Origin of the sequence: Desulfovibrio gilichinskyi (assembly GCF_900177375.1) — a bacterium.
Taxonomy (GTDB): Bacteria; Desulfobacterota; Desulfovibrionia; order Desulfovibrionales; family Desulfovibrionaceae; genus Maridesulfovibrio; species Maridesulfovibrio gilichinskyi.
On sequence record NZ_FWZU01000006.1, the window covers coordinates 1 to 57,671 of the forward strand.

The following is a 57,671-nucleotide window of genomic DNA, read 5'->3' on the forward strand; positions in this document are numbered from 1 at the left end:
TTTTCTTTGCTACAAATCAGGTCGGCACAATTTTCATGGTTGCGGATGAAAGGGGTAATGAGGTAAAGCGAATTATAAATGATTCGTTTGGAAATATATTGCTCGATAGCTGTGTCAGTCTGGATATATGTCTGGGGTTTGCCGCAGGTCTGACAGATAAAGACACCGGACTTGTACACCTTGGATATCGTGAATACGATCCCGCAATCGGCAGATTCATAACTCCCGACCCGCTAGGATTTGCGGGTGGTGACGTAGATGTTTACGGGTACTGTCTCGATGATCCTATTAATTTTCATGACCGGACAGGGCTTGCGGGGAAGAGTGAGGAGAAAGAGGAAGGAAAAAATCTTGATTATCCCAGAAATTACGATAGTCGAGATGACAATACTCATAAATCTTATGTAAGTGGCAAAGTTGGAAAAAAAGAAGTTAATAAGAAAACAAGCTTTGCGAAAAAAAATAATAAAGATGGCAAGATAGATAGCAATAACAAAGTAAAATCTAGAAATGGGAAAGCATATAGCATTGGAATTGGAATGGATGCAGCTGGATTTGGCTTTGAAGCCGGTGCGGGTGGCGAAATTGTTTACCGTGATCCAAAGCATGCAGCATTTTTGGTAAATGGAAAAATTGGAGCTTCAAATGGTTATAGTGCTGAAATAAATCTTTCAGCAGCCGAACACGATGCGGAGTCAATTAAAGCGTTAGAAGGAAGCAGTAATTATGTTTCAGGCGGAATAATTGTTCCAGGAAGCCTCTTTTCTGTGGGGCACACAAAAAGTTCTAGCCAAACAAGCCACTCCTCTTCAATTAATTTGGGAGTTGGGAAAAAAATTAATGAATATGTAGTACCTCAGACAAGTACAGGTAAATCTTATTCAAAAACTATTTTTGAATAAGATCCTCCTATCGATGATTACGCAGATTATATTGATAAAAAGGTAGATGAACATTTAAAAGAAAAAAAGAAAAAGCTTAAAACTTATCCTCGACATAAAGTTGAGTGGTAATTTCTAGGGATAAATTGAGCCTAAAGTACACACTAATTTCATTCAACAATAATGAGAAGATATGTTTCAGATAAAATTATTCCAAAATTTGACAGTTTTTTTAGGGATGATCTGGACACTTTGTTCAATCATAGGATTAGTAACTAAAGTATATTTACCAATATTGTTCTTTCCCTTTTATGTATTGTTTTTTTACTTTGGATTTAAAACTAACAATCTCTTAACATCTATTAACAACGATGGAATAGTAATCTCTTTTTCTTTTTTTAATAAAAAAATATTATATCAAAATATTGTCAAGTATAATGAGTCATACCTTACAGACTCTTTTTGTCCTAATGGCATAAAATCTTTTTCTATATATTTAACGGGTAAAAAGAAATACATAGTTAACTATAAATACTCATCTAATGCTTACGAAGTTATAACTAGAAATATTAGACGAGCAAACGAAGAGACCAAAGAATAATTTATTAATAGCCCCGACCCCGGCCGGGGCTATTAATTATCTATCACTCCTGTTCTGAGATATTTCGCAGGCGGCAATGTGGATGTTTACGGATATTGTCTCGATGACCCCAGAATATGGGGCACAGCAGCCGACAGTTATTGCGAGTTCAACTTTGGCTGCTCCGATCGGCGGCGAAGAAATTGGTGCGGCAGGTTCCGTTGTAGCTGGAAGAGCTGCTCCGTATTTAGAGAAAGCAGTGCGAAATAGTCGAAATGTGATTAACCGTGCAAATGATGTTGTTAAAAATATTGGACGTAAAGTTGATATAAAAATTAAAAATAGTCCTACAGGTATTAAATATGGCTTAGATGCAAACGAAGTCGTTGATGGGGCCACAGGGTTAGTAGATGGCTTACCTCCTTCTGTTGGAACTGGAGGAAAAGTGGCCGCTGTAAAATGGTTGGCAGAAACATTAATTGAAAATATTGACAAAAAAAATTAAACGTAAAAAATGACACAAAATAAAAAAATTAAAAGCAAAAATAAATTTGCTTCATTAATTGAAAGGCTGTTTATTATTTTATTCGGTGCTGGAATTATGATGGCAGCAAATCCGCTTGATCCAAACTGGCATACAAGCTTTAAAGGATTTTCTTTAAATATTTTTGCTCGATGGGGTGTTGCTTTTATAGGATTTATTTTTATTTTTTATAGTTTTTTTCTTTATCAGATAGTAAAAAAAAGATCCGCAAAACAAGCCCCGTGGATTTGTCCAATGTGTCAAACAGTGTATTTAAGTGGTCCTCTACAAAATGGGAAGATTTGCTCGAAGTGCAACTTCAAATTAGAACAGTTAAAAGGCTTTTACGAGCGACATCCTGAAATGAAAGATACCAAAGAAGAATGGTCTGACACTAACCCAGACTAATTTTTAAGGACGAAGATAACATTCACGGCCCCGCATCAAAAATGTGCGGGGCCTACTATTTTCTATCATAATTCCCATCCTGCTCGGCTTCGCTGGTGGCGATATGGATGTTTACGGATATTGTCTCGATGACCAGATTAATTTTCATGACCGGACAGGGCTTGCGGGGAAGAGTGAGGAATCGAAGAACGGTACTCTTACCAAAATCTATAAAGGAGTTAAAAAAGCCGCTTCAAAAGGATCAAAAACTGCGGCTGAAGCAGTTTCTAAAGCAGGTAAGGCTATTGTTGATGACCCCAGAATATGGGGCACAGCAGCCGGCAGTTATTGCGAGTTCAACTTTGGCTGCTCCGATCGTCGGCGAAGAAATTGGTGCGGCAGGTTCCGTTGTAGCTGGAAGAGCTGCTCCGTATTTAGAGAAAGCAGTGCGAAATAGTCGAAATGTGATTAACCGTGCAAATGATGTTGTTAAAAATGCTCGCAATAAGGCTGATATTCGCATACGAAACAGCAAAAATGGAAGTAAATACGAAATCGGACTTGATGATATTCTTGAGGCACCTACCGCGTTCATTGATAGCATTCCTCCCTCAATTGGTAAAATTAGTGGACCATTGACAGCTATATTAGGTACTGGGCAAGTTATTGATAATGTGAAACAATTATATAAGGAAGCTAAGGGCAAAATTAGTGACCAAAAAAATAAATAGAAAAAAAGCTAAATTATCTTTGGGAAGATTGCTCATAATTGCTTATGCTCTAACGATGATTTTGGGGGCATGGCCTACAAAAGTTCCTTACTACATTAAAGGCCATGAAGTTGGTCGACTTGGTCGGTGGGCATTAGTTATATTTGGCTTATTTATTTTGGGTTGTGACATTTTCTATAACTCCTCTAAGAAAAGGAAAATGTTTACTAAGCAAGAGAAGTCAATTTGTCCTATGTGTGAGAAGGTTTTTATGCTTGGACAAGCTCCAAGAGACCAAAATTGCCCTAAGTGTCTTTGTCCGTTAGAATCGCTGAAAGGCTTCTATGAGCGTCATCCCAAAAGGAAAGATACCAAAGAAGAATGGTCTGATGAATCACCTGACTAATATCTGATACTTATAGACCAAGCCCCGCACCTAAAAAGTGCGGGGCTTTACTATATCTTCATACACTGCAGTTACCGCGAATACGATCCCGCCATCGGAAGATTCATAACTCCCGACCAGATAAGGTTTGCAGGCGGCGATATGGATGTTTACGGATATTGTCTCGATGACCAGATTAATTTTTATGTTTGTACGAGGGCTTTTTAACACCTATTATATCAAGCTCGCCTAATACCCCAATAAAGTCCCGACCTGATAAATCAGAACAGATAATGTGTACCCGAGCCCAAGCGACCCGAAAACTGAGAAAAGTCCCCATTTCCAGTTAGTTTCTCTGATAATGACAGCAACCGTAACCATACACGGCACATATACCATCATAAAAATAAACACCGACCAGATTACAGCCGGAGTCCATGCCGGATCAGTTGCAATCTTCTGGCTCAAGGTGACAGCGTTATCAGGATCTTCGTACCCCATCGAATATGCGGTGGACATGGTTGAAACAAAAACTTCTTTTGCGGCAAATGCTCCGATAAACGATATGTTTGCCTGCCACGGGAAGCCAGCAAGATTCGTTACCGGAGAAATAAAATCGCTCATGCGCCCGGCATATGAAGTTTTAAGGGTTTCCTCGCCTTCTGTAGAATTAATATGACCTAACATTTCATCAAGCCTAGCCATCTTCTGCTCACCGGAACCATCCCAATATTGACTTTGAGAAGTTGCCTCTGTGCGCAGTGCATCGTACGCTTGAGCTCTTTCAGCCGGAAGCTGAGGAAAAGTCATCAGTGCCCACATCAGAATTGAAATAGCGAGAATTACCGTTCCGGCTTTCTTGATATACTGCCAGACTCTATCCCATGTATGAATAGCAACACCGTGGAGAGTCGGTATTCTGTAAGGCGGAAGTTCCATTACGAATGGAGTGGATTCTCCTTTAAGAGCAGTCCAGCGTAAAAGCCTGCCCACGCAAAGAGCAAGTCCCCATGAAATAAGTACTAAAAAGAACATTACCGAAGTTGCGGATTCAGGATAAAATGCGCCGACGAGCATAATGTATGCTGTTGCTTTAGCACCGCAGATCATAAAAGGGGCAGTTAAAATTGTGGCTATTCGCTCTTTAGGGCTGCGTAAGGTCCGACAGGTCATAACGCCCGGAACTGCGCAGCCTCCCGGCAACCCGCCCGCCATAATAAAAGGCATAATGGACATTCCGTGCAGCCCGAACATGCGGAAAACTCTATCAACCATATAGGCGACACGGGCCATATATCCAAGATCTTCAAGAAAAACGAGCATGGCGAACATGATTAGGATAAGCGGAGTGAAACCCATAACTGCGCCGACACCGTCAACAACTCCGGAAACAAGCATTGATTTTAAAAGTCCGTCAGGAAGTACCGCTGCAAGAGTTGACGCAATCCAGCTGAAACAGTCTTCAACCCAGCCTTGCGGGTATGCTCCAAAGGTAAATGTTACGTAAAACATTGCATACATAACACCAAACATGATGAGCGGCCCCATAAATCGATGGGTCAACACTTTATCTATCTTATCGGAAGAATCAAAACGGAGATTGTCTTCACGACTGATGACGTCCTGCTTGAGAATGGAATTGATAAATCCGTAACGATAATCAGCAAGTATAGCTTCAGGATAAGTGTTCAGAGTTTTGTGAACATGCTCCGAAACCCTTTTAACGATAGCTTCGAGCTGTTCATGAAGCGGACCGGCATCTCGTCCGTTTTTGATGACAATTTCATCTTCTTCAAGATATTTTACAGCCAGCCAATGCGGATCATAACGGTCAGTCATAAACTCGTTTTCTTTGATCAGCGCAGACATTTCGTCAATTGCAGGATCAAGATCATGACCGTATGAAATATTTACAGGAGTCCATTTACCTTTTGTTTTATCAGCAACCTCCTGCACCGCCGCCATTAATTCATCTTTACCGAGACCGCGACGGGCCACACATTCAATAACAGGAACACCCATCAACTTCGAAAGTTTTTGCGCGTCTATGCGGATTCCTTTTTTCTTAACCTCATCCATCATATTGAGGCCTAAAACGACAGGAACACCAATCTCCATAAACTGAACAGCTAGATAAAGACTTCTTTCCAAAGACGTTGCATCAAGCATGTTGATCACAACGTCAGGCTTTTCATCTACAATAACATTTCTGGCGACAACTTCTTCCATTGAATAAGAAGTTAAGGAATAGGTTCCAGGCAAATCCACGAGATGAATAGAAACACCGTCGTTGGTATAGTAACCTTCTGTCCGGTCAACAGTTATGCCCGGGTAGTTGCCAACCCTTGCTGTTGAGCCAGTCAAGGCATTGAACATTGTGCTTTTTCCGCAGTTCGGCTGGCCTGAAACAGCTACAAAAAATTTATCGCTCATCCCTTAATCCTCAACTTTAACGGTAATGAAATCAGCTTCATTATTGCGAAGTGTAAGAGTAAAACCTTTCATCCTGAGCGCGACAGGATCTTTAAGCGGAGCACGCCCCACAATTCTGAACTCAGTCCCGGGAATAAGTCCCATATCTCTTATTCTGCGCCCGAGTTCACCGCGTACATTTACTGCTACAACTACGCCCTTCTGATCTTTTGCCATTGACCGCAAAGATACTGACATAAAACTACCCTCTCACTATATATGATCTTGATTTTCATTTTCATCTAAATTAAATTCGCGCTTTTGTTTTGAAAAACTGTTTAGCCTTTGCACAGATTGAAAGTCAATCTCATGATGGAGATATTGACAAAATAATTTTACTATATTTCTAATCTCTAGACAAAGTATACGTTCATTTTTTATTTTTATAAGAAAACATACCACAAATTTTAAAGGTAGATTAAGGATTAAAAAAACTTTACCGTAATAAACCTTTCACACTGCATAATTAATGATAACACGATGCAGTTATACCTTTACGGAAGTCCTGTATATAATGACAAAATTATTTCCTTATGAAGATTTACGGCAATATTCCGAAGTTCTTATCGGAGCACTTGAGCAACAACGGGAAAATCCATTTGAAAACCGCGACATCATCATAATCAAATATGACAACCTTGCCTTCCCCCTTGCAGAAGCACTGTTTGCTCTTTTAATTGAAAAACACCTGCACCCGGTTATGGAAACAGCTCTAACCACGGCCATGAAAGCTGAACTTTATATAAATTCGAGCTATGGTCAGCTTACATTCTTTCCACCCGGTAAAAAAGAACTATACGATACAGCGCGCGGAGTTATCAGAATTCATGCTCCGGAAGAAGTCGGCACAATGTCGAAAATTGCCCCCCTGTCAATAATGGCAAACAAAAAAGGTTCAAACCAATTCCGCCAGCGCATTGAAAAAAGGAAACTTCACGGATCGCTCGCATGGACAGAATGCGTCTACCCTACGCAGGCTTTAGCGGATAAATCAGGTTTATCCCTTGAAGAATACACAACCAAGATGATGCGCGCATGCTATTTAAACATGCCCTCCCCTGCCAATGAATGGAAAAAGATTTCAGCGAAAACTTCAGAAATAGCGAACTGGCTTAGTTCAATGGATATTAAGACAATTAGAGTGCAGTCGGAATTATGCGATTTATATTTCGCCCCGGGCGAAAACAGACAGTGGCAGAGCTCGAACGGCGGCAACATCCCCAGTTATGAAGTCTACATTTCTCCAGACTGCCGCACGGTAAACGGATATTACTTTGCGGACATTCCATCATTATATATGGACAGAATGATATACGGAATTAATCTTGAATTCTCCGATGGAATTGCGGTCAGGGCTACGGCTATGGGCGGAGAGAAATTTCTACTTGATCAGCTGCGGGCTGACGGAGGAGCACGGCGAGTCGGTGAATTCTCCCTTACCGATTCAAGGTTGTCACGAGTTGATCATTTCATGTCGCAAACTATTATGGATGAAAACTTCGGCGGACAATTCGGAAGCTGCCATATAGCTCTTGGTCAATCTCTGCTTGAAACATTTTCAGGACCACCTGAAATGCTTGATAAACCTTTTATGGACGCACTCGGATTCAATACTTCAACTTTACATTGGGATCTTGTAAACACTGAAGACAAGACAATCATTGCAAATCTGGCTGACGGAAAGCGGAAAACAATATATGAAAAGGGAAACTTTAAAATTTAAGAGTCAAAATTTATCTTAAAAATTGACACATGAACTCTTTTAAGATGTTGACAAGCTTATCGTGATGCTTATTTCTGTAATTACGCGGCTTGACAGACCTTTTCAAAGGTCACAGGCCGCTAATTCATGTCACTGGAGAATCCATGTCTGAAAAAAAAGATAATTTGGAAATGAGCGAAGAAGAAAATGCCGCTTCTGAAACTGATAAACCTGCGGAAGCTGAAATGACCCTAAGCGAAGATGAACTTAAAGCCCTTTGCATAGAACATGTCTGTCCGACATGTGATGTTATGGCGCAGGCCAAAGAAGAACGCCTGCGAGCTTTAGCAGACAGTGAGAATTTCAAGAAGAGACTTACCCGCGAAACTGATGAACTTAAAAAATTTGCATCGGAAAGAGTACTTTCTGATTTACTTCCTATTCTCGATAACCTTGATCTGGCTCTTAACCATGCTCAAAACATTGATGCATGCAAGGATTTCGTAATGGGTGTAGATATGACCAGAAAGCTTTTTCTCGAAACTATCAGCAGACACGGGCTTGAAGCGGTCGGCAAGGCCGGAGATGCATTTGATCCGAACTTTCATGAAGCAATGGGAATGGCTCAAATTGCAGAATTTGAAGACGGATCCGTTGCTCAGGTAATGCAGCGGGGCTATGTACTCAAAGGCAGAGTAATCCGCCCTGCAAAAGTCATGGTTAACAAATTAAGCTAATTTAAATGCATTTGCATCTTTACAAGTGATATTTAGACATTAATTGGTAAAGCAAGCAAAATGAATTCTTATCAGGAGGAATTAATATATGGGTAAAATAATCGGAATCGACCTCGGTACAACCAACTCTTGTGTTTATGTTATGGAAGGGAAAGACCCTAAGTGTGTAACAAACCCTGAAGGGGGACGTACCACACCGTCTATAGTAGCTTTTACTAACGCAGACCGTCTTGTTGGTGAGATTGCTAAACGTCAGTCTGTCACCAACCCTGAAAAGACTATTTTCGCAATTAAACGTCTTATGGGACGTCAGGTAAACTCTCCTGAAGTTAAGGAATGGTCAAAGCACTGCCCTTACGCAATTGTTGACGGAAAAGGCGGAGACGCTTGGGTTGAAATCGACGGCAAAAAATACAGCCCGTCTGAAATTTCAGCAATCATCCTGCAGCAGCTTAAAAAAGATGCTGAAAACTACCTCGGAGAAGAAGTAACTGAAGCTGTTATCACAGTTCCTGCTTACTTTAATGACTCCCAGCGTCAGGCAACAAAAGATGCAGGCCGCATTGCAGGGCTTGAAGTAAAACGTATTATCAACGAACCTACAGCCGCTTCATTGGCATATGGTTTTGATAAAAAAGCAAACGAAAAAATTGCTGTATTCGACCTTGGCGGCGGTACTTTTGATATCTCCATCCTTGAAGTCGGCGACAACGTTGTTGAAGTTCGCGCAACCAACGGGGATACATTCCTCGGCGGTGAAGACTTTGACCATTGCATAATTAAATATCTTGTTGAAGAATTCAAACGTGAAAACGGAATTGATCTTTCTCAAGACCGCATGGCCTTACAGCGTCTGAAAGAAGCTGGAGAAAAAGCGAAGAAAGAGCTTTCCACTTCAACAGAAACTGAAGTTAACCTGCCCTTCATCACAGCTGACCAGAACGGTCCTAAGCACCTTATGGTTAAAATTTCCCGCGCTAAGCTGGAAAAACTGGTTGAAGATCTTATTGAACGTACTACAGCTCCTTGTCAGAAAGCACTTAAAGATGCCGGCCTGACAGCAGCAGATATTGACGAAGTTATCCTTGTCGGCGGTATGACCCGTATGCCTCTGGTTCAGCGTAAAGTTCAGGAACTGTTCGGCAAAGAGCCTAACCGCTCCGTGAACCCTGACGAAGTTGTTGCAATGGGTGCATCCATTCAGGGCGGTATCCTTGCCGGGGACGTTAAAGACGTTCTCCTGCTTGATGTTACTCCTCTGTCTCTGGGTATTGAAACAATGGGCGGAGTTTTCACTCAGCTTATTGAAAGAAATACAACTATCCCGAGCCGTAAAAGCCAGGTTTTCACTACTGCAGCTGAAAACCAGCCTTCTGTCTCCATCCATGTCCTACAGGGCGAACGCCCCATGGCTGCAGACAACATGACTCTGGGCCGTTTTGAACTGACCGGAATCCCTGCTGCTCCGCGCGGTGTTCCTCAGATCGAAGTTACCTTCGACATTGATGCCAACGGTATCGTTAAAGTTGCGGCAAAAGACATGGGAACCGGCAAAGAGCAGTCCATCCAGATCACCTCTTCATCGGGACTTTCTGAGTCTGAAATTGAAAAGATGGTTAAAGATGCGGAAGCTCATGCAGAAGACGATAAGAAAAAGCAGACTCTCATTGAAGCACGCAATCAGGCAGACTCTCTGATCTACACATCAGAAAAGTCCCTGCGTGAAGTTGGCGACAATGTGGATGCAGCACTGAAAACTGACATCGAAACTAAAGCTGCTGACCTTAAGAAGCTTTTAGACAGCGATGACGTTGAAGCCATTAAGCAGGCTACTGAAGCTCTTTCACAGGCTTCTCATAAACTTGCTGAACAGCTTTATGCTAATAAGAATCAGGCTGGCGAAGATCAGGCCGGTGCCGGAGAAGCCGGAGCTGCAGGTGAAAAAGCAGGCTCAGCAGACGAAGATGTTGTTGACGCTGACTACACCGAAGTAAAATAATAAGTATTGTCTAAGTCAGGAGACTTGATATATTCAATATCAGATGAAACATTCATCACTCCTGCACTTGCAATGACAACCCACTCAGTATAGCTTTATCCGGCCTTCTCCGAAATGGAGCAGGCCGGATTTTTTTTATTAAACATTACCATGCAAAGTCCAAATCCATTGACGTATTGACTTTCATGGGCCACAAACTGTGCATGGAAAACTCAATGAATCACGAGAAATCCTTCAGGCTTTTCTCCCATATTTTTGCCCTAGTTCTGGTTGCTGCATTAGTAAGCACAACGTCAGGTTGTTCACTGCTTCAGAAGCAACCACTCAGTTCCACTATTTCAACCAAAATGCTGTCCACGAATGATCTGGCGAATGTTGCCGATCAAGCCTGGCGAAAAAAAGACTACATGGCCAGCGAGCTATACTACACACGTCTTCTTGCACGTGCTGATGTTCCTCAAAAAATAATTTTGCCTGCCCTTGAAAGACTTTCTGTAAGTTCATATAAATCCGGACACTACCATGAAGCTCAAGCGAGACTTGAGGAATGGAAAAAACTGTCGCCGGAAGCTTTAAATTCAGAGGTATGGCAAAATTGCTACTTTGAATCTCTTTCTGCCATTAAAAACTTTACCAAACTGAGAGCGCACCTTGCTAAAACAATGGAAAACAGTGCTCTGCCATGGAACATCCGTTCACAGGCAGGTATAAATCTCTCAAGTCTTGACCAAAATGAAGAATCGCTGGCGGCTTTGGAACGACTATATTCCATAGCTCCTAATGATGAAGACAAAAAGGACCTTGAACGCTGGTTCAGCGCCGGAATGATCAACAAATCTGATCAAGAACTTCAAAACAATTCCAAACTTATATCAGCTGAAAACAATCTAAAATTTCCATATGAACTGATTTTATTTGAACGGGCTACAAGACAGTCTTCCACTGAAGAATATTGGCCCATGGCATGGCGGACAATGTCCAGCATTATCCATAAGGGGCAAATTGTAGATAAACCTTGGTTTAATAAAATTATTTCTAACCTTGAAGCCAAATACGGAATTCCGCGCGTTGGCATTGCTCTTGTACTTCCTATTTCCGGTCCCTTTCAGGATTATGGCTGGAAAATTATTCGCGGAGCAGGAGCTGCACAGTGGGAACTTACCAAAGCCGGACTGGATGTTGATGTACAGGTAATCAACACAGAAGAAGCTGGCTGGACTAAGCGAGTTCAAGACTTGCCACCATGGTATACAGTTTTAGGCGGCCCCATAAATGTCAAGGCATTTAAAGAGCTTGAACAATCTGAAATATACAATGAAAAAGTTTCTTTTTCATTTCTGGCTAAACCCGGAAATCTAGAAGAAGGAAAGCAGGCTTGGAGATTTTTTTCCAGTCCTGAAGACCAGATTCGCGCATCTTTAAATTTAGCTATCAACGATCTCGGAATTCATAATTTTGCAATCCTATACCCTCAGGAAAAATTCGGACGACAGATGTCTAAAATTTTCTTGGATATGGCAACTTCGCGCGGTGCAAAAATCACAGGAATGGAATCATACCCTCCTAACGATTTTCCTAAATGGAGTAAGGTTGTTGGCAAACTTGTAAAAGCTCCGCAAAAAGAAGCTTCAAACACTGCCAACGGATTAGGCAAAGACGCACCGCTTTCTGAAACAGATTTTGATGCTGTGTTTATTCCGGATACATGGAATCAGGCTCAACTGTTGATTCCGCACTTCTTCTTTCACGAAGCGGATACACTGGTCTTTCTAGGACCGGAATTATGGAGCCAGGCTCTGAACTCCGCGCGCGACACTGAAACGCAAAACCTTCAACTGACGGTTGCTCCCGGAGCATGGTGGGACGGAAGCAAAGGCGCAATCGATCTTAAAGAAGTAATGGACCACGAAGGACTAGGAACACCGGACTTCTGGGTTGCTCTAGGCTATGATTTCATCAAATTTTCAAGCAGACTGGGAACATTCTCGAGCGGCTGGACTCCTAAAGAAGTAAATGAAAGAATTGCGACTGCGCAGCAAATGGATTTCAGCCTTGCACCGATTATTTGGAATACGAACGGAAAAGCTATTCAAAAACTGTTTCTGTTCCGCCCTGAACGGAATGGTAAAACTAAGATAGACTCAGATGATGTAAAAAACACTCTTAACAGTGCAAAGAACAGAAGAGCCAGACGAATCAAAGCTTGGAAAGAAACACATTCTGAAAATAAATAGTAATACGGTTTTTATGATAAGCCGGACAAAAGGCTTTTTCAAACTGACCGCCACCAATAGAGATATTAAAGGAGACTTCAATGAGTGACATGAAACTCAGTACCGAGGAAGTTGCGCGCGTAGCGCGTCTGGCCCGTCTGGATTTATCAGAAGAAAAAACAGAAATATTTGCAGGTCAATTGCATAATATTTTAAGCTATATGGACAAACTTAACGAAATTGATACGAGCAATATTGAGCCGATGTTCAGCCCTGTTGAACACACAACGGTTCTACGAAAAGATGTCATTGTAAAAGAGCACACCAGAGATGAAATTCTCAGTAATGCTCCTGATACAGACGGTCAATACTTCGTTGTACCTAGAATAGTATAAAGGCAGACAGAACAAAATCAGTTTCCTTTTTCTTCTTTTAATAAACATAAAGACTGCACGGATTATATAATGTCTTCAATCATAGAAAAATCACTTACTGAAATTCATTCCCTGCTCATTGCAGGTGAAGTCACCGCGGTTGATGCTGTTAAAGCATGTTTACAGCAGATTGAAAAAACCGAACCTCAAATTAAAGCACTGCTTGCTCAAAACGGTGAAGAAGCTCTCAAACTCGCTGCAGAAATGGATAAGCAGGGACCGGACGCATCTAAACCTCTTTGGGGCGTTCCGGTAGTAATTAAAGACGTTCTTGCAACCAAAGGCATTACTACTACCTGCGGTTCTAAAATTCTTGAAAATTTTGTTCCTTTTTACGATGCAACCTCTATTGCAAAACTGAAAGAAGCTGGGGCCATTATTATTGCGAAAGCAAACATGGACGAATTTGCCATGGGCTCCACCACTGAAAACTCAGCTTATCAGACCACACGCAACCCCTGTGACCTCAATAGAGTTCCCGGTGGATCAAGCGGAGGTTCAGGTGCAACAGTTACAGCAGGACAGTGTTTTGCGGCCTTAGGCACAGACACAGGCGGTTCTATCAGACTTCCTGCATCCTTTTGCGGCTGCGTCGGTGTAAAGCCCACATACGGAAGAGTTTCCCGTTACGGGATGATCGCTTACGGATCATCACTTGACCAGATTGGTCCCATGACCCGCACAGTTGAAGACTCAGCCAGAGTCTTAAACGTTATCGCCGGGCATGATCCAAGAGACTCTACTTCCGTTAATTGCGAAGTACCTGATTATGTAGGAGCACTTGGCAAGCGTACAGATCTCTCAGGACTGACCATTGGCCTCCCGGAAGAATACTGGGGTGAAGGTATTTCTGAAGAAGTATCTGAAGTCTGCCGAAATGCTATTAAAAAGGCAGAAGAACTCGGAGCGAAGACCGTACCTGTTAAACTTGCAATGACAGAATACGCTATCGCCACTTATTATATTATAGCAATGGCTGAAGCCAGTTCAAACCTTTCACGCTTTGACGGCATCCGCTACGGACACAGAACAAAAAATGCAGATGAACTGATCGATCTTTACACAAAATCACGTACAGAAGCTTTCGGAGACGAAGTACAGCGTCGTATTATCATCGGAACATACGTTCTTTCAGCAGGTTACTATGACGCTTATTACTGTAAGGCAGCTCAGATCCGCAGACTTATGCGTAACGACTTTGAAAAAGCATTTGAGTCCTGCGACCTGATTGCCGGACCGGCCTGCCCTACTACGGCTTTCCCGGTGGGCGAGCTTACCGCTGATCCTTTGCAGATGTACCTCATGGACATTTTCACCATATCTCTGAACCTCGTAGGAATGCCCGGTATGAGTCTTCCAGTTGGTATTGGTAAAGATACCAACATGCCTGTAGGACTCCAGCTCATGGGTCCTGCATTTGGAGAAACAACCATGCTTCAAGCTGCCCATGTACTTGAAAAGAATCTTCCAGAGTTCTCCAAACCCAAAATGGTTTAATTTTTTAAAGCTCTAAGTTTACTAAAATCAACTTATAAAAAAAGCCCGCATTTCATATGAAATGCGGGCTTTATAATGAGCATTAAATCGAATTATTTAACTGCGCCTGGTTCAAAACCGATTTTGGAAATTACTTCCTTGATTTTGGCTTCATCGACCGGTGTAGTTTCCTCGTAAGACGCTTCTGCTTTTTCAAGACTCACGCTGACGTTTTTAAGACCTTCGATACCGTTTAAAGCCTTAGTAACGGAAGCAACACAATGCGGACAGCTCATACCTTTGACTTCTACAGTTTTCATAATTTCTCCCTAATTATTATCCAGCCACTCAACAGCTTCGGCTAAATTCAAGGAGCCGGTGTAAATGGCTTTTCCTGAAATAGCACCTTCAAGCCCTTTAGAAGCAAGCGGATATAAATTAATGATATCTTCAAGAGTAGCAACGCCGCCTGCGGCAATCACAGGAAGCTTTGTCTTAGCACAAAGTTTAGCAAGACCGCTGACATTAACACCGGATTCCATGCCGTCTCTACTGATATCCGTATAAATAATAAAAGCAGCGCCATCCGCTTCCATACGAGGAATAATGTCGTAAATGGAGATTCCGGCGTCTTCAACCCAGCCGCGTGATTTCAGTTTACCATCGACAGCATCAAGCGAAACGCCGATCTGCCCGGGAAAACGAGCACACAGCTCTGCAAACATTTCTTCGTTTTCAAGAGCCATCGTTCCGATAATTAAACGCTTAACTCCGGCTTCAATATATTTTGCTGCAGTTTCGATATCCCTGATTCCGCCGCCAAGCTGAACAGGAATACTCAATTGCGAACAAATTTGCTTTATAAGATCAAAGTTCTTTGGAACACCGCTGAAAGCACCGTCAAGATCTATAACATGAAGATAACGAGCTCCCTGATTTTCCCAGAAAACAGCTTGTGCTACAGGATCTTTACCAAATACAGTGACAGCATCAGCCTGTCCCTGAGCAAGACGAACGCACTGTCCGTCTTTAATATCAACAGCAGGAAAAATAATCATAAACCAAGCTCCGTAAGTCCATTCTGAAGAGCTTCATCAGCAAGATAAAGGCCAGTCACCCACTTACCGCCTCTGTCAAAAAATTTGTCGGCTTGCAACATATTTTCCATAAGGGTTTGCTGGGTTTCGTCAAAGTGATATCTTCTGACAATGCGCTTGTTATTAACATCGATGAGAAAAAGATCGATAACGATAGATGCGGGTTGAATGTTTAAGTCAGCCTTTTGCATTCCGCGAAGATCCTGCCAGAACAAAACCTGCGGAACAAGGATATAATCAGCAGCCATGCACTTACCTACTTTAACCCAGTAACTGAAAGCGGCTTCGCGCCTTGTTCCCATATTTTCAAAAACTTCAATTTCCTGACACTGGCGGGTAATAGCAGGACGGGCATACCCCGTAACTCCGTGCTTTCCTAAAACTTCTACCAGTTTGTCATCAAGTTCTTTTAAAACTTTCTTATCAACAGGATTTCCTTCTATAGGCAGATATCCTGCAAGAAGCTCCCAGTTGAAGACAGGATTGGTAAAACCAGCAACCGCAATCGTTCCGATCGGCCGGGGAAGTTGGACAAGGCTGCTTTTACTCTGACAACCGATAAGAGGCAAAATCAGGAAGCAAACCAAAAAAACCGGAATAAATCGTTTCATCAGTCAAGACTCCCCTTTGTGCTTGGTAAGCCTTTTCTTTCTACAGACAGAGCCTGCTTAAAGGCCAAACCAAGAGCTTTAAAAGCACCTTCTAAAAGATGATGCCCATTACGGCCGTATTCAAATTTAATATGTAAATTCATTCCGGCCTTAAATGCCAGAGATTTAAAAAATTCCCGCCATACATCACGTTCATCCCCAGCAATTACAGCTGGAAGAATATCATCATTATATACTAGATAAGCTCTGCCGGAAAGATCAATTACCACTTCAACTAAAGCTTCATCCATAGGAACTTTAGCGAACCCGATCCGGTTTATACCTTTTTTATCACCCATGGCTTCCGATAGAGCCTGTCCTAAAACAAGCGCGATATCTTCAAGAGTATGATGGCTGTCAATCTCAAGATCACCCTTGCATTTAAGAGTGAGATCAAATCCCGCCCAAAAAGACATAAGGGTAAGCATATGATCGGCAAACCCAACTCCGGTAGAAATATCAGTACGGCCTTCACCGTCAATATTTACCGAAAGGGAAATATCAGTTTCTTTTGTAGTCCGGGCAATCGATGCAGATCTAGTAGACAAACCAACCTCTCTTAAGCATGGCAATCATAATGATTGCCGTTACATTTCTATCATATCCTCGTCATAGCCGGGATTTTTATCATCACTATCTTTTTTGCTCTGTTTTTTTTCATTCTCAGGACCATCGACAGTTTTATCAGCTTCAACATCAGAAGAAGAAGAGGCTGTCGCGCCGCCGTTCCCACCATCGTCATCAGGACCTGAATCTTTCGGATCTTTGCCGGCAGCTTTAGCGTTGGCGTTGGCTTCCAAACGTCCTCCCTTTTTACCGAAAAAGTACGAAGTCCAGATACCTATTTCGTATAATAAAATAAGAGGGATGGCCATAAGAGTCTGGGTTATCACGTCCGGAGGAGTCAAAATGGCAGAACAGATAAAGGCTACAAGGATTGCATATTTACGCTTCTCACGCAGCCAAGTGTGAGTAACAAGACCAAGGCGTGCAAGGAAGAATATAAACAGAGGCAATTCGAATATGACCCCGAAAGCAAAAAGCAATTTCAACGAAAAAGATAAATATTCGCGAAGTGTAGGCATAGGGCGAATGAATTCATCCGCAAAACCCATAAAAAATTCACACCCAAAAGGAAATACAACGTAATAACCGAATAAAGCCCCGCCAACAAAGAAACAAGCAGACAAAAATGCTAGTGGAATCATCCACTTACGTTCATGTTCATAAAGTCCGGGGGCAATGAACCCCCATATTTGAGAAAAAATATACGGAGATACGAGAAAAATACCGGCCACAAAGGACACTTTAAGATAAGTAACAAACCCTTCAGGCAGTGAGGTAAAAATCAGAGTGGAATGCTCAGGTAAAACAGCTACCAGCGGGGCCATAAGCAACGAAAACAAAGGCTTTGCAAATGAATAACAGGCAAGAAAACCGACTCCGCAAGCAATAAAAATTCTAATAAAACGTCTGCGCAATTCATCCATGTGCTGAAGAAAAGTCATAGCAGGCTCATCTTCATCACCTTCGTCAGCTTCGCCCTGTTCATCAGAGTCTTTGCTTTCGGCAGGCAGATCAGTTGAATCTACATCTTCACCGTCAACAGCACTATCTTCAGCGGAACTTGAAGAAGTTGCGCTCTCGCTTTCGGATTCAGAACCATCACTGGAAGATTCGATTTTTTCGCGACCTTCAGACGTTTCAGTATCTTCCAGTTTTTTTTGATCTTCCGGCTCTTCCGAGCTTACTTCACGAGATTCTTTTTCATCTCCGCTCATGCCTTCTTACCTTCAGCTTCTGAGTCCGCAGCAGCTTCAACAATTACTTCTTCTTCCACAGGTCCGGAGTTTTCTTCAGGTTTCAAAGTTTCAGCTTTAGCTTTTGCTGCTTCAGCTTCACGGGCTTTGTCCATAGCTTCAACTTCAGCTTTTCTACGAGCTTCTTCTTTTGCGCGATCTTCTTTGGCCTGTCTTTCATTATCAGCAGCAGCTACTTCTGCGTCTAAAGTACTTTTAACATCGTGAGACATTTTTTTTACTTCGGAAAGACCTCTGCCAAGGTTTTTAATGAGTTCGGGAAGTTTTTGAGGTCCGATGATAATCAGAGCTACAACCAAAATGACGATAAGTTCTGTTGTACCGATTCCGAACATATTATTTCCTTAATTCGTTATGGCAAAAAACCATGTATACGCTATAAGCCTATACGGGACTCATATTTGGAATCCCGTATAGGCTTTTCATGAATTGTTGAGACCTTGTACCTGATTTCTAAAACTTTTTCTACGCCTTAAGAGGAAGTAAATTTACTCCCACTCAATCGTTGCCGGTGGCTTGGAAGAGATATCAAGAACAACCCTGTTGACACCCTTAACTTCATTAATGATTCTATTGGACATACGAGCAAGAATATCATTAGGGAGACGGCTCCAGTCAGCAGTCATGGCATCGATACTGTCTACCAGTCTTAAAGCAATTACATGCTCATAAGTACGGTCATCGCCCATAACACCTACAGTCTTGAGCGGAAGCAGAACTGCAAACCCCTGCCACATCTTACGATACCAGCCGGTAGCATGAAGTTCATGCTGAACAATTCTGTCTGCCTGGCGCAATATTTCAAGGCGTTCATCAGTGACCTCGCCGAGAATACGAATGGCAAGTCCTGGACCTGGGAACGGCTGACGCCAAGTGATATGTTCAGGCAGTCCAAGCTCAGTAGCAACTTTGCGAACTTCATCTTTAAAAAGTTCACGAAGAGGCTCCACAAGCTTAAGGTCCATATGTTCCGGAAGTCCGCCGACATTATGGTGCGACTTAATTACAGCTGAAGGGCCTTTAAATGATTCAGATTCGATAACATCAGGGTACAGAGTTCCCTGCGCAAGGAACTTAACATTTTTAAGAGCCTGTGCTTCTTCGTTAAAAACATCAATAAAAGTGTAGCCTATAAGTTTGCGTTTCTTTTCAGGGTCATCGACACCCTTAAGTTTATCAAGAAACAACCTTGCTGCATCAACGCATTTTACGTTCAGGTCAAAGTGCTCACCAAGGAAGTCGATAACTTCTTCCCGTTCATGCATGCGCAGTAAACCGTTATCAACGAAGATACAATGCAATCTTTTACCTATTGCTTTATGAAGCAAAACAGCAACAACATTTGAATCTATGCCGCCTGAAAGGCCGAGAACAACCTGTGCATCACCAATCTTTTCACGCATTTCTTTAATGGTGTTTTCCACAAAAGAAGACATAGACCAGTCAGCTTTGAGACCTGCAATTTTAAATACAAAATTGGAAATAATAGTATTTCCGCATTCAGTATGGGCAACTTCAGGGTGGAACTGCAAAGCATAGATCTTGCGCTCCTCATTAGCCATTGCTGCAAAAGGAATACTTTTAGTTGTTCCGCAGATTTTAAAACCTTCAGGAATAGATTCAACCCGGTCACCGTGGCTCATCCATACTGTCAGTTTTTCAAGATCATCAATACCCTGCCACAACTCACATCCACCGGTACCGCAGAAATCAGCGCGGCCGTATTCTCTATTTTCAGAGGAGACAACTTTTCCGCCCAAAGTATGGGTTAAAAGCTGCATGCCGTAGCAAATACCGAGAATAGGCACATTCATTTCAAGATATGCGGGATCAAGCTGCGGAGACTCAGCATCAAGAACTGATGAAGGTCCACCGGAAAGAATAAGTGCTCCGGGATTCAGAGCTTTGATCTTTTCAGGATCAACATTACAAGGATGAATTTCGGAATATACACCCACTTCGCGTATTCTGCGAGCGATGAGCTGCGTAAACTGGGACCCGAAGTCCAGAATAATTATTTTATTTTCGTGCTTCATAAAGACTCCTGACTTTAATTAGTAAGCATCAACTCTATAGTTGGGAGCTTCTTTAGTGATAATTACATCGTGAACATGGCTCTCTTTAAAACCGGCCGAAGTCATCGAAGTAAACTGAGCCTTTTCATGCAGTTCTTTCACAGTACCGCACCCGACATATCCCATACCGGACCGAAGGCCGCCGATCATCTGATAAATACTTTCAGAAACAGGCCCCTTGTAAGGAACGCGTCCGACAATACCTTCAGGAACAAGTTTGTTAGTATCGTTCTGGAAGTAACGGTCAGAACTACCCTGCTTCATAGCATCGATTGATCCCATGCCGCGGTACAGCTTATAGCTACGACCCTGATAAAGAACTTTTTCACCCGGGCTTTCATCAGTTCCGGCAAACATCGACCCCATCATAACGGTGTTAGCTCCGGCTGCAAGAGCCTTCACAACATCACCGGAGAACTTAATGCCTCCGTCTGCGATGACACATACACCCCTATCCTGACAAGCTCTGACAGCTTCCATGATTGCAGTAATCTGCGGAACGCCGACACCGGCAACAACACGTGTTGTGCAAATTGACCCTGGTCCGATTCCTACTTTCACAGCATTAACTCCGGCATCAGCAAGAGCCATTGCTCCGGAATAGGTAGCAATATTACCACCGACAATCTGTGTATCAGGGAAGCAGGAACGAAGTTCTTTTATGCTGTCCAGAATATTTTTGGAATGACCATGCGCAGAATCAAGAGCAAGAAAGTCTACACCGGCATCAACAAGAGCTGAACTGCGCTCCATGAAATCACGACCGATGCCGATTGCAGCACCTACGCGAAGTCTGCCGCGCGAATCTTTTGCAGCATTCGGGTATTGTTTTACTTTGTCGATATCTTTAATGGTGATAAGGCCGGTAAGTTTATTGTCTTCATCAACAACTAAAAGTTTTTCAATACGGTTCTGATGGAGAAGTCTTTTGGCTTCTTCAAAAGCAATTCCGTGCTGAACAGTAATAAGATTACGACTGGTCATGACTTCAGAAACAAGAGTGTCTCTGTCTTTTACAAAGCGAACATCACGGTTAGTGATAATACCTGCAAGGTGTTCACCTTTTACTACAGGAAAGCCTGAAATTTTAAATTCAGCCATAAGGTCAAGAGCTTTACCGACTGTATCTTCCGGATGAACGATAATAGGGTCTGTGACCATACCGCTTTCAGATTTTTTAACTTTCTCAACTTCGCGGACCTGATCTCTGATACTCATGTTCTTGTGAACAACACCGACTCCACCATGGCGAGCCATGGAAATAGCCATCTGAGATTCAGTAACAGTATCCATTGCGGCACTGAGCAGCGGTATTCCGAGAGTTATCTCTTCTGTCAGTTTGGCGGAAACGTCCACCTTATCGGGAAGCACTTCCGAATAGGCAGGCAAAAGCAGAACATCGTCAAAAGTCAAAGCCTGGCCAACTACCTTTTCCATATTTCCCTCACATATGATTTTAAACTACTAGCTAAAAGAAAAGAGAAACCATTACACTATGATTCCTCTCAAACCCTGCCAGCCTTTCACAGGTAATACAGCAGGGTTGCTGCAAGTAGCAAATTGTTTATGACTGGATTTTCGACCAGTCAGAATTTATTAAGAAATTATCCTATATTACTATATACTTTTTTGCCTCTGATTCAATCGATAAAAAAAAGTATTTAAAAGTAGATGGCCCCGCGTATCTGCGGGGCCATCTTTTGTCAACTCTAAAGTCCTAAATAAGCTTTTTTAACATCCTCGTTCGCCAGCAGATTTTCACTGGTGTCAGAGAGCGTTATCTCCCCGTTTTCCATAACATAACCTCGATGAGCAGTCTTTAATGCGAGGTTTGCATTCTGTTCAACAAGGAAAACGGTTGTTCCACTTTCTTTGTTAATTTTTTTAACTATTTCAAAAATTTGCCGAATAATTAACGGAGCAAGTCCAAGTGAAGGCTCATCCAGAAGAAGAAGCTTCGGTCTGGCCATTAAAGCGCGAGAAATAGCGAGCATTTGCTGCTCACCACCGGAAAGATTTCCGCCGAGCTGTTTTCTGCGCTCATAAAGAATAGGAAAAAGTTTAAAAGCAAGATCCATATCTTCTTTGATTCCGGCTTTATCATCCCGTAAAAAAGCACCCATATCCAGATTCTCGGTTATGGTCAGATCAGGAAAAATAAGACGCCCTTCCGGAACCTGAGATATTCCCATTTTAACTATTTTATCAGGGCTCATTTTATGAATGGGTTGCCCCTCATATAATACTTCACCTGATCTGGGAGGAACTACTCCGCTGATAGTCATGAGGGTTGTGGTCTTGCCTGCTCCGTTGGCTCCGATCAAAGTGATTATTTCACCTCTGGCAACCTCGATATTTATATTTCTGAGAGCCTGAATGTTGCCGTAGTAGGTATTAATATTTTTAAGCTTAAGCATCTAAATCTTCTCCGAGATAAGCCTTGATTACAGCGGGGTTCTCGCTGATCTCCTTAGGAGTTCCGTGAGCAATTTCCCTACCGTATTCAAGAACGAATAACCGGTCTGAAAGACTCATAACCATTTTCATATCATGTTCAATCAGAAGAACTGAAATATTATGTTTCTTTTTAATAGAAACAATCAGATCTTCAAGTTCAAGAGTCTCCTGCGGGTTCATTCCGGCAGCAGGTTCATCAAGAAGGAGTAGAAACGGATCAGTCGCCAAAGCTCTTGCAATTTCAAGACGCCGCTGCGCACCATAAGGCAAGTTGCAGGCCAGCTCGTCTGAAAAACCATCCAGCCCCAGCTCTTTCAGCAGCTCATAACTTTTAATTATGGTTTCCCGTTCTTCCCTTTTTGTACCGGGACCACGGAAAACGGCTCCGATGAAACTGGCCTTTGTACGGCAGTGACATCCGATCATAACATTTTCAATAACACTCATTGAGGGAAAAAGACGAATATTCTGAAAGGTTCTAGCCATCCCCATTTCTGTAACATGGTTCGGCTTCATACCGTTTATTCTTTTGAACCCCTTACCGGCGGGATCAATCTTCACATCTCCCAAAGTAGGAGTATAAATTCCGGTAATGCAATTGAAAAATGTGGTCTTTCCAGCTCCGTTAGGACCGATAAGAGCTACAATCTCTCCTTCGCGCACATCAAGATTAACATCATCAAGAGCTCTAAGCCCCCCGAAGTCTTTACAGACACCGGTAACTTCAAGCACGGTTCTTTTTTCATTACTCATTGGATTCACCTAAAGCTTTCCTGACGGCTTTGATATCAATTTTCCGTCGTACATCTCTAATAAGCCCCTGCGGCCTGAAGACCATTACCAGCACCATTGTAGCTCCGAAGACAAGCATGCGGTATTCGGAAAAGGCTCTGAGATATTCAGGAAGAAGAATAAGTACCAATGCACCGAGGATAACCCCCAGAATTGACCCCATTCCACCGAGAACAACTATTGACAGAATGATTGCAGACTCAAGAAATGTAAAACTTGCCGGATTAATAAATGAAGTCTTCGCAGCGAAAACAACACCGACCAGTCCGGCCCATGTGGCTCCAAGAGCAAACGCCATCAGCTTTGTCTTAACTTTATCTATTCCCATGGCCTGACATGCTATTTCATCTTCACGAAGAGCCTGCCATGCTCGGCCTATTCTAGAATTCTTTAATCTGTTCACAATAAAAATTGTGAATATAACAAGTACAATCATCATATAGTACATGAAATGGATCGAGCTTGAGAGGCCGGTGAAAAGGCCGAAAAAATCAGGACGGGGGATGTTTGAGATACCGCTCGGACCGTGTGTAAAATCACCCCAGTTTTCAAGAATAAGGCGAATGATTTCACCGAAGCCAAGAGTTACAATGGCAAGATAGTCTCCCCTGAGTCGCAGTACGGGAAAACCGAGCAGAATTCCGCAGAGAGCTCCGAGCAGAGCCCCGATAGGCAAGGCAAACCAGAAATTCACTCCCCAATATAAATTCATAAGCGCGTAGGAATAAGCACCTACCGCATAAAAAGCCACATAACCTAGATCAAGAAGACCTGCCAACCCGACAACAATGTTAAGACCAAGACCAAGCACAACATAAATGAGTGCTGAGATCATGATATTGACCTGATACATTGAAAAAAGTTCGGGGAAAAGCAGTGCAAAAATCAAAATACCGGCAAGCAGAGGGTAATACACAGCCGGATTAGCAAAAATTCTACTTAATACGGTAGCCTGTTCTTCGCCGGATTCCTCATCAACTTTTCTACCTTCTTCCTTTTTGCGAATCATGAAACGCCAAAGATAAGAAAGGAAAAAAGTACAGATACCAACGTATAAAACTCTTTCCAATCGCCATATAACAACATTCTCAATTGAGTCCACAAAGACCCCCATAATAGGCAGGACCAGGAACATGAACCACAATGAGACTAATAATGATTTTTTCAAGCCTTCCATATTGCAAACAATCCGTTTTTATCTATTAAATCGGCAGAACGCCGTACGCGCGGTCTGAATCATAAGGGACATCTGTGCCGATTAAACCTTCTGAACAGGAGCCTTGCCAAGTAAACCAGAAGGCCTGAAAATAAGAATAATTACCAGCAGTGCAAACGCGAATACATCTTCATAATCACTTGAGACATATCCGGTGCAGAAGCTTTCAGTCCAGCCGAGAATAAGTCCGCCGAGTACAGCTCCCGGAATGGAACCGATACCGCCGAGAACTGCGGCCGTAAAAGCTTTAATACCTGCGATAAAACCAATGAAAAAGTTGATCTGCCCTATGTGAGATCCAATAAGAACTCCACCGACGGCAGCCAAAGACGAGCCGATAATAAAAGTGGCCGATATGACCTGATCAACGTTGACGCCGACGAGCATTGCCATTTTACGGTTCTGAGCCGTGGCGCGCATAGCTTTGCCCATTCTGGTGAACTTGATGAACAAGCTGAGTGCTATCATTACGACAGCTGCAACTACAATTATAAGAAAGTCTGACGAACCTATCACCGACGAATACTTTTCAAGAAAAGCAAATTCCGGTGTAAGTTTTGGAAATGACAGAAAATCAGAAGTCTGTGAAAGCATTACATAGTTTTGAAGGAAAATAGACATACCGATTGCGGAAATGAGAGGAGAAAGCCTCGGAGCATTTCTAAGAGGGCGGTAAGCTATTTTTTCAAGAGTATATCCGTAAGCAGCAGCGTAAACAACGGCAGCCATACTTGCCAAAACCATAATAGAAACCGCGGGAAATCCAAAACTTGTAAGAACACCCGCAACAATCATCCCCACAAAAGCACCGATCATGTAAACTTCACCATGGGCAAAGTTAATTAACTCGATGATTCCGTAAACCATGGTATAGCCAAGTGCTATAAGCGCGTAAATACTTCCCCGAGTAAGGCCGCTGAAAAATAGTTCCCAAAAATAATCCATTTAAGTTCCTGCTGAATCACGATCAGGAGGACAGACTTTAACGCCTGTCCTCCATAACCGATTTTAATTTAAATAATTCGAATTGGAGTTATTTAACTTCCTGATATGCGCCGTCTTTGACCTGATACATTGAAAAACCGACACCGATAGCATCACCCTTTGAATCGAACTTAATCTTTCCGACAGGAGTTTCAACTTCATGAGTGCGCAGAGCTTCAACGATCTTATCATAGTCAGTTGAACCGGCTACTTCAATCGCTTTCAAGAGAGCCTGAGTTGCGGAATATGCTTCAAAGAAGAATGCGCCAGGTTCGTCATCATGAGTTGCTTTATACTGATCAAGAGCAACCTTATACATAGGGTTTCCAGTGATATCGCGAGGACCTGTTGCGTATACACCTTCAGAAGCTTCACCGGCAACGTCGATAAATTTCTGAGCCTTAACGCCGTCATCTGAAATGAAAGGAATTGTTAATTTCTTTTTACGGATCTGAGATACAATTTTGGAAGCTTCAGGATGGTAACCACCGAATACAACACCGTCTGCGCCGGAAGCTTTAATCTTCTGAACTACAGCTGAATAGTCAACTGCGCCTGGAGTAACTCCTTCAAAAAGGACTACTTCTGCTTTACCGGACTTTTCGATGTATTCTTTAGCAAACTCTGCAAAACCTTTACCGTAATCACCCTTATCATGGATTACAGCAATTTTTTTAAGTCCGAGTGAACCGATAGCGAAATTTGTAGCAAGAGCAGCCTGAGCATCATCAGAAGCAATTGTTCTGAAGAAGTTAGGATAATCGCCGCTCTGTGTCAGAGGAGGATTTGTTGCGGAAGGAGACATACAAACAAGGTTTGACTCTTTATAGATAGGAAGAGCGGCCTTGGTAGCTCCAGAGCAGATGTGACCGAGTACTACTGTAGCTTTATCGGAAACAAGTTTAAATGCAGCGTTTGTTGCAAATTCAGGTTTACACTGATCATCCTGACTGGAAATAACAACCTGAGCTCCATTAACTCCGCCTGCATCATTAACGGCCTTAACAACAAGCTTTGCAGCTTCAAGTGAAGGTAAACCGTAAGAAGCAAGGTCACCACTGTGGGCCCCGGCAACACCGAGAATGATTGTTTTAGCAGAAGCTTCTGCTTTTTTTGCTCCACCGAATGCACCGATACCGACGGTCAGCATCAATGCACATGACAAGACCAGCAATGAACGTTTCATCATAACACTCCTTGACTGCAATTTTTAAGGGTTTGTACCCCAAGTTACTAAATTCGTGATCATTAAATATTAAGCAGTATAAAATAAAACACGAAAACCATACCATAGCTCAGTAAGGCTGAGCGACCTTAAAATTTCAAAACATGGAAACATTATCAAAAGCTGATATCCCTTCCGGCAAGATGGAAATCAGATTTTCTATTAGATAAATCCCAAATCTCAGTAAATAAATTAGCTAACATTAAGCATGTTTGTCAATAACATGGTTCTTAAAACGAATAAAATAAGGTGGAATTTACAAAAAAAACCAAATTACACGGTTTAATTTAAAAAAAAGATATAAAACATATAACAAATTTAAAACGCCAGCTGAATAAATAACGTATTTGTAAAGACAAAAAAAAGGAATCCGCTATAAAAGCGAATTCCTTTAATTTAATTATTCTTCTTGAACCTTTTTCTTTAATTCTTCTTCTGCATGAGTTTTCATGTCCGGCGTGGCTTTGGGATTTGCGATAATCTTTCTGAAGTGTTCATCAGCATCTTCATGAGCATGAAGATAGTATTTTTTAATAATTCCGGCATTAAAATTAGCCATGGAATCATCAGGGTCAACTTCCAGAATTTTATCAAATTCTTTAGCCGCCTTATCAAACTGTTCCGCCTGATAGTAGCACATCCCAAGACCCATCAGAGCATTTGTATTGGTAGGTTCATTTGCTACAACCTTTTCAAAAAAGGTTTGTGCACGGTCATAGGCTCGGATCATCATAAAAGCATTTGCAAGATCAAGCTGAACTTTCATATCCTCAGGATTTGCGCGCATACTATCCATAAGTTTACGGATTTCTTTCATGCTTTCGCCCAAAGCTTCCTGATTCATGCCCATACCGGATGATTTACTTTCCTGCTGAAATTCAACCTTATTACCGGGATGGTTCATACGATAGGTCAGCGATGACACAAAAATTACAAGCAGAGCAACTCCAAGCAACCATACGACAATTTTTTGCCCGCCGCCTAGTCCAAAACCTGCGCCGACCGGATTTATCTGTTGTCTATTTGTCATTATCTAATATCTCCAGCTGAGCTATGCGCCGTTCCATGGCAACACCTTTGGCCGCGATAAAAGCGAGATATCCGGCAATTCCTATCCATACAGCAATATTTGCGATAAGCAGGTATGTTTCATTTATCATATATAATAACTCCTGATATTATTCATTATCCCAGACCAGCCGGGCATCAATCTTTCCGGCAAGACGGGCTTGACGAAAACGGACGACCAGCAAGACCAGCCATAGAAGTCCAAAAGCTGAAATATTAACCAGCAATGTGGTCAACATTTCAGGAGCCATTCCGCCTCCTTTGGCCCCGAGCACCGCAGGATGTACACTTCTCCAAAGTCGCGCTGAATAGAAGACGAGAGGAACATCAACAAAGGCAACAATACCGAGTACAGCGCATACTAAAGATCTGCGTTCAGCAGACATGGGTGAAGTTCTGAGGACCAGATAAGCAGCATAAACAAACCACATTATAAGTGTTGTGGTAAGTCTGGGGTCCCATGTCCACCAGACATTCCATGCCGCACGTCCCCATAAAGAACCTGTTATAAGTGCAAGGCCGCTGAAAACAACTCCGATTTCAGCTGCGGCTCCAGCCATATAATCAAACTTGATATCTCTTTTAAGCAAATACATCGCACTGAAAATAAAGACCACGAAAAAACTGATCATGGCCCATACCGCCATAGGCATATGAATGTAGAATATTTTCTGCACCAATCCCATAGTCATCTCGATCGGAGCATAGATCCAGATGAAGTATTGCCCGATACACAGGGCAATGCCGGTAATCAGCGCAACAATTGCAAGACTCATTTAACGCTCCGTAGTACAGTTATATTTTTATACATGAACATATTACTGTTCACCACTATATACAAAAGGAAAGAGAATAAGGCCGGCTCCGCTGAACAACGCGGATGAAGAAAAAATAATCCCCAGCCACGATGATTGATCAAGAGCCTCGACTCCTGAAAAAACAGAAGTCATCAATTGTATTGAGCCGAGCAGAATAGGCAGAAGCAGAGGAAAGAGAATAACTGACAAAAGCGATTCCCGCGCGGCTTGCCCCTGAGAGATTGCACCAAGCAATGCTCCAAGCGAAACAAGCCCCCAATCCGCTGCTAAAACGACAATTGCAAAAAATGCAAAAGAGCCGTTTAAATCCTGACCTAAAAACACAATTGTAGCCGGAAGAAATACCAGCTGTGAACACAGCAGCAGTACTAATCCTGCTAAACCTTTTCCGAACCAGATAGCATGAAGCGGGACGGGTGAAGACAGCAGCCCCAATCTTGCCTCATTTGATTCTTCCATAGAAAACAAAGTATTAAAAACCAATACCAGCCCGAAGGATGAAGCCAGCCAAAATATAGCTGACGCAGCCTGAGCTTCTATAAGTTGTCCCGCCGGACGCGAAAGACTGAAAACAAAGATAAGCAAAAGTCCTAAAAGAACTGCTTGCGTTAACCCCTGTCCTCCGCCGACCGACAGTTTTAGATCTTTGGCAGCAATGGTCAGTCCCCGTTTCAGCATACCTTCCCTCCGAGAACTGTTTCCGGATCAAAATCAACCGCAGAACCGAGATACTCAAGCTTGTTACTTGCAAGACCGAGTATTCTATCAGCAAGTGTCATATCATGATTCACATCATGGCTAATCCAGACAACCGCCGCGCCCCGGTCACGCAGAGCTACAACTTCTTCACGGAGAAGACGGAGCGAACTTTGATCGAGCCCTGTTCCCGGTTCATCTAAAAAGAGAAGATCAGGATCAATCAGAAAAACCCGCGCCAGATTAAGACGCTGTGCCATTCCTCGTGAAAAGGAACCGGCAAGTTCTTCTGCGGCTCTTTCAAGACCGACTCTGCGCAGCAAAGTCATAAGTTCATCGCGGGATGGAGAAAGACCATACATGGAAGCCCAGAAAGACAGATTTCTTAAAGCACTGAGCCGCGGATAAATAAATGTGGAATGCCCGAGATAAGCTGTTTTCTCAGGAGCGGTAATAATCTCTGCTGATCCTGCCGAAGGGCGTGACAGCCCCGCCATGATTTTTAACAAAGTTGTTTTACCAGCACCGTTGCGCCCGACCACAAGGAGAATTTCCCCCCTGCGCACATCGCAACTCACATTCTTAAATATCAGCCTTGTGCCAAAAAGTTTGGCAGCATTGCGCACTTTAAGGGCTATACTTTCATTGTTTTCCACTTAAAGCCGCCTTAACTTAAACGAGTCTTCCTGAACGAAACCAGCCCGAACAGACACATCAAAGTACCCCCGATCCACATCCAGTTGATCAAAGGATTCACGCTTACTTTAATCGTTACTGCGCCTTTTTCGTCAACACCGAGCAGGACACCGTAAATTTCATCACCGAGCCCGGGGATAACAGAGACCTCCGCAAACGGCTGAGGGAAATTACGGTATATTCGACGTTCAGGATTCAAGAGCCCGACATGCTTACCATCTTTGGTTACTTCAACAAGTGATGCAATCTTAGCAATTGCCGGAGTCTGACTTTCTGAATATTCTTTAAAAGTTAAGGTATAATCTGCGATCTGAGCACTTTGGCCTTTACTGAGCACAAACTCACCCACAACTTGATTAGGTCCAGACCATGCAACACCGAGAAAAACGAGCGCGACACCGAAGTGAATGCCGTAGATTCCCATAGTTGAGGTAACTTTGCGGACCTCTGGTATAAAAATAAATACTCCGACAATCCCGACAAGCGCAGCAATGGCCGCCGCAGATGTAATGAGACCTAACGGATGATGCAATCCTGCCATCCAGCTGACAGCCAGTCCGCAGATAAAGGCGGCAATGACAAGAGCAAGTCCACGCTTATCTCTGATTCCTTCTTTCCAGCTGAGCCATGGGCATACAGCAAAAAGAAGAATCAACAAAGTGAACAGCGGCAGACATACGCGGTTATAAAAATTAGCTTCAAGACCAACAGGATTTGAACTCCACATCTTGCTGATGACGGGCCACATTGTGCCCAAACCAACAATCAGTCCAAGTGCAAGTAACGCCCATGCGGCTATTACAAGTAATCCCTGCCTGCTTCCGAGGTTGGAAAGAGACTTCGAATCCTGACGCTGTCCGATAAACAGAACCAGTACAGTCAAACCAAGGGAGGATAGCATAAATAAAGCAAGCGGAAGCCCTACCCCTCCTTCACCGAAAGCGTGAAGAGACTGAACAACTCCGCTCCGGACCAGATATGTTCCGAAAATACAAAGCAGGAAAGTAAGACTCATTAAAAAGACATTTGTCTTTTGCAGAGCCTTCCGCCTTAGTTCAATAATTGCGGTGTGCATAAAGGCAGTCGCACTGAGCCATGGAATAAGCGAAGCATTTTCAACTGGATCCCATGCCCAGTATCCGCCCCATCCCAGTTCCATATAAGACCACCAGCCGCCGAGAATAATTCCGGCTGTGAGAAAAACCCAAGCAAGAATATTCCAGTTACGACAAAACCTGACCCATGACTTTGTTTCACCGCAAATAAATGCAGCAAGAGCAAGAGCTGCAGGACTTGTAAAAGCTGCGTAGCCGAGAAATAGAAGAGGTGGATGAAAAATCATGCCCGGATTTCTGAGCAATGGATTAAGACCTCTACCGTCAGTCGGAACAGGAACAAGTTCCATAAAAGGACTGGACCAGCATGTCACTATTAAAAGGAAAAAAGCCATCACGATCATGTAAAACAGCCAGTAATAAAGGCGTGTTTTTTCAGAGAATTCATTAAAAATTTGAAATCTTGAAAAAATTACACCCATAGCAGCTATGGAGAAAATCCAGAAAAGCAAAGACCCTTCTGCTCCGGCCCAAAGGGCAGTAATTGTGTAAAAAAGAGGCAATGTATTATCTACATGTTCGTAGACATACATGTATGAATAATCACTGCTGAGCAGAGCTATGGTCAGAATCACAGTTGCAATTGTAACAAATCCAGCCACAACAAGATTAGCTCTGTCTAACAACACAAGCACATTGCGCCTGCCTGTAAGCAGTGAAAGACAGGCATATGCCCCAGCTCCAAGCGAGGCCAAGAGTGCAAGCAAAAGCATCAGATTGGCAATAATTTGCATATTATATCGACTCCATGAATGGATATTTAAATCAAGCAGTTAAACATAAAAAATCCTGACAGGTTGACTTACCCCTGACAGGATCATTTTAAAATCAAAGTTACCCTTTACGATTTTTCGACTGGTATTTTGACGGGCACTTAGTTATCAATGAATTGGCTTTAAACGCCTTGTTCCCATTGATAAAAGCACCTTCAACGATAACTTCAGCTGCAACCTTAAATGTATCAGGAACAGCACCGCGGTATTCAACACGAATACTCTGGCTTGGATTTTTTTGATCTGTAAGATCAAAAGTCACACCAAGACCGCCGTTAGTTCTTTCAATATTTTGAGGGCCGACCTTACCGAAAAGTCTGGATTGCCCAAGATGACTTTCATCCATGGCAAGAGCTTCCGAAACGTTGAGAAAGTATACACTGTCCTGAGAAAGCCCAGAATAAACAAGCCATCCCAGTCCACCCAGAAAAAGTATCAAGGCGGCAATATAAACGCCTTTTCCGCTTTTTTTGGCCATATTGTTCTCCGTTATATTCTAAATGTCAGAGGTTTTATTTCTCCGATTGACAATAAGTTTTTCTCTTCTCTTGTGAGCAAGTTCGCGCATGTCTACAACCTGATCGGTCTCATCTACAATCTCGCTCCCGAGAATTTCTTCCATTACATCTTCAAGAGTGACAACGCCGGACATTCCTCCATACTCGTCGAGCACAACAAATAAGTGCATGCGACTTTCAAGAAATTTAACCAGCAGTTTGTCGAGGGTGATATTTTCAAGTACAAATCGGACAGGTTTCATCAACTCAGAGAGTTTGATTTCATCCTTATCATCTGCAAGAGCTTCAAAAACAAGCCGCCTGTAGATGACTCCTACGACTTCCTCAGAATTATCACCTTCATACACAGGAATACGACTATGAGGCCATGCACTGTACTTTTCATGCGCCTCAGCGACGGTCATGTCAGTGGGCAGGGAAAACACTACAGTCCGGGGGGTCATAATTTGCTCCACAATCTTGTCGTCCAACGACAGGATGTTAGCAATTGAGAGGGCTTCATAAGGTTTAATCGCCCCGGATTTTCGAGTTAAGCTGACCATTGCTCTGATGTCATCTTCCGTAACCTGCGGTCCTTTGCTCCCCCTGCTTACAAGGCGGGCAAGAAATCCACACACCCAAATAACTGGAGAAAATATCCAGACCATTATTTCGATAGGACGCGCAAGCGCAGCTCCCAAGGAGTGGCAGTAAACAATTCCCAATGTCTTGGGAAGAATTTCAGAAAAAAGTAAAATAATAAGTGTGAATCCAACAGCAAACCAAGGCAGAGTATCTGCTCCGTATACATTGCTCCACGCGGCTCCGGCAATTGAGGCTCCGGCGGTGTTGGCAACAGTATTAAGAGTTAATATTGCTGTAATTGGCTTTTCAACGTTTAGACGAAGTTTGTGCAGGATGATCCCTGACTTATGACCTTCTTTACGCAGCCTTTCTATCCTGCTCCGTGGAAAAGAATAAAATACAGCTTCACTGACAGAACAGTAAGCAGATATGATCGTAGCCAACCCGACGGAAAGTATTAGATCCAGCATTAATTTTTTTGTTAAAGTTAATCAAAATGATGATCTGCAATAAATATAACTAGACAACTATCAGAAGGAAACTACAGGTGCAACAGAAATAGGACTCTTTCGGTCAAATCCATACCACATAAGGAGAATATCCCGACTTTTAAATAATGGCACAGTATAATTAAACTTTAAATGCTTCACTAAATAACTTCTTCGCTGGCCGATTCTGAGAAATTTTCAGATAAAATTTACATTGACCTTTTGCCGAGCGCAATTAAAATAGGCCGATAATGTACAAATCAAAAGATAATCACAAAATATTATTCCGGCTCAGTGCTCTTGGAGACTTAATCCTGACAACCGGAATCATAGACTTCTGGGCTGAGAAATATGGCTGGACCTTTAGCGTAATTACCAAACAGCAATATGCTGCCCCCTTAGAAAACAATCCGAATATAACTGAAATTATAATTCTTAATAAAGAAGACCTCGGTAATATAGCATGGATTGTTAAAGCCGGAGAAATTGCCGGCAAATATGAAGGATGTGAACTGATTGACCTGCACTCTACCCTCAGATCCAGAATTCTTTCCTTGCGCTGGCACGGCCCTGTTTCGCGGTACAAAAAATTCAGCCTCGAAAGAAGAGTTTTTAAATTGACCGGATCAGAAAAGCTTGAAAAAGTTTTAGAGAGTAGACCCGTAACTGTACGCTATGCTTCGGCTATAGAAAAAGAACTTCCTGATCCTGAAGAACTCATACCACATATTTGTCTTACAGATGGCGAAAAAGAAGATGCTCTTTCGATGATGGCTCAAAAAAACTTAAGCCAAGGCTTTATTGCTCTTCACCCGTATGCCACGCACCCTGACAAAGTATGGCCGCGTGAATACTGGATTGAGCTTATAAATCAGCTTGATAAGAAAGGTATTCAGTGGGCAGTTATCGGGAAAGATGCAAACGAACTAAATGTAGATAAACCTGAATGGAATTTTACAAATAAATTTTCGTTGCGACAGACATGCGCTCTACTCAGTGAAGCTAAGTATCTGGTAACGGGTGATTCCGGACCTATGCACCTTGCCGCAGGGGTGGGCACTCCGGTCATTGCTATGTTCGGCCCTACTTCCAGAGCGTGGGGATTTTATCCGGCAGGAAAAAATGACCGGATATTGGAATCAGACCTTGAATGCCGTCCATGCTCACTTCACGGAAAAAGCAATTGCAGCAACAATCGTGAATGTCTGAAAAATATTCGTCCTGAATCCATTCTTAAAATTATTATAAATTCCAGTACTGCTTAAATTCTTCTCTATTATCTTCAATAAATTCAGCAACCGCGGCGGGAACATACAGGCTTATGTCTCCGCCTTTTATCCAGACGTTACGAACAAAGGTTGAACTGATTTTAAAATCAAAATCGTCAATTATGTAAACAGATTTTCCGCCTTTCAGCTTCCACTCATTTAAGCCCGTATTTTTAACATCTGAGAACAATTTCTTAAAAAATATAGCCATTTGACCGGGATCAGATTTTTCTCTGCTGACAGCAACAATATTTGCAAGAAGCGGAATCTTCTCCCAATCTTTCCACTGAGGCAAAGAATTAAAAGTATCCTGACCCATCAAAAAATATAGATCATCATCCGGATAACGTTTTAATGCTTCTTCAAGTGTGTGCACTGTATAAGTTGGACCGTCTGACTGCATATCGATATCGCAGACATCTATATTGTCTAAACCCTCAACAGCTTTCCGGATAAGTTTAAAACGAAGTTCTGCAGGCAGCAGGGCTCTATCTTTTTTATGATAGGGATTTCCGGCCGGTACAAACAGAACCTGATCAAGACCGAGGCGTTCCCTGACTGCTGCCGCAACGTCAATGTGCGTGTTGTGAACAGGATTAAAAGTGCCGCCGAACAACCCTATTTTCATAACCGACAACCTCAAAAAATTCCCGATGAGATCTTAAAACAAATCTCACCGGGAATTTAATTATTAACTATAAAGTTATACTGAACAGTTCCAATGCGTTAACTATAAACGGACGTTCCATTCTCCGAGCGAAATAAATTTTGTACTGGTCAGCTCTTTGGCTCCCATAGGGCCATAAGAATGAAGCTTTGAAGTAGAAATTCCTATTTCTGCCCCCAGTCCGAGCTGTCCGCCGTCATTAAACCTGGTAGAGCAATTGACTCCGACCATTGAGGCATCTACTTCCCGCACAAAACGCATAGCGCGATCATGATCTTTTGTCAGGATAACTTCAGTATGATTTGAACCGTATCTGGCAATATAATCCTGAGCCTCATCCTGACTTGAAACAACTTTAACAGTCAGGATCAAATCAAGAAATTCATACCCGTAGTCATCAATAGTTGCGGCTATGGCAGTTTTACCAAGCAACCCCATGGACCGAGGACATGCTCTGAACTGGACACCGCATGCACCAAGAATTGTAGCCATTGCAGGTAGAAAATCCTCAGCGATATCTTCATGAACCAGAACGCCTTCAAGAGCATTACAAACACCGGGCTTCTGAGTTTTAGCATTTTTAATGATATCGACTGATTTTGCAATGTCCGCGAATTTATCGACAAAAATATGGCAAACACCTTTGTAATGTTTGAGAACAGGCATGGTGGCCTGCTGAACGACAGCACGGATCAACCCTTCTCCGCCGCGAGGAATAACTACGTCGATATATTGATCAAGTTTAAGCAGTTCGCTGACTGCTTCCCGGTCAGTTACCGAAACCACCTGAACTGCATCAGCAGGCAAATTATTACTTTCAAGAGCCTTATGAATAAGTGAAGCCAGTGCTAAATTTGAGTGAATAGCTTCAGATCCGCCTCTCAATATAACGGAATTACCGGCTTTCAAACAAAGCACGGCAGCATCGACCGTTACATTCGGACGAGATTCGAAAATCATCATAATAACACCGAGAGGAATGCGCATTTTACCGACAGTTACACCGCTGGGACGTCTTTCCATTCTTTCAATTTCGCCAACCGGATCAGTTTGCGCGGCAACCTCATTACATCCCTGAATCATGTAATTTAAAACAGCAGGAGAAATTTCAAGACGCTGCATGCGCGCGGCATCAAGTCCGTTTGCTTTAGCAGCTTCAAGGTCTTTACGATTTTCAGCAAAGATATATTCCTGCTCCTGCTTAAGCAGTGATGCCAATTTTAAAATAACGCCATTCCGAGTTGAACCGTCTGCACACGAAATTTTCCGTGATGCGGATTTAGCCTTACGAGCTACGTCTTTCATCGATTCTGCAAAATTCATTTTATCCCACCTCTGAACAAAATATATTATTTTAAAAAATTTATTTTCACCGTTTGCTCAATTTGGGCTACTAAGGATATTGCAAAAAAGTCAACTACCAATTACCTATGAGGAGCTTTTTTCGAGATATCTCCCGAAAAACGTACTTATTTTTTTTACTTTTTTTGTATTTAATTTCAGACTGTTTATGATTTTATCTAATTTTACGGGGTGTTAACTTTAAAATTCAGTTTTGACCTTTTTGTCAGACTACTTTATAAAGCGCACTTAACTTTGTGCTAAATCCAACAATATCCTGGAGGCTCTTCTTTAAAATGGAAGAAAACAATCAGACCACACACGACATTTTAGAACAGGTGCAGGCATCAGTACCAGACAGTATTCATCCTTTTCTCGACTATCTTCTTGAACACGGGAAGATGATCATTGCAGGGGTTGCAGCAATTCTTATTATTGCTGCAGGAATTGCCGGATACCAACATATGCAGCACCGCAGTCAGTTGAAGGCTCAAAGTGAATTAGGGACTATTCTTATCAAATACAGCGGCGAGAAAAAAGCTGAAGAACTTGCAGTCTTTTTGAAAACAACTCCTGCTGAAATGAAACCTGCTGTAGAGCTGGCTCTCGCAAAAGCATGGATGGATGCTTCTAAGTTTACACAAGCTGCAGCTGTTTGGGCTGAAATCGCAAAAAGTGATGAAGCTATGGCTCCGGTCGCTTCCATCGGACAGGCAAAATGTTTGGTTCTTTCAGATAAACCTGAAGAAGCTGTCAAAGTTCTACAAGATCTTAAGAATAAAGTCGGCGAGAACTTCGCAAACACAATTGACAGATTGCTCGCCAGTGCCGCTGAAAAAGCCGGTAACAATCAGCTTGCAATTCAGGCTTATCAGGGACTGTTAAACAACAATCCTGCACAGAAACTCTACCTTGAGAGCAAAATTGTAGAACTTAAGGCTAAGCTTTAATAAGATAGGAGCGCATTAATGGCTCATCCACTTCTCTCAGATAATCCGGGCCAGAAAAAGCTCCTGCTGGGCAATGAAGCAATTGTCCGCGGAGCTATTGAAGCCGGAATACAGATGGTGACATGCTATCCGGGTACCCCTTCATCAGAAGTGCCGGATACTTTTTTTCGCCTGTCAAGCGAGGGTGATTTTTCATTTGAATACTCAGTAAATGAAAAAGTCGCACTCGAAGTAGGCGGCGGAGCGACTCTTGCCGGAGCAATGGTTCTGACAACAATGAAGCATGTCGGTGTTAACGTTGCGGCTGACCCGCTCATGACGCTGGCATATATAGGAACTCCCGGCGGTCTGGTACTTCTTTCCGCTGACGATCCCGGTTGCCATTCAAGTCAAAATGAACAGGACAACCGCTACTATGCGCGCCTTGCAGGGATACCTTGCTTTGAGCCGTCTACAGCGCAAGAAGCAAAGGATATGACTCGTGACGCACTTAGACTGTCACGTGAAATGTCTTCTCCTGTTCTGCTTAGAACCACAACCAGAGTAAACCACTTGCGCGGTCCGGTCGAATTCGGTTCGATCACCAAGCTGGCGGCTCCTGAAGGTTTTAAACGTGATCCTTCAAAGTTTGTACCGATTCCGGCTTTTGCCCGCCCGATGCATGTCGCGCTGCTTAAGAAACTTGAAGATTTGCGTGAACTGGCTGAAAATTCAAAATACAATAAAATTTCCGGTAACGGGAAAATAGGTATTGTTGCTTCCGGTATCAGCAGAGCATACATTCATGATGCGCTTACAGATTCCGGCCTTACTGATAAATTTAAATTGCTCGAACTGGGATTTACTTTCCCTCTTCCTGAAAAACTTGTTACAGATTTTATGTCATCTGTAGATAAGGTTATTATTCTCGAAGAACTTGAGCCGTTACTTGAAAAAGAATTTAGAGTTTTAGCTCAGAAAAATTCTATTTCTATAGAAATCATAGGTAAAGAAAACAAAAACTTACCACTCAATGGAGAATACTCCACAGGTAATGTTTCTGCTGTAATTCACGAAGTTCTCGGAATTGTTCCTGAAAAGATCAATTTTTGTGAAGCCGAACAAGGCCTTGCAGTAAGACCTCCGAATCTTTGTGCCGGATGCCCTCATCGTGCAACGTATTATGCTGCGAAGAAAGTTTTCGGACCTGAAGCAATCTGTTCATCAGATATCGGATGCTATACTCTCGGGATTCTTCCTCCGCTTAATGCGGCGGATTTCCTGCTCTGTATGGGATCATCTATCTCTGCCGGATCCGGAATCTCTAAAGCTTCCGGACAGACAGCGGTCGGTTTTATCGGAGACTCCACGTTTTTCCATTCCGGAATAACCGGACTGGTAAATGCAGTCTTCAATCAGCACGATATCTTACTGGTAATTCTTGATAACAGTACCACGGCTATGACAGGGCATCAGCCTAACCCCGGGGTTGAAACAACACTGCTCGGCTCTAATCCGGCTCAGATCAGTATTGAAGCAATCGTTAAGGGATGCGGCGTAAATGAAGTGCGCACTGTAAGCCCGCTTAATCAGAAAGCGACTTTCAAAGCTCTTGAAGAACTCAAGGCTCTGAAAGGAGTAAGGGTTCTGATAGCAAAAGATCCATGTCCGCTTTTTGCTAAAAGAGCCTTGGGTAAAAAAGCTACTCAGACTGCATATGTTGCGAACCAGAGTGACGAAGTCGTCAGCTGCATGGAAGCAATTGCATGCCCTGCTTTTGAAAAAAGTACTGACGGGATTCAAATTAATGAAATTCTTTGCTCTGGCTGTATGCTTTGCCTGCAAATGACAAAAGACATTAAAGCCAGAAAGAGGAGCAGCTAATGAGTACAAGGTTGCGCATATTCATGACCGGTGTCGGCGGCCAGGGAACCCTGACAGCCACAAATCTTCTTGCACAGGCAATCCTTGACAACGGAACCGATGTGACTGCAGGTGAAATCCACGGAATGGCACAACGAGGCGGAGTTGTTGAATCAGCAATTCTTCTCGGCATGTCTTCTCCGAAAATAGCACACGGTGAAGCTGATATAATTCTTGGCTTTGAACCGCTTGAAACACTCCGCGCTCTTCCTTACCTGAAGCCGGGTGGTGTCATTCTTTCAAATACTGAAAGCATTCCTCCACTTAGTGTCGCAACAGGTAAAGCAGATGAAGTCCCTTTGGAGTACATCAAGAAAAAAGTAAACTCTTGCGCGCGCAAAGCATACTTTATCCCATGTCAAAGCTTAGGACTTGAAGCCGGAGCTGTTCAAAGTGGTAACATAGCTCTGCTTGGAGCTCTCTGCGCAACAGGATTAATTCCTTTAAGCCCGGAAAATCTGGCAGAAACTATTAAATCTGTCATGAAGCCGAAAGTAGCGGATATAAACATTAAAGCCCTTAAGTTAGGGGTGGATGCTGTATCCTGATAAAAAATACCTCGACAGCCGCGACGAAAGCTGCGGCTGTCGACTTTATACTGATTTACGACAACTGAAATTTAGGCCGAAACCGCGATTCATCCTCTTTTTAAGTGGAATGAGATTCGAAAAAGCTGAAAACTAAAACAGCCTGGACGGCACGAGCAAACAATATGAGTATTAATGGACAGCCGGAAAAAGTGGAAAATATTTATCTATCAACACTGAATGAGATTCTTAACTCAATCGCTCCGCAAAATGATCTGGAGCCGAGCCTTAACTCAATTCTAAAAATTCTGGCAAAAGACCTCCACTTCCAGCGTGCATTTCTGGCCATCATGGACCCGAAATCTGAAAAGCTTAAACTGTCGATAACTCACAGTCCGGCTAAAATTGATCACGTTACATATTCTCCCGGTAAGGGAGTTGTTGGAAGAGTTTACGAAACAGGAAAGGCTGTCGTAATTCCCAGAATGTCTGATAACACAGACTTTTTGAACAAAGCATTCGGAAGATCAGACGAAGAACTGAGATCTCTTTCTTTTATTTGCGTTCCAATCAAAAAAGCGAATCCTAAAGAAGAAGAAAATATACTGGGTACTATCAGTGTTGACTCACCGATACTGCCTATGGATAATCTTTTAGAGCACAAACATTTTCTCGAAGTTGTCGCTGCTTTGATTTCAAATCAGGTTTCACGACTTCAGGAAGAAATGGCCCTTCAGGCTCAAATGCTGAGTCAAGGTCCGTTAGTGGGCGGACTGGAAGTTCCTCCACCTGCTAACTTTGTTGCTACTTCAAAAAGTATCAAACAAGTTTTACGCCAGGCCCGCCAAGTCGGACCAAGCAGAGCGACAGCCCTTTTGCGTGGTGAATCCGGTACCGGTAAAGAACTTCTTGCTGAAGCTATCCACGGCTGCAGCCCGCGCAGAGACAAGCCGCTTGTAAAACTTAACTGCGCAGCTCTCCCTGCAGAACTTGTTGAAAGTGAACTTTTCGGACATCAGAAAGGTGCTTTTACCGGTGCTTACCAAAACAAGCGCGGTTTATTTGAAGTTGCCAACAACGGCACTTTATTCCTTGATGAAATCGGAGAACTTTCCCTAGATGCTCAGGCTAAAGTGCTTAGAGCTATTCAGGAAAAAGAAATTCAGCGTGTCGGTTCTGAACAGCCTATAACTGTTGACGTTCGCCTTATATGCGCGACTCACCAGCCGCTTGAAAAACTTCTGAAAGAAGGTAGATTCAGAGAAGATTTATTCTACAGAGTAAATGTTTTCCCCATATTCATACCGGCTCTACGTGAAAGACGTGAGGATATTTTACCTCTCGCAGAACAGTTTTTAGAACTGTTTTCCAAAGAATATGATAAAAATATCAAAAGAATTTCCAGCCCTGCTATAGATCTTTTTACTCAGTATCACTGGCCTGGAAACGTTCGCGAACTGAAGAACTGCATTGAAAGGGCGGTGCTTATTTGTGAAGAAGAAGTCATACGTACTTATCATCTTCCGCCGACTTTGCAGACAGCTGAAAGCACTGCAACAGACACTTCATTGTCATTCGGTGAAGCAGTCGCTAAATTTGAGCAGGAATTGCTTGTTGATTCACTGAAAAAAGCACGCGGAAATATGCTTCAAGCAGCGCGTGATCTTAGAGTCAGTTATCGAATCGTTAATTACAAAGTAAAAAAATACAATATTGACGTTAAAAAATACACTGGCGCAAAAAAGAAATAGTTTAGTAATGACAAAAAAAAACAGCAGACAGGCAACGTCTTTGTCTTTCTTTACCGTTATACTAAGCGTGCTGTTTATAATTACAATCGAGGGCTGTTCCGGGAAAGATCCGGAACAGCCCTTTGTTATTCCTTTTGATTCACAATATATCACCATAGACAAAGAATTATCTGTTCTGCCTTCTCTTCATTATAGAAGCAGTTCAACCCGGAATTTTTTATCTCTTACTCAAAAAACATACTTTTTTAAAAACAGTAACGGCACGGCTGAAATAGAAGTAATTCTTAATAGAAATGCTGAAGCTCGAATCCCTGAAATCGGAGAGTGGAATGCTGTTTCCAGCGGGAACTGTTTGAGCGATTCTGCCGAAGTAAAATGCTTCACAGCCCACGTGGACTGCCATTTAGTGCGCGCCACTTTTATAAAAACAGGTGAACGGAGTATTGTCGTAATTAAAACACGAGACAGAGCTCGCGAACCTCAAGAACTTTGTGAGCAGTGGGATTTAAAAAATCTTACAAAAACTCAGCTTGAAGTAATTGCGGAATTCAACCAAATTTCAGATTCGTTTTTTAGGTATAATGCAAGTATGGTGCAGACGAATTCTACAAAGCAAACAAACAGCACTCATAAAAAAAGGTCTTCCAATCATAATTGATTGAAAGACCCTGTAACAACTTCAGTTAATTACTAAATTGAATCATGCTCTTCTTCTACAACAATACTGTGGTTCTTCCAAAGAGTTTCAGGATCACCAAAAGCTTTCTTAGCTTCTTTATACCCAAGGTTAAAAGCTTTCACATTAATCTCAATAATTTTAGCTGGAAGAATTTCTTCAAGATTTTTGCGAATAATTCTGTGATCAGCAAAAGGAAGAAGAAAAGTGGCTGCTCCGAGAACAATTGTGTTCATGGTTTGGACAAGTCCGATTTTCTCTTTAGCAAGATTGGTAAACGGAAGACCTAAAAACATATTAACAGGCGGCTGTTTTACCAGATCACTTTCAATCAGCAAAAGTCCACCCGGTTTTAGATTCCGAAAGTACATGTTGCAGGCTTCCTGACTGAGAGCGATAAGCAGATCAACTGATTCAGCCTTAGGATAGCTTATCTTTTCAGAACTTATAACTAAGTCTGAACGGCTGGCTCCACCGCGAGCTTCAGGACCGTAACTCTGAGTCTGAGTAACATTATACCCCTGCCCCAGCGCAAGTCCTGACCCCATGACTTTACCAAGAGTAAGAATTCCCTGACCGCCTAAGCCTGAAAGACGAATTTCAAATCTTTCTAAATGCTGATTTTTCATTACTCGCCTCCCTGACACCTTGCAGCCATTTCATAATATTTCTCTTCCAGACCGGGCTTATCTTTTTTTACAAAAACTCCCGACGGAACTCTTTCGCCACGTTCTGCTTCAGGAATTTCATTGAACCGCTCAATCGGCGTAACTTTTGACTTAAGAGCCTGATACATTTCCACAGGTGACTTAAACTTATTCTTGCGTCCGTACTGAGTAAAGCACGGTGACAAAATCTCAACAACACCAAATCCGGGATTAGTTATTCCTTCCATTATCATTGCATCAAGCTTGTTGACATGGAAGACGCTGCCTCTGGCAACATAATTAGCTCCTGCTGCGGTACAAAGTTCTACACAGTCAAAGCTTTGCTCCATTTGGCCCATAGGAGTTGTCATTGAGAAGGAACCGGACGGAGTCGTCGGAGAACACTGTCCTCCGGTCATTCCATAAATATTATTATTAAGAATTAATGCTGTCACCCCGATATTTCTGCGGGCGGCATGGATAAGATGATTACCGCCGATAGCCATAGAATCACCATCACCCATGACAGCGATTACATGCATGTTCGGTTTAGCCATCTTAATACCGGTAGCAAAAGTAAGTGCCCTACCGTGGGTAGTATGAACGGTATTGAAGTCAACATAGGCTGCAAGTCTTCCAGAACAGCCGATACCGGCTACAACGCAGACATCGTCCTTCGAAAGTCCCAGTCCGTGAATACTTCTGATTAAAGAACCAAGCACAATTCCATGCCCGCAACCGGCGCAAAAAACATGCGGGAACTTTTTGTTATGCCTCAGATACTCGTGAATAAGTTGTGTTCCTTTTATATCTGCCATGGCTATACCCGTGTTAAGACTTTGAGGATTTCGGCGGGAGTTATGATCTGCCCGTCAACTTTATTGATGGTCCGTACGCTTGCATGACCATTATTAACTCTTTTCACTTCTCTGGAAATCTGTCCCATATTCATTTCAGGAACAATAATAGTCTTAACCTTGTACAGAAGCTTTTCAGTAGCCTTACGCGGATAAGGGAACAAGGTTTTGAGCTTAAGCAGGCCGGCTTTTACACCGAGTGCACGAGCCTGTTTGACAGCCAGCTCTGCGGATCGTGCAACTGTTCCATATGCAATAACGGCAACTTCTGCGTCATCGGTATCAACTTCTTCAACAAGCTGAATATCATCAAGAAACTGATCAATTTTACGGAATAACCGTTCATTGAGTTCGCGAACTTCATCAGCGCGGGAAGTAGGGAAACCGTTCACATCATGCGTAAGTCCTGTGACATGAAACCTGTATCCTGAACCGATCGCAGGCATAGGCGGAACGCCCCTGACTGTTTCTTCGTAAGGTTTATACCATTCAGGCGGCATGGTCGGAAGAGTACGGTTGAAAACTTCATACTCATCTTCGTTAGGGATTGTTATTTTCTCACGGGTGTGAGCAGTAATTTCATCAATGAGAAGGATTACCGGAGTGCGGTACTTTTCGGCGAGGTTAAAAGCTTCAATTGTCATTTCAAGACATTCCTGAACATTTGAAGCTGAAAGGACGATGATTGAATGATCGCCATGAGTTCCCCATCTGGCCTGCTGGACGTCACCCTGCGCAGGGGAGGTAGGAAGACCTGTACTTGGACCACCACGCATAACGTTAACAATGACAAGAGGTGTCTCGGTGATACAACCGTATCCCAGATTTTCCTGCATAAGCGAAAATCCCGGACCGGAAGTGGCCGTTAGAACTTTACGTCCGGCAAGCGAAGCTCCGATAATAGCTCCGATCCCACCGATTTCATCTTCCATCTGAATAAAAGCACCGTTCGGAATTGTAGGCAATCGTTGCGCCATTATCTCCATTATCTCCGAGGACGGAGTAATAGGATAACCGGCATAAAAACTACAGCCTGCCAACAGAGCTCCTTCAACAACGGCCTCATTGCCAAGGGCGAAAATTTCTTTATTTTGTTTTTTTTTGGGTCTGGCCATGGATTACACCTTATCCCTTTTCCTTAATGGATTCTTCATTTTCTCCGGCAACCAAATCTTCATCTTTATTCAGTAAATCTCTGCGTGCCGGAATCTCATCATCCACTTTAGGCTGAACCATAATTGCAAAATCCGGACAGTGAAGTTCGCAGAATCCGCAATTAATACATTCTTCCTCTCTGACCACGACCGCCTTGCCTTGATCATTCAGTTCCATGACCTTCGCCGGACAAAAGGCAGCGCATATTCCGCAGCCTTTGCACCAGTCCGGAAAAATCGTAACTTTGCTTTTTCCCTTGCGTTTGGCACTCATAACCCGATCCAGGTTTGGGGTAATTTTTCCATAAGTCTCCTCACTCACGGGAGACAAACGAACCTCTACAAAAGCAATCCTGAAAAATGAAATCAGGATATAAATTCGGCCCTAGCACGGCAGAACCGTACATGCAACAGTATTTGATACTTTTTGTGCAATATCATACTTTTAAAGCATCTTTTTTAACATAGCAACAAATTAACTTTATTTTGATATTGATTGTAAGAAAGATTACAATAAATAACCACTGATTAATCAATCACCTTAATAAAACAAAAAAAGAACCATACATAGTATCGGCTCTTTCTGATTCGAATAGATCATAATACCGGATTTTTATTAATATAGCGAATTATTCCCTTTCAAGAAAGCTTCAACTTCGGCAACTGTCATCGGTTTCGAGAATAAATATCCCTGCCCGAATTCACAGCCCATATTGCGCAGTATTGTTTCCTGTTGCTCAGTCTCCACTCCTTCCGCCACAACGTAAAGTCCTAAATTATGCGCTAAATTAATTATAGCCTTAACAATTTCAATATTTTCAGGAGATTTTGTAATTCTTCTTATAAAGGTGATGTCTATTTTAAGCTGATCTAAAGGGAATTCCTGTAAATTACTCATGGATGAATACCCTGTTCCAAAATCATCGATTGAAACCAACACCCCCGCAGACTGAAGCTTGCTGAGCATTTCCACGGCCTGACCGGCCCGTTCCATAATTGCTGTTTCAGTAATCTCAATTTTTAAATTTTTCGGAGGTAAATCTAACTGCTTAAGGGTTGAAAGGATATTATCAACAAGTGACGTCTGAGAAAATTGACGACCTGAAATATTAATAGAAACAGCCAGATCTGCGGCGTTTTCATACTTCGTAATCCAGCCTTTAATTTCGCGGCAAGCCTCGGAAATAACCCAATTTCCAAGTTCAAAAATCAATCCTGATTCCTCTGCCATAAGAATAAATTCACTTGGCATTACAAGACCACGTTCAGGATGCAGCCAGCGCAACAAAGCTTCAAAACCTATAACCTCCTTACTTTCCAAGGAATAAATAGGCTGATAATCCAAGTACAGTTCGTTATTCAGTATGCCGGCACGAAGATCACTCTCCAATTTCATGGCATGCATAGCTTTATCGAGCATTCGTCTATTGAAGACCTTCATTTTATCGCGGCCTGCTTCTTTAGCCTGATGCATGGCCACATTAGCATTCTGAATTAATTCTTCCGGTTTTTCATACGTTGACGGACTGAGTATGATTCCGTAGCTGGCCGCAACGCTTATCTTATGCCCGTCAATCAGCATAGGAGTACTAAGAGCTTCCCGTATTCTGCGAACAATACTGATAGCCTCACGCGGTTTTACAAGCTCTTCAAGAACAACTATAAATTCATCTCCGCCAAACCGAGAAACAGTATCAAGCTCTCTGACAGAGAGAAGCAGCCTTTTGGAAACTTCAACTAAAAGCTTGTCACCGATATTATGCCCTAGACTGTCATTAATTACCTTAAACCTGTCTAGATCCATAAAAATTACGGCATAATAATAATTATTGCGTCTGTGAGACCGCTCGAGACACTTTGTTATTCTGTCACAACATAGAGTTCTGTTGGCAAGTCCTGTAAGCGGGTCATGTAGCGCTTCGTATTGAAGCTGTTTTTCCATAAATTTACGTTTAGTTATATCGCGCAGAGAAATTCTTACGCCAAGTGAAGAACCATCTTCAGCAAAAACCTGATGTCCTGTCAGAGAAACCCACCGCATCAAACCGTCTTGGCGAAATAAACGCAGATCGGTACCGTCTGCGGAGAGGAATTTTCCAGACAAAGCATTCTTCCAGAATCCTCGATCATTTATATGAAGCAATTTTTCAACGCAGCTCGGTCCTTCCATGAAATAAGATTTTGGATACCCGGAAATTCTTTCACAGGATGGGCTTACATATCTAACTTGTCCCTCAGCTGATATCCACATTTCCCAGTCAAAAGTATAATCCGCAATAGTCCGGTATTCTTCTTCAGAAGCTCTTAAAGCTTTTTCAAGCAATTTATGATTTGAAATATCTGTAATAAAGGCGAATAACAGGCGAGTAGAAGCGCTTTCATATAAATTAGTTGCATGAATCGAAATGTCTATTTCGCTTCCTTTTTTATCGCGAACACTAATTTCAAAGCGGTGGCCTCCATTAATTTTTTCAGCCAGTTTTTCCGAAGCAACACTACCTAATACGGCAGCAAGCTTTTCACCTAAAATCTCTTCACGAGAAACACCGATCATACGGCAAAATGCCGGGTTTACATCAAGTAAGATTTGATTTTTATCGACCATCAGAAAACCTTCAGAGGTGGTTTCAACTAATGCCCGATACCGTTTCTCGCTTTTTATAAGAGATTCAGCGGATTTTTCACGTTCATGAATTTCGCCTTTTAAAATATTATTTACTTCTTCCAGTCTTTTTTCTCTATTAGCAATCTCTTCTGTCATACGATTAAAACGTGAACCGATCGCAAGAAGTTCAGAGTAGTGTATTTCTTGAAATCGATATGAAAAATCACCCATTGCCACTTTATCAAGACCCTTTCGCAATTGGCTCATTGGTTTTCGAATAAAATAATCAAGCAAAACTCCGGTAATAATATAAATAACTGCAACCGAAATTAAAAATGTAAGGCTTGAAACAAATAAGATCCAATCTAAATTCCGAAGATATGCTTTGCTTGAAAGTTCTAAACTTAGAGACCCGATCTTCTCTTTTTCAATATATAGATCTTGAGATCTGACAATTGGATCATCATTGCTTTCACCGGCTCTGACGAAACTAAAGAGTACGCCGCCATCGACATCAAAAATTTTAAGCTTAGCGAATTGATCATTTTGAGTGTAGGCGCTGCAGACATGTTTGAGTGAGACCATATCAAAATTCCAAATAGGGAATGTCACGGACTTGGTTAATTGCTCTATATAAGTATCGGCTTTATCTTCAATCTCCTGCCGGAGCATTCTTGACCGTCCGAAATACTCATAAGCAGTGACAACCCCGATAATTACGGCAAGCGCAAAAATAAGACACGCGGACAGATCACGAGAAATAGACCGTTCGCCTGAATTAAATCGGAAAAATGATTTTAGTGAAGAAAGATTCATCCCGAACATATTTTATTATACCAAGTAAAAAAAACTAAATGTTACTTAAAAGAAGCTAAGTTCAAAATGCTGAAAAAGTACACAAGTACTTCACTGCAAGGCTCTTACCCGTAACATATTTATATTACAATAATAACAATTATTAAGCTTAAAAACTATAAAAGCTATCGTGACAACCTACAAATATAATTCTGTTTTATTATATAGGCTAAATAGAATATGAAGATATTATAATGTCAGAAAAAAAATCAACTACACTCCGAGGACAAATTCTTCTCGGATAATACTACCTCCGCCAGCGCATTTATGACACACGCGGCCAGCGCAGACCCACCTTTTCTTCCTGCAATTGAAATATATGGAATACAGCCGTAATTCATCAGCAGATCTTTTGATTCAGCAGCATTTACAAACCCTACAGGCATACCCACAACTAAAGCGGGAATTTCCATTTTCCCAGCTTCAATGAGCCGGATAAGTCTTATCAAGGCCGTCGGAGCATTTCCTATTACATGAATAGCCGGTTTAAGTTTATTTGCAGCAAGTTCCAGAGCGGCGTGAGCTCTTGTTGTAGAATTATGTTTCGCAGCCGCAATTACTTCAGGGTCGTTCATCAGACAACGAACTTCGCACCCCAAAGGAACCGTTCTGCGCACAGGTATTCCACACCGGGCCATTTCTGTATCAGTTACAAGAGTACACCCGGCACGCAGTGAATTCAAACCGTTAACAACAGCTTCCGGATGAAAACGAACAAGATCTATAAGTTCAAAATCGGCAGTGGTATGAACCATTCTTCTTACTATTTGCCATTCAATACCTTGAAATTTTCGAGGTTCTGGAACTTCAGAATCAATTATTTCAAAGGATTTTTTTTCAATATCTTCGGGCCTTGCAACAGTAAGAAATTCAACTTTATCAACCACTGATTGTCTCCTGAATAATTTTTAATGAAGAAGATGTGCCAAGGCGAGAAGCTCCGGCATCGATAAGCGCGCAAGCATGGGCATACGATTTAATACCGCCGCTGGCTTTTACTCCGACAGAATTACCTACTATAGCGCGCATCAGCTTTATATCCTCAACAGTAGCACTGCCGCAACTGAATCCGGTGCATGTTTTAACAAATGAAGCCCCGCCCTTAACAGCCAGCTCGCACGCTTGTTTTTTTTGATCATCATCAAGAAGACCTGTTTCAATAATAGCCTTAACAGGAACACCGCCTGCTCCTTCAACTGTCAAAAAAATATCTTTTAGAAAAGTATTAATATCACCAGCTTTCAAAGCTCCGATATTTACAACCATATCAAGTTCTTGTGCACCTTTTTCTACCGCCCTCATAGCTTCAACCATTTTAACCTCAGTAAGGGTGGCTCCTGAAGGAAATCCTATGACAGCACAGACTTTTGCCTTTTCAGCACGCAATAGGTCCGCAGCCTGCGCTATATGCCATGGATAGATGCAAACAGAAGCAAATCCGTATTCAACGGCCTCGCTGCAAAGTTGCTCAATGTCCGCCGGTCCGGCAGATATATCTAAAAGAGTGTGGTCTACATAAGAAGCAAAATCTTTGATAATTTCCATTTCGACCTCCTGAGTTTTGATCAACCAACATCATAAATTAATTATTTTTTTAAATAAAATTAAATTATTATTAGAACGAAATAACAGTACAAATTTCCTATTAAAATAACATTAAGTTAATAAGGGCAACTGGTCAAAAGAAAACGCTGATTAAATTTGATAATCTGATCAAGAATTCTGACAGAATCTCTCAACTGCGGACAGTTATTCAAAATAACATTATCAGCGGTAAAATATTGAAGCATAGTAATCAAATCGGAAATTTTTCCCGTGTCAAAGCCAGCCAGGCTCTTGCTGCGGGAGAAAGTTTGGCTTCTTTGCGCCAGATCAATGCTGCTTTCCAGCGCAGATCCGGTTCATTAACGCAAACCGCCTTTAGAGGACTAAGTCTTCTTTCCTCAATCATGACCTGTGGCACTAATGGAACGCCGAGCCCCGCCGCCGCCAAGGCAACGATGAAATCCATCTGACTGCTACGAGCCGAAGCATGCGGAATAAATCCACGTTTTCTACATGCCTCCTCAATACGTTCATTTAGAATGAATCCGTGTTCGAAGAGAATGAAAGATGATGAAGCAAGTTCGGCAAGCTGAATATTGCGCCGATTCCGCAATGGATGATCCGCCCACAAAAGAGCCATCAGAGGTGCATCATGCACCGCCTGCCATTCAAACGAATCAGACACGGGCAGCAGCGAAACAGCAAGTTCCACCTCTCCGGCCAGAATTGCGGCCTCAAGATGAGCACTTCCCTGTTCTAAAAGTTCAATTTCCACGCCGGGATAGCGACTGCGAAAGATAGTGAACAATGGTGCAAAAAGTTTCGCGCTGCCGAAAATCGGCAACCCTAAACGTAATTTACCGGTTAACAATCCCTTGAGCTCAGTTAATTCAGAATGGATATGCTCGGCCTCTGCAAGCATGGTCACAGCTCTGGCATAAACGAGTTCACCAGCCTCGGTAAGTCTGGCCCCGCCACTCAGGCGAGTGAAAAGGGCTTCACCGAGTTCATCCTCAAGCTGCTTTACAGCTTTGCTAACTGTGGACTGAGTAGAAAAAAGAACTCGGGCCGCTTGAGAAAAGCCCCCCTGCCTAGCCACTTCCACCAGAGTTTTAAGATTGCGTAGTTCCATTGGTATTCCTTTTTGGAATGGATAGCGTTCTAATAATTCATTTCACAACTACATCTATCAAGTCTAGTTTGCAAGGCAAGGAGACTTTTGCAATGACAACTAGAACAACAAATGCTCTTTCATTTTTTGAAAAGAGCCTGCAAACGACTTTTCAAGTCGGTATGCTGATCGGATTATGGTGGCTTTGCCAATTAGCAACTCAATCATTCAGGGTGGAAATACCCGGAGGAGTATTAGGGTTGCTGGTGCTGGTCATCCTGCTTTTATCGGGATGGATGCCGGTTAAGTGGATATCCCGCGGAGCCGGATTTCTATTAGATCATTTATTACTTTTTTTTGTTCCGGCAGCAATGACCCTGCTGAACCATCCAGAATTTCTGGGATGGATAGGTGTGAAAATTTTAGTAGTTGTAGTTTTCGGTATAACTTTGGTCATGATTGGCACTTCCATGGCCGTAGAATGGCATTTACTTATGAGGTCGCGTCATGCACGCTGATATAATTGCATTTTTTTGGATAACAGCCACTTGTTTCTGTTATCTGTTTGCGCGGGTAGTGCATGGTAGAGTTGGAGCATGGTGGTCATCACCATTACTTGTCGCCTGCGTTTTCTGTCTGGTTTTGGCTTTGTCGCTGCACACCAGTTATCGAGACTACATGCAAGGCGGAAAATGGCTGATCATGTTGCTTGGTCCGGCCACTGTCGCATTCGCCTTGCCGATTTATGAGCAACGGGCATTACTACGTAAGCATTGGTCGACATTACTGTTCGGGGTGGCCTTTGGGTGTGTTCTTGCTCTCGGCGGTACATGGCTGATGTCCGGCTGGTTGGGCCTATCTAATGGGCTGCGGTTATCCATGTTACCACGATCGTTCACAACTCCATTCGCCATGGCTTTTGCGAAAGATGTCGGAGGCTCACCGGATCTGGCTGCTGTCTGTGTTATTGCAACCGGAGTTCTCGGAGCATCACTTGGCGGAATATTACTTCGTATCCTGCCCTTGCAATCATCCTTTGCACGAGGAGTTATGTTCGGCATGGGAGCACATGGCGCAGGAGTCGCCAAAGCGAGAGAGTTCGGCAAGGAAGAAGAAGCCGTAGCCGGACTGGTCATGGTTCTTGCCGGAGTAACCTGCGCGTTAATAGGACTGGCCGTTTCAATGCTCGGAATATAAAACTGAATAAAATCAAAACAACTGATCGTTAACGGTCACGAGCCTGATAACGGGCAAGATGCTTTTCCATTCTGCGGCTGATATAAGTTAAAACATAACAAACAATAAAATAAAGAACTGCAATGGTAATAAAAATTTCTGTAGGAGCAGAAAGCGTTCTGTTATTTACCTGAGTTGCTGTGCGGGTAAGCTCGTTAACTCCGATAATATAGGCAAGTGAAGTATCTTTGGTAAGTGAAACAAACTGATTAACAAATGATGGAATCATGTTTCTAAGAGCCTGCGGAAGAATAATATAACGCATCGCCTGATAATGAGAAAGCCCTGTTCCTCTTGCGGCTTCCATCTGTCCACTTGGCAAAGCCACAACTCCGGCTTTAACAATTTCTGCTATATATGCACCGGTAAAAACAATAAATGCGACAAGGGCGCAATAAAATTCAGGCAGGGATGTACCCAAAAGAACAGGAGCTAAGAAATAGAACCAGAAAATAAGCATGAGCAAAGGCACACCGCGGATAACTTCAATATAAAACACCGCGAGATATTTAACCAGCATATTACGGGAAAGTCGCATTAATCCGGCAGCAAGGCCTATCCAGAATGCTCCGAAAATACCGAGCACAGCAAGGATAATGCTGACAGCCAGCCCGCCGAGAGGTCCTTTGGGAAATGCTCCCCAAAGAAAATAATCAAAGTTGTTCCAAACTACATCCCATTGCACTAGCGGCCACCCCTAATATTTAATTTGAATCAGATAATGCTTATTGTACATGTTAATTGAAAACGACACGATCAGCGAAATGACAAGATAAATTACCGTTGCTACCGTAAACGCTTCAAATCCATGAAAAGAATATGACTGAATCTGCCGTGCCATGTAGGTAAGATCCATAACTCCGATGGTCATTACCAACGAAGAATTCTTGATCAGGTTGAGAGACTGCGAAATAAGCGGCGGGATGATAATTCTAAATGCTTGAGGAAGAATTACAAACCTGTAAGCCTGCAAAAAAGAAAGACCGGTCGCACGTGACGCTTCAAGTTGATTCTTCGGAATTGAATTAATTCCAGCTCTGATCTCTTCTGCGATAAATGCGGAGGTATAAAAAGTAAGAGAAATAACCCCAGCCGCAAACTCAAAATCATGATCATACAACCAAGTATTCCACGCATCCGGCAGTATGGAATATGAGCCGAAATACCAGAAAAATATTTGAATCAATAGAGGTGTATTTCTAAAAAATTCAACAAATGCAAAGCTGAACCATTCAAAAGGTTTAAACTTTGACATGCGCATTACGGCAATAAGGGTTCCGAGGATCATTGTAAAACCGATCGATACAGCTGAAATCTTAAGGGTAACTTTTACCCCGTCAAGAATCCATTGCCCGTATTGCCCGGTTAAGACCAGACCCCAATCAAACTGGTAGTTCAAGGCTTTTATCCGTTGTTTTCGGAAGGGCTGCACCCGGCGCAGCCCTTCCGTTGCTAATCAATTAACCCTAGTAAACTTTACCTACTAAGGCCAAAGTTCCATCTGCCAAGTCAAAGGCAGAGCGTACTTGGTATCAGGTCCGAACCATTTATCGTAAACTTTCTGGTAATCGCCGCTCTTCCACATTTCGATGAGAGCAAAGTTTACAGCATCACGGAAATTAGATTCATTTTCTGGCAGCCCCAGACCGTAAGGTTCAGGAGAAATGAAATCACCGACGATTTCCCAGCCTGCCGGATCAGGATCAGAGTTTTTGAGTCCGAGGAGGATAGTTGAGTCAGTAGTTACAGCCTTAACCTTGCCCTGTTTGAGAGCAAGAAATGCCTGAGGATAACCTTCGAAAGAAAGTACCTTGGTATCAGGCTGAACTTTCAGAATATTCTGTTCAGAAGTGGAACCTTTAGCAGTACCGACTTTCTGACCTTTAAGGTCCGCAGCGGATTTGATGCCGGAACCTTTTTTAACGAGCAGCTTCTGTCCGTCCATAAAATAAGTGATACTGAAGTCGATGGTATCGTCACGGGCAATTTTATGAGTCATGGTTGCTGCTGCAAGGTCAATTGAACCCTGAACAAGCATTGGGATACGAGTTGCAGAAGTTACAGGTTTGAACTCTGCTTTAACTCCGAGCTGTTTTGCAATATAGTTACATACATCAATGTCCATACCTACAAGTTGCTTTGAATTTTCATCGATGTAACCAAAAGGAACAACAGCATCCTTAACACCGCAGATAAGCACTCCGCGATCTTTAATTTCCTGCAGTTTATCTGCAAAAGCACTGGAAGCACAAAGAGCCATAGCCAAGACCACAGCTACCATGATTGAAAGTTTTCTCATACATCCTCCCAAAAACATTTTTAAGGTTTAGCCCATGCTATCAACATAGCAGACAGCTACAATATTTCCTTCAAAAACAATTTAGCACGATCATGTTGAGGATTCTTAAAAAATTCTTCCGGTGGCGCCTGTTCAATAACTTCACCGCCATCCATAAATACAACTCTATCGGCAACTTCGCGGGCAAATCCCATTTCATGCGTAACGCAAAGCATGGTCATTCCTTCGCGGGCCAGGTCTTTCATAACGTTTAAAACTTCATTAATCATTTCCGGGTCAAGCGCAGATGTCGGTTCATCAAAAAGCATAACTTTGGGCTTCATTGCCAAAGCTCTGGCGATAGCGACTCGCTGTTGCTGTCCGCCGGACAATTCTGCGGGATATTTATGGGCCTGATCGTGGATACCGACTCTATCAAGTAACTTCAGGGCTGTTTCTTCAGCTTCCTCGCGCGGAGTATTGCGCACTTTCTGGGGAGCAAGAGTAACATTCTTCAATACTGTTAAATGAGGATAAAGATTGAACTGCTGAAAAACGATACCGATCTCCGCGCGCAATTCATTTATATTAACACTCTTGTCCAGAATATCTTTTCCATCAAAAATGATGGACCCTTTCTGATAATCTTCAAGTCTGTTTATGCAGCGGATAAAAGTACTTTTACCGGACCCGCTAGGTCCGCAGATAACAAGAACTTCGCCTGTATCCACATGATCATTAATACCTTTAAGTACGTGGAAATCTCCATACCATTTGTGAAGATTCTTAATTTCGATCATCGACATATAATTTAACCCCAACTGTCATTCTGGTTATTAATTCAGGACAGGCTACTATTCAAAAACGAGGATTTTACCTTTCAGTAACCATTTTTGAATCCTGAAAACCAAAGCTCAGAATTCAAGAAAGACAATTATTCATAGCTTAAACCAAGCAAAAGTCAAGAAAACTACTCTATTTTCCATTTATGTATAAATAATTTTCAAATCTTCCATTTTTAGAAAATCACTACAAAAATGAAAATTAGCAACATAGCAACATTCTAACAATTGCCCCTCAACCCAACACCTGACAGACATTGATTGTGTACTTACTAACTTCAAGAAGAACTATGAGAAATATACAAAAAAGTGAACTCATCAAATAATCTACACAAGTATTAAAATATTTTACAACTTTTTTTAATACATCTATCAATTACTACAGTATACCGAATATAAGAAGCACTTAATATGGATGTTGACAAAATATGCAATAATTCACTTTTATTTTTGTACAAATGTGCAGATTTAAAATAGAAAAGCCCTAAACTTGAGTACGCAATTGCGAATCAGGTTTAGGGCCTTATGATTAACGCGATATGAATACCGCAGAATGAGAAAATCTTAATTGTCAGCAAGAAAAGCTACGGCGCATGCTCCCGGACCGCTGTGCAAACCGATAACAGGAGAGGCTGCACCGATGAAAACAGGATCAACACCGTATTTTTGTTTCATAATAGCAGCAATTCTTTCAGCTTTTTCCGGTGCATCAGCATGGGTTATTGCATAACGCAAATTGCTCTTACCTTGAAGAGCTTCACTTATAAGTCTGATAAAAGCTTTTTCCTGCAGTTTACGGCCGAAAGACTTGGAAACTGTGCACACATGGCCTTCGCCTGCAAATTCGATAATGGGCTTGATATTTAAAGCCTTGGCAATAAGACCCTGCCCTTTGCTTATCCTTCCGCCTTTTACAACATAATCAAGAGTATCCATCGTGACAAAAACTCTAACGTTTTTAATAGCTTTTTCCGTAATCACGGCAACTTCCGAAGCGGATGCGCCTCGTTCAGCTGCGCGGGCAGCCTCCAGAACAGAAAGGGCCAATGCTCCGGTTACCCGTTTGCCGTCAAAAGCTGTAACGTTATCATAGTCCCTGCACACAGTAAGAGCGTTTTGATGAGTTCCACTGAGCACTCCGGCGATATGCACGGAAACGACACTTTCATAGTCGGCGCAAGCTCTCGAATAAACTCTTTTCATATCACCGGGAGAAGGCTGGGAGGTAAGTGCTTTTTCAGCATGAGGAAGCATTCTGTAAAAATCTTCAGGAGCCAGAGTGACATGATCAATATATTCATGCCCGTCAATTGTGAGTCTAAGCGGGACTACCCGTATATCATACTCTTCAATGAGTTCATCAGGAATGTCACAAGTACTGTCTGTTATAATTCCAACTTTGCGGGAATCAGCAAGTAAACGTTTATGCTGAACCAGCATATCATCAACTTTACGTTTATCAACGGTTGCAAAGCAGGAGACAATATTTTCAACACTGTCAGGATCATTAGTATGGATATGTACTTTCACACAATCAGGTAATCCTGCGACAATAAGACTGTCACCCATACCTGAAATAGCATTCCGAACTGTTTTTTTATCAATGCCGGATCCTTTAAGCAGGAACTCGGTACAATATCTGTATTCCAGTTTCTCTACTGCAACCTTATTCTGAACACCGTCTACTGTATACAGCGGATCATTATCAGCAATGAAACACTCTTTAATTTTACCATTTTCAAGAAAATCAACAATTCCCTCAAGAAGGTACACAAATCCCAAGGCTCCGGCATCAACAACTCCGGCAGACTTCAGTTCAGCCAGCTTTTCAGTTGTCGCCTTCACCGATTTTTGAGCATAATTAAGTGAGTCAGAAAAAATATGGTGAAAATCTTTGTATTCATGCGA

The 57,671-nt window shown here is 42.5% G+C and carries 58 protein-coding genes (1 of these 58 running past the window's edge); 20 read left to right on the plus strand and 38 right to left on the minus strand.

Annotated features, from left to right (window positions below; translation table 11 throughout):
* From B9N78_RS16010 to B9N78_RS18575, 6 genes are all read left to right on the plus strand, one after another.
* On the plus strand, positions 1–902 hold a 902-nt coding region (locus B9N78_RS16010), incomplete at its 5' end, for an RHS repeat domain-containing protein (RefSeq protein WP_170921454.1).
* A gap of 662 nt (positions 903–1,564) precedes the next feature.
* Positions 1,565–1,966, plus strand: coding sequence for a hypothetical protein (locus B9N78_RS16020; RefSeq protein ID WP_137982571.1), 402 nt, complete (start codon positions 1,565–1,567; stop codon positions 1,964–1,966).
* A 9-nt stretch (positions 1,967–1,975) separates the two neighbouring features.
* Complete coding sequence (locus B9N78_RS16025; RefSeq protein WP_085104150.1) at positions 1,976–2,392, plus strand: hypothetical protein; 417 nt, start codon at positions 1,976–1,978, stop codon at positions 2,390–2,392.
* A gap of 128 nt (positions 2,393–2,520) precedes the next feature.
* Positions 2,521–3,102 carry a hypothetical protein gene (locus B9N78_RS16030; RefSeq protein WP_085104152.1) on the plus strand — a complete coding sequence of 194 codons (582 nt, stop codon included), beginning with the start codon at positions 2,521–2,523 and terminating at the stop codon, positions 3,100–3,102.
* Positions 3,083–3,487, plus strand: coding sequence for a hypothetical protein (locus tag B9N78_RS16035; protein WP_085104154.1), 405 nt, complete (start codon positions 3,083–3,085; stop codon positions 3,485–3,487). Before B9N78_RS16030 ends, B9N78_RS16035 begins: the two co-directional genes overlap by 20 nt.
* A gap of 60 nt (positions 3,488–3,547) precedes the next feature.
* Positions 3,548–3,694: an RHS repeat-associated core domain-containing protein gene (locus B9N78_RS18575; RefSeq protein ID WP_425429864.1), complete on the plus strand. Its 147-nt coding sequence runs from the start codon at positions 3,548–3,550 to the stop codon at positions 3,692–3,694.
* Between the two features lie 21 nt (positions 3,695–3,715).
* Here the strand turns inward: B9N78_RS18575 and feoB are convergent, their stop codons facing one another.
* Positions 3,716–5,899: a ferrous iron transport protein B gene (gene feoB, locus B9N78_RS16045; protein WP_085104155.1), complete on the minus strand. Its 2,184-nt coding sequence runs from the start codon at positions 5,897–5,899 to the stop codon at positions 3,716–3,718.
* Between the two features lie 3 nt (positions 5,900–5,902).
* On the minus strand, positions 5,903–6,136 hold the full coding sequence (locus B9N78_RS16050; protein WP_085104157.1) for a FeoA family protein: 234 nt from the start codon (positions 6,134–6,136) through the stop codon (positions 5,903–5,905).
* A gap of 316 nt (positions 6,137–6,452) precedes the next feature.
* Between B9N78_RS16050 and B9N78_RS16055 the strand changes: the two genes are divergently transcribed.
* The 6 genes from B9N78_RS16055 to gatA all read left to right on the plus strand — a co-directional run bounded on the left by B9N78_RS16055 (position 6,453) and on the right by gatA (position 14,520).
* Positions 6,453–7,661, plus strand: a complete 1,209-nt coding sequence (locus B9N78_RS16055) for an aminopeptidase (RefSeq protein WP_085104159.1) — start codon at positions 6,453–6,455, stop codon at positions 7,659–7,661.
* A 143-nt stretch (positions 7,662–7,804) separates the two neighbouring features.
* Complete coding sequence (gene grpE / locus B9N78_RS16060; protein WP_085104161.1) at positions 7,805–8,377, plus strand: nucleotide exchange factor GrpE; 573 nt, start codon at positions 7,805–7,807, stop codon at positions 8,375–8,377.
* A gap of 88 nt (positions 8,378–8,465) precedes the next feature.
* Positions 8,466–10,376 (plus strand): molecular chaperone DnaK, encoded by a 1,911-nt coding sequence (dnaK, locus tag B9N78_RS16065; RefSeq protein ID WP_085104163.1) that lies wholly within the window; start codon positions 8,466–8,468, stop codon positions 10,374–10,376.
* Between the two features lie 215 nt (positions 10,377–10,591).
* Complete coding sequence (locus B9N78_RS16070) at positions 10,592–12,610, plus strand: penicillin-binding protein activator (RefSeq protein ID WP_085104165.1); 2,019 nt, start codon at positions 10,592–10,594, stop codon at positions 12,608–12,610.
* A gap of 89 nt (positions 12,611–12,699) precedes the next feature.
* Complete coding sequence (gene gatC / locus B9N78_RS16075; RefSeq protein ID WP_170921459.1) at positions 12,700–12,984, plus strand: Asp-tRNA(Asn)/Glu-tRNA(Gln) amidotransferase subunit GatC; 285 nt, start codon at positions 12,700–12,702, stop codon at positions 12,982–12,984.
* Positions 12,985–13,053: 69 nt separating this feature from the next.
* Positions 13,054–14,520: an Asp-tRNA(Asn)/Glu-tRNA(Gln) amidotransferase subunit GatA gene (gatA, locus tag B9N78_RS16080; RefSeq protein WP_085104169.1), complete on the plus strand. Its 1,467-nt coding sequence runs from the start codon at positions 13,054–13,056 to the stop codon at positions 14,518–14,520.
* A 92-nt stretch (positions 14,521–14,612) separates the two neighbouring features.
* Here gatA and B9N78_RS16085 read toward each other — a convergent pair whose 3' ends face one another.
* From B9N78_RS16085 to B9N78_RS16185, 21 genes are all read right to left on the minus strand, one after another.
* Positions 14,613–14,819, minus strand: a complete 207-nt coding sequence (locus B9N78_RS16085; RefSeq protein WP_085104171.1) for a heavy-metal-associated domain-containing protein — start codon at positions 14,817–14,819, stop codon at positions 14,613–14,615.
* 9 nt (positions 14,820–14,828) lie between these two features.
* The gene (hisA, locus tag B9N78_RS16090; protein ID WP_085104173.1) at positions 14,829–15,557 is read right to left on the minus strand and encodes a 1-(5-phosphoribosyl)-5-[(5-phosphoribosylamino)methylideneamino]imidazole-4-carboxamide isomerase; all 729 of its coding nucleotides are present in this window, start codon (positions 15,555–15,557) and stop codon (positions 14,829–14,831) included.
* Positions 15,554–16,207, minus strand: coding sequence for a hypothetical protein (locus tag B9N78_RS16095; RefSeq protein WP_085104175.1), 654 nt, complete (start codon positions 16,205–16,207; stop codon positions 15,554–15,556). Before B9N78_RS16095 ends, hisA begins: the two co-directional genes overlap by 4 nt.
* Entirely contained in the window at positions 16,207–16,794 is a 588-nt protein-coding gene (gene hisB, locus B9N78_RS16100) for an imidazoleglycerol-phosphate dehydratase HisB (protein ID WP_085104177.1), read from the minus strand. Before hisB ends, B9N78_RS16095 begins: the two co-directional genes overlap by 1 nt.
* Positions 16,795–16,833: 39 nt before the next feature.
* Complete coding sequence (gene tatC / locus B9N78_RS16105; RefSeq protein WP_085104179.1) at positions 16,834–18,027, minus strand: twin-arginine translocase subunit TatC; 1,194 nt, start codon at positions 18,025–18,027, stop codon at positions 16,834–16,836.
* Positions 18,024–18,401 (minus strand): Sec-independent protein translocase protein TatB, encoded by a 378-nt coding sequence (gene tatB / locus B9N78_RS16110; protein ID WP_085104181.1) that lies wholly within the window; start codon positions 18,399–18,401, stop codon positions 18,024–18,026. The genes tatC and tatB overlap by 4 nt, the downstream gene beginning before the upstream one ends.
* Positions 18,402–18,554: 153 nt before the next feature.
* Positions 18,555–20,102, minus strand: coding sequence for a glutamine-hydrolyzing GMP synthase (guaA, locus tag B9N78_RS16115; RefSeq protein WP_085104183.1), 1,548 nt, complete (start codon positions 20,100–20,102; stop codon positions 18,555–18,557).
* A gap of 18 nt (positions 20,103–20,120) precedes the next feature.
* A complete protein-coding gene (guaB, locus tag B9N78_RS16120; RefSeq protein ID WP_085104185.1) occupies positions 20,121–21,578 on the minus strand; it encodes an IMP dehydrogenase in 1,458 nt (485 codons plus the stop codon).
* 272 nt (positions 21,579–21,850) lie between these two features.
* Positions 21,851–22,558, minus strand: a complete 708-nt coding sequence (locus tag B9N78_RS16125; RefSeq protein ID WP_085104187.1) for an ABC transporter ATP-binding protein — start codon at positions 22,556–22,558, stop codon at positions 21,851–21,853.
* Positions 22,551–23,351 carry an ABC transporter ATP-binding protein gene (locus B9N78_RS16130; protein WP_085104188.1) on the minus strand — a complete coding sequence of 267 codons (801 nt, stop codon included), beginning with the start codon at positions 23,349–23,351 and terminating at the stop codon, positions 22,551–22,553. Before B9N78_RS16130 ends, B9N78_RS16125 begins: the two co-directional genes overlap by 8 nt.
* Positions 23,344–24,567 carry an ABC transporter permease subunit gene (locus tag B9N78_RS16135; RefSeq protein ID WP_085104190.1) on the minus strand — a complete coding sequence of 408 codons (1,224 nt, stop codon included), beginning with the start codon at positions 24,565–24,567 and terminating at the stop codon, positions 23,344–23,346. The genes B9N78_RS16130 and B9N78_RS16135 overlap by 8 nt, the downstream gene beginning before the upstream one ends.
* An 81-nt stretch (positions 24,568–24,648) precedes the next feature.
* Positions 24,649–25,551, minus strand: coding sequence for a branched-chain amino acid ABC transporter permease (locus B9N78_RS16140; protein ID WP_085104192.1), 903 nt, complete (start codon positions 25,549–25,551; stop codon positions 24,649–24,651).
* A gap of 88 nt (positions 25,552–25,639) precedes the next feature.
* Positions 25,640–26,776 carry a branched-chain amino acid ABC transporter substrate-binding protein gene (locus tag B9N78_RS16145; protein ID WP_085104194.1) on the minus strand — a complete coding sequence of 379 codons (1,137 nt, stop codon included), beginning with the start codon at positions 26,774–26,776 and terminating at the stop codon, positions 25,640–25,642.
* A 439-nt stretch (positions 26,777–27,215) separates the two neighbouring features.
* Positions 27,216–27,845, minus strand: coding sequence for a tetratricopeptide repeat protein (locus tag B9N78_RS16150; protein WP_085104197.1), 630 nt, complete (start codon positions 27,843–27,845; stop codon positions 27,216–27,218).
* Positions 27,835–27,975: a CcmD family protein gene (locus B9N78_RS16155; protein ID WP_085104199.1), complete on the minus strand. Its 141-nt coding sequence runs from the start codon at positions 27,973–27,975 to the stop codon at positions 27,835–27,837. Before B9N78_RS16155 ends, B9N78_RS16150 begins: the two co-directional genes overlap by 11 nt.
* 18 nt (positions 27,976–27,993) lie before the next feature.
* Positions 27,994–28,659 (minus strand): cytochrome c biogenesis protein, encoded by a 666-nt coding sequence (locus B9N78_RS16160; protein ID WP_085104201.1) that lies wholly within the window; start codon positions 28,657–28,659, stop codon positions 27,994–27,996.
* Positions 28,660–28,701: 42 nt separating this feature from the next.
* A complete protein-coding gene (locus B9N78_RS16165; RefSeq protein WP_085104203.1) occupies positions 28,702–29,379 on the minus strand; it encodes a heme exporter protein CcmB in 678 nt (225 codons plus the stop codon).
* Positions 29,373–30,053, minus strand: a complete 681-nt coding sequence (locus B9N78_RS16170) for an ABC transporter ATP-binding protein (protein ID WP_170921455.1) — start codon at positions 30,051–30,053, stop codon at positions 29,373–29,375. Before B9N78_RS16170 ends, B9N78_RS16165 begins: the two co-directional genes overlap by 7 nt.
* An 11-nt stretch (positions 30,054–30,064) precedes the next feature.
* On the minus strand, positions 30,065–31,942 hold the full coding sequence (locus tag B9N78_RS16175) for a heme lyase CcmF/NrfE family subunit (RefSeq protein WP_085104205.1): 1,878 nt from the start codon (positions 31,940–31,942) through the stop codon (positions 30,065–30,067).
* Between the two features lie 100 nt (positions 31,943–32,042).
* On the minus strand, positions 32,043–32,459 hold the full coding sequence (locus tag B9N78_RS16180; RefSeq protein ID WP_085104207.1) for a cytochrome c maturation protein CcmE: 417 nt from the start codon (positions 32,457–32,459) through the stop codon (positions 32,043–32,045).
* An 18-nt stretch (positions 32,460–32,477) separates the two neighbouring features.
* Entirely contained in the window at positions 32,478–33,533 is a 1,056-nt protein-coding gene (locus tag B9N78_RS16185; RefSeq protein WP_085104209.1) for a hemolysin family protein, read from the minus strand.
* A 269-nt stretch (positions 33,534–33,802) separates the two neighbouring features.
* On the opposite strand from B9N78_RS16185, the gene B9N78_RS16190 reads away from it, so the two are divergent.
* A complete protein-coding gene (locus B9N78_RS16190; RefSeq protein ID WP_085104211.1) occupies positions 33,803–34,816 on the plus strand; it encodes a glycosyltransferase family 9 protein in 1,014 nt (337 codons plus the stop codon).
* Here the strand turns inward: B9N78_RS16190 and nadD are convergent.
* Together nadD and B9N78_RS16200 are read right to left on the minus strand one after the other, a co-directional pair.
* Positions 34,794–35,447 carry a nicotinate-nucleotide adenylyltransferase gene (gene nadD, locus B9N78_RS16195; RefSeq protein ID WP_085104213.1) on the minus strand — a complete coding sequence of 218 codons (654 nt, stop codon included), beginning with the start codon at positions 35,445–35,447 and terminating at the stop codon, positions 34,794–34,796. The genes B9N78_RS16190 and nadD overlap by 23 nt on opposite strands.
* A gap of 102 nt (positions 35,448–35,549) precedes the next feature.
* Positions 35,550–36,809, minus strand: coding sequence for a glutamate-5-semialdehyde dehydrogenase (locus B9N78_RS16200; RefSeq protein ID WP_085104215.1), 1,260 nt, complete (start codon positions 36,807–36,809; stop codon positions 35,550–35,552).
* Between the two features lie 314 nt (positions 36,810–37,123).
* Between B9N78_RS16200 and B9N78_RS16205 the strand changes: the two genes are divergently transcribed.
* The 5 genes from B9N78_RS16205 (at position 37,124) to B9N78_RS16225 (ending at position 42,615) form a co-directional block, all read left to right on the plus strand.
* Entirely contained in the window at positions 37,124–37,777 is a 654-nt protein-coding gene (locus B9N78_RS16205) for a tetratricopeptide repeat protein (RefSeq protein WP_085104217.1), read from the plus strand.
* Positions 37,778–37,795: 18 nt separating this feature from the next.
* Complete coding sequence (gene iorA, locus B9N78_RS16210; protein WP_085104219.1) at positions 37,796–39,640, plus strand: indolepyruvate ferredoxin oxidoreductase subunit alpha; 1,845 nt, start codon at positions 37,796–37,798, stop codon at positions 39,638–39,640.
* The gene (locus B9N78_RS16215) at positions 39,640–40,227 is read left to right on the plus strand and encodes an indolepyruvate oxidoreductase subunit beta (protein WP_085104221.1); all 588 of its coding nucleotides are present in this window, start codon (positions 39,640–39,642) and stop codon (positions 40,225–40,227) included. The genes iorA and B9N78_RS16215 overlap by 1 nt, the downstream gene beginning before the upstream one ends.
* A 164-nt stretch (positions 40,228–40,391) precedes the next feature.
* Positions 40,392–41,957 carry a sigma-54-dependent Fis family transcriptional regulator gene (locus B9N78_RS16220; protein WP_085104223.1) on the plus strand — a complete coding sequence of 522 codons (1,566 nt, stop codon included), beginning with the start codon at positions 40,392–40,394 and terminating at the stop codon, positions 41,955–41,957.
* Between the two features lie 7 nt (positions 41,958–41,964).
* Positions 41,965–42,615, plus strand: coding sequence for a hypothetical protein (locus tag B9N78_RS16225; protein WP_212637031.1), 651 nt, complete (start codon positions 41,965–41,967; stop codon positions 42,613–42,615).
* Positions 42,616–42,647: 32 nt separating this feature from the next.
* Here the strand turns inward: B9N78_RS16225 and B9N78_RS16230 are convergent, their stop codons facing one another.
* The 8 genes from B9N78_RS16230 to B9N78_RS16265 all read right to left on the minus strand — a co-directional run bounded on the left by B9N78_RS16230 (position 42,648) and on the right by B9N78_RS16265 (position 51,428).
* Positions 42,648–43,262, minus strand: a complete 615-nt coding sequence (locus B9N78_RS16230; protein ID WP_085104225.1) for a 2-oxoacid:acceptor oxidoreductase family protein — start codon at positions 43,260–43,262, stop codon at positions 42,648–42,650.
* A complete protein-coding gene (locus tag B9N78_RS16235) occupies positions 43,262–44,098 on the minus strand; it encodes a 2-oxoacid:ferredoxin oxidoreductase subunit beta (protein ID WP_085104227.1) in 837 nt (278 codons plus the stop codon). The genes B9N78_RS16230 and B9N78_RS16235 overlap by 1 nt, the downstream gene beginning before the upstream one ends.
* A gap of 2 nt (positions 44,099–44,100) precedes the next feature.
* On the minus strand, positions 44,101–45,252 hold the full coding sequence (locus B9N78_RS16240; RefSeq protein ID WP_085104229.1) for a 2-oxoacid:acceptor oxidoreductase subunit alpha: 1,152 nt from the start codon (positions 45,250–45,252) through the stop codon (positions 44,101–44,103).
* A gap of 10 nt (positions 45,253–45,262) precedes the next feature.
* The gene (locus tag B9N78_RS16245) at positions 45,263–45,565 is read right to left on the minus strand and encodes a 4Fe-4S dicluster domain-containing protein (RefSeq protein ID WP_085104232.1); all 303 of its coding nucleotides are present in this window, start codon (positions 45,563–45,565) and stop codon (positions 45,263–45,265) included.
* A 342-nt stretch (positions 45,566–45,907) separates the two neighbouring features.
* Positions 45,908–48,721: an EAL domain-containing protein gene (locus B9N78_RS16250; protein ID WP_085104234.1), complete on the minus strand. Its 2,814-nt coding sequence runs from the start codon at positions 48,719–48,721 to the stop codon at positions 45,908–45,910.
* Between the two features lie 239 nt (positions 48,722–48,960).
* Complete coding sequence (locus B9N78_RS16255) at positions 48,961–49,638, minus strand: precorrin-8X methylmutase (RefSeq protein WP_085104236.1); 678 nt, start codon at positions 49,636–49,638, stop codon at positions 48,961–48,963.
* Entirely contained in the window at positions 49,631–50,296 is a 666-nt protein-coding gene (deoC, locus tag B9N78_RS16260; protein ID WP_170921456.1) for a deoxyribose-phosphate aldolase, read from the minus strand. The genes B9N78_RS16255 and deoC overlap by 8 nt, the downstream gene beginning before the upstream one ends.
* A gap of 250 nt (positions 50,297–50,546) precedes the next feature.
* Positions 50,547–51,428: a LysR family transcriptional regulator gene (locus B9N78_RS16265; protein ID WP_085104238.1), complete on the minus strand. Its 882-nt coding sequence runs from the start codon at positions 51,426–51,428 to the stop codon at positions 50,547–50,549.
* Positions 51,429–51,520: 92 nt separating this feature from the next.
* Here B9N78_RS16265 and B9N78_RS16270 point away from each other — a divergent pair, with 92 nt between their 5' ends.
* Positions 51,521–51,925, plus strand: a complete 405-nt coding sequence (locus B9N78_RS16270) for a CidA/LrgA family protein (RefSeq protein ID WP_085104240.1) — start codon at positions 51,521–51,523, stop codon at positions 51,923–51,925.
* Entirely contained in the window at positions 51,915–52,604 is a 690-nt protein-coding gene (locus tag B9N78_RS16275; RefSeq protein ID WP_085104242.1) for an LrgB family protein, read from the plus strand. The genes B9N78_RS16270 and B9N78_RS16275 overlap by 11 nt, the downstream gene beginning before the upstream one ends.
* A gap of 28 nt (positions 52,605–52,632) precedes the next feature.
* On the opposite strand, the gene B9N78_RS16280 is transcribed toward B9N78_RS16275, so the two are convergent.
* From B9N78_RS16280 to B9N78_RS16300, 5 genes are all read right to left on the minus strand, one after another.
* A complete protein-coding gene (locus B9N78_RS16280; RefSeq protein ID WP_085104244.1) occupies positions 52,633–53,328 on the minus strand; it encodes an amino acid ABC transporter permease in 696 nt (231 codons plus the stop codon).
* A 12-nt stretch (positions 53,329–53,340) separates the two neighbouring features.
* Positions 53,341–54,042 (minus strand): amino acid ABC transporter permease, encoded by a 702-nt coding sequence (locus B9N78_RS16285; protein WP_085104246.1) that lies wholly within the window; start codon positions 54,040–54,042, stop codon positions 53,341–53,343.
* An 84-nt stretch (positions 54,043–54,126) separates the two neighbouring features.
* A complete protein-coding gene (locus tag B9N78_RS16290; protein ID WP_085104248.1) occupies positions 54,127–54,942 on the minus strand; it encodes an ABC transporter substrate-binding protein in 816 nt (271 codons plus the stop codon).
* A gap of 56 nt (positions 54,943–54,998) precedes the next feature.
* Entirely contained in the window at positions 54,999–55,727 is a 729-nt protein-coding gene (locus tag B9N78_RS16295) for an amino acid ABC transporter ATP-binding protein (protein WP_085104250.1), read from the minus strand.
* A 600-nt stretch (positions 55,728–56,327) separates the two neighbouring features.
* Positions 56,328–57,671, minus strand: partial view of a DegV family protein gene (locus B9N78_RS16300; protein ID WP_085104252.1) — the 3' portion only. The gene runs 459 nt beyond the window's last position; the window shows 1,344 of its 1,803 coding nt (coding positions 460–1,803); its start codon lies beyond the right edge, outside the window; it ends in the stop codon at positions 56,328–56,330.

Coding starts and splice junctions, on each gene's coding strand:
- B9N78_RS16020 (WP_137982571.1), top strand. CDS start 1,565: ATGTTTACGGATATTGTCTCGATGACCCCAGAATATGGGGCACAGCAG.
- B9N78_RS16025 (WP_085104150.1), top strand. CDS start 1,976: ATGACACAAAATAAAAAAATTAAAAGCAAAAATAAATTTGCTTCATTA.
- B9N78_RS16030 (WP_085104152.1), top strand. CDS start 2,521: ATGACCAGATTAATTTTCATGACCGGACAGGGCTTGCGGGGAAGAGTG.
- feoB (WP_085104155.1), bottom strand. CDS start 5,899: ATGAGCGATAAATTTTTTGTAGCTGTTTCAGGCCAGCCGAACTGCGGA.
- B9N78_RS16050 (WP_085104157.1), bottom strand. CDS start 6,136: ATGTCAGTATCTTTGCGGTCAATGGCAAAAGATCAGAAGGGCGTAGTT.
- B9N78_RS16055 (WP_085104159.1), top strand. CDS start 6,453: ATGACAAAATTATTTCCTTATGAAGATTTACGGCAATATTCCGAAGTT.
- grpE (WP_085104161.1), top strand. CDS start 7,805: ATGTCTGAAAAAAAAGATAATTTGGAAATGAGCGAAGAAGAAAATGCC.
- dnaK (WP_085104163.1), top strand. CDS start 8,466: ATGGGTAAAATAATCGGAATCGACCTCGGTACAACCAACTCTTGTGTT.
- B9N78_RS16070 (WP_085104165.1), top strand. CDS start 10,592: ATGAATCACGAGAAATCCTTCAGGCTTTTCTCCCATATTTTTGCCCTA.
- gatC (WP_170921459.1), top strand. CDS start 12,700: ATGAAACTCAGTACCGAGGAAGTTGCGCGCGTAGCGCGTCTGGCCCGT.
- gatA (WP_085104169.1), top strand. CDS start 13,054: ATGTCTTCAATCATAGAAAAATCACTTACTGAAATTCATTCCCTGCTC.
- B9N78_RS16085 (WP_085104171.1), bottom strand. CDS start 14,819: ATGAAAACTGTAGAAGTCAAAGGTATGAGCTGTCCGCATTGTGTTGCT.
- hisA (WP_085104173.1), bottom strand. CDS start 15,557: ATGATTATTTTTCCTGCTGTTGATATTAAAGACGGACAGTGCGTTCGT.
- B9N78_RS16095 (WP_085104175.1), bottom strand. CDS start 16,207: ATGAAACGATTTATTCCGGTTTTTTTGGTTTGCTTCCTGATTTTGCCT.
- tatC (WP_085104179.1), bottom strand. CDS start 18,027: ATGAGCGGAGATGAAAAAGAATCTCGTGAAGTAAGCTCGGAAGAGCCG.
- tatB (WP_085104181.1), bottom strand. CDS start 18,401: ATGTTCGGAATCGGTACAACAGAACTTATCGTCATTTTGGTTGTAGCT.
- guaA (WP_085104183.1), bottom strand. CDS start 20,102: ATGAAGCACGAAAATAAAATAATTATTCTGGACTTCGGGTCCCAGTTT.
- guaB (WP_085104185.1), bottom strand. CDS start 21,578: ATGGAAAAGGTAGTTGGCCAGGCTTTGACTTTTGACGATGTTCTGCTT.
- B9N78_RS16125 (WP_085104187.1), bottom strand. CDS start 22,558: ATGCTTAAGCTTAAAAATATTAATACCTACTACGGCAACATTCAGGCT.
- B9N78_RS16130 (WP_085104188.1), bottom strand. CDS start 23,351: ATGAGTAATGAAAAAAGAACCGTGCTTGAAGTTACCGGTGTCTGTAAA.
- B9N78_RS16135 (WP_085104190.1), bottom strand. CDS start 24,567: ATGGAAGGCTTGAAAAAATCATTATTAGTCTCATTGTGGTTCATGTTC.
- B9N78_RS16140 (WP_085104192.1), bottom strand. CDS start 25,551: ATGGATTATTTTTGGGAACTATTTTTCAGCGGCCTTACTCGGGGAAGT.
- B9N78_RS16145 (WP_085104194.1), bottom strand. CDS start 26,776: ATGAAACGTTCATTGCTGGTCTTGTCATGTGCATTGATGCTGACCGTC.
- B9N78_RS16150 (WP_085104197.1), bottom strand. CDS start 27,845: ATGACAAATAGACAACAGATAAATCCGGTCGGCGCAGGTTTTGGACTA.
- B9N78_RS16155 (WP_085104199.1), bottom strand. CDS start 27,975: ATGATAAATGAAACATACCTGCTTATCGCAAATATTGCTGTATGGATA.
- B9N78_RS16160 (WP_085104201.1), bottom strand. CDS start 28,659: ATGAGTCTTGCAATTGTTGCGCTGATTACCGGCATTGCCCTGTGTATC.
- B9N78_RS16165 (WP_085104203.1), bottom strand. CDS start 29,379: ATGCTGAAACGGGGACTGACCATTGCTGCCAAAGATCTAAAACTGTCG.
- B9N78_RS16175 (WP_085104205.1), bottom strand. CDS start 31,942: ATGCAAATTATTGCCAATCTGATGCTTTTGCTTGCACTCTTGGCCTCG.
- B9N78_RS16180 (WP_085104207.1), bottom strand. CDS start 32,459: ATGGCCAAAAAAAGCGGAAAAGGCGTTTATATTGCCGCCTTGATACTT.
- B9N78_RS16185 (WP_085104209.1), bottom strand. CDS start 33,533: ATGCTGGATCTAATACTTTCCGTCGGGTTGGCTACGATCATATCTGCT.
- B9N78_RS16190 (WP_085104211.1), top strand. CDS start 33,803: ATGTACAAATCAAAAGATAATCACAAAATATTATTCCGGCTCAGTGCT.
- nadD (WP_085104213.1), bottom strand. CDS start 35,447: ATGAAAATAGGGTTGTTCGGCGGCACTTTTAATCCTGTTCACAACACG.
- B9N78_RS16200 (WP_085104215.1), bottom strand. CDS start 36,809: ATGAATTTTGCAGAATCGATGAAAGACGTAGCTCGTAAGGCTAAATCC.
- B9N78_RS16205 (WP_085104217.1), top strand. CDS start 37,124: ATGGAAGAAAACAATCAGACCACACACGACATTTTAGAACAGGTGCAG.
- iorA (WP_085104219.1), top strand. CDS start 37,796: ATGGCTCATCCACTTCTCTCAGATAATCCGGGCCAGAAAAAGCTCCTG.
- B9N78_RS16215 (WP_085104221.1), top strand. CDS start 39,640: ATGAGTACAAGGTTGCGCATATTCATGACCGGTGTCGGCGGCCAGGGA.
- B9N78_RS16220 (WP_085104223.1), top strand. CDS start 40,392: ATGAGTATTAATGGACAGCCGGAAAAAGTGGAAAATATTTATCTATCA.
- B9N78_RS16225 (WP_212637031.1), top strand. CDS start 41,965: ATGACAAAAAAAAACAGCAGACAGGCAACGTCTTTGTCTTTCTTTACC.
- B9N78_RS16230 (WP_085104225.1), bottom strand. CDS start 43,262: ATGAAAAATCAGCATTTAGAAAGATTTGAAATTCGTCTTTCAGGCTTA.
- B9N78_RS16235 (WP_085104227.1), bottom strand. CDS start 44,098: ATGGCAGATATAAAAGGAACACAACTTATTCACGAGTATCTGAGGCAT.
- B9N78_RS16240 (WP_085104229.1), bottom strand. CDS start 45,252: ATGGCCAGACCCAAAAAAAAACAAAATAAAGAAATTTTCGCCCTTGGC.
- B9N78_RS16245 (WP_085104232.1), bottom strand. CDS start 45,565: ATGAGTGCCAAACGCAAGGGAAAAAGCAAAGTTACGATTTTTCCGGAC.
- B9N78_RS16250 (WP_085104234.1), bottom strand. CDS start 48,721: ATGTTCGGGATGAATCTTTCTTCACTAAAATCATTTTTCCGATTTAAT.
- deoC (WP_170921456.1), bottom strand. CDS start 50,296: ATGGAAATTATCAAAGATTTTGCTTCTTATGTAGACCACACTCTTTTA.
- B9N78_RS16265 (WP_085104238.1), bottom strand. CDS start 51,428: ATGGAACTACGCAATCTTAAAACTCTGGTGGAAGTGGCTAGGCAGGGG.
- B9N78_RS16270 (WP_085104240.1), top strand. CDS start 51,521: ATGACAACTAGAACAACAAATGCTCTTTCATTTTTTGAAAAGAGCCTG.
- B9N78_RS16275 (WP_085104242.1), top strand. CDS start 51,915: ATGCACGCTGATATAATTGCATTTTTTTGGATAACAGCCACTTGTTTC.
- B9N78_RS16290 (WP_085104248.1), bottom strand. CDS start 54,942: ATGAGAAAACTTTCAATCATGGTAGCTGTGGTCTTGGCTATGGCTCTT.
- B9N78_RS16295 (WP_085104250.1), bottom strand. CDS start 55,727: ATGTCGATGATCGAAATTAAGAATCTTCACAAATGGTATGGAGATTTC.